The 54,414-nt window shown below is 68.8% G+C and carries 59 protein-coding genes, 1 pseudogene and 1 riboswitch (1 of these 61 only partly in view); of the genes and pseudogenes, 34 read left to right on the forward strand and 26 right to left on the reverse strand.

What is annotated here, in order from left to right; genetic code table 11:
• Together OXQ95_RS14465 and OXQ95_RS14470 are read right to left on the reverse strand one after the other, a co-directional pair.
• Positions 1–957 (reverse strand): annotated as a pseudogene (locus tag OXQ95_RS14465) (hypothetical protein); the annotation flags it as partial.
• Positions 957–2,348, reverse strand: a complete 1,392-nt coding sequence (locus tag OXQ95_RS14470) for a DUF4139 domain-containing protein (RefSeq protein WP_267382167.1) — start codon at positions 2,346–2,348, stop codon at positions 957–959. The pseudogene OXQ95_RS14465 and the gene OXQ95_RS14470, both read right to left, overlap by 1 nt.
• A gap of 234 nt (positions 2,349–2,582) precedes the next feature.
• On the opposite strand from OXQ95_RS14470, the gene OXQ95_RS14475 reads away from it, so the two are divergent.
• The 5 genes from OXQ95_RS14475 (at position 2,583) to OXQ95_RS14495 (ending at position 6,831) form a co-directional block, all read left to right on the forward strand.
• Positions 2,583–2,903, forward strand: coding sequence for a hypothetical protein (locus OXQ95_RS14475; RefSeq protein WP_267382097.1), 321 nt, complete (start codon positions 2,583–2,585; stop codon positions 2,901–2,903).
• 106 nt (positions 2,904–3,009) lie between these two features.
• On the forward strand, positions 3,010–3,840 hold the full coding sequence (gene rlmJ, locus OXQ95_RS14480) for a 23S rRNA (adenine(2030)-N(6))-methyltransferase RlmJ (RefSeq protein ID WP_267382098.1): 831 nt from the start codon (positions 3,010–3,012) through the stop codon (positions 3,838–3,840).
• 13 nt (positions 3,841–3,853) lie between these two features.
• Complete coding sequence (locus OXQ95_RS14485; protein ID WP_267382099.1) at positions 3,854–4,225, forward strand: hypothetical protein; 372 nt, start codon at positions 3,854–3,856, stop codon at positions 4,223–4,225.
• Positions 4,226–4,273: 48 nt separating this feature from the next.
• Positions 4,274–4,780 (forward strand): GAF domain-containing protein, encoded by a 507-nt coding sequence (locus OXQ95_RS14490; RefSeq protein WP_267382100.1) that lies wholly within the window; start codon positions 4,274–4,276, stop codon positions 4,778–4,780.
• Positions 4,777–6,831, forward strand: a complete 2,055-nt coding sequence (locus OXQ95_RS14495) for an EAL domain-containing protein (RefSeq protein ID WP_267382101.1) — start codon at positions 4,777–4,779, stop codon at positions 6,829–6,831. Before OXQ95_RS14490 ends, OXQ95_RS14495 begins: the two co-directional genes overlap by 4 nt.
• Positions 6,832–6,915: 84 nt before the next feature.
• On the opposite strand, the gene OXQ95_RS14500 is transcribed toward OXQ95_RS14495, so the two are convergent.
• Positions 6,916–7,263 carry a hypothetical protein gene (locus tag OXQ95_RS14500; protein ID WP_267382102.1) on the reverse strand — a complete coding sequence of 116 codons (348 nt, stop codon included), beginning with the start codon at positions 7,261–7,263 and terminating at the stop codon, positions 6,916–6,918.
• A 209-nt stretch (positions 7,264–7,472) separates the two neighbouring features.
• On the opposite strand from OXQ95_RS14500, the gene OXQ95_RS14505 reads away from it, so the two are divergent.
• A complete protein-coding gene (locus OXQ95_RS14505) occupies positions 7,473–8,114 on the forward strand; it encodes a hypothetical protein (RefSeq protein ID WP_267382103.1) in 642 nt (213 codons plus the stop codon).
• A gap of 70 nt (positions 8,115–8,184) precedes the next feature.
• Here the strand turns inward: OXQ95_RS14505 and OXQ95_RS14510 are convergent, their stop codons facing one another.
• Positions 8,185–8,700, reverse strand: a complete 516-nt coding sequence (locus OXQ95_RS14510) for a hemerythrin domain-containing protein (RefSeq protein ID WP_267382104.1) — start codon at positions 8,698–8,700, stop codon at positions 8,185–8,187.
• Between the two features lie 117 nt (positions 8,701–8,817).
• A riboswitch (cobalamin riboswitch) is annotated at positions 8,818–9,019 on the forward strand.
• A 99-nt stretch (positions 9,020–9,118) separates the two neighbouring features.
• Here OXQ95_RS14510 and OXQ95_RS14515 point away from each other — a divergent pair.
• The 10 genes from OXQ95_RS14515 to mmsB all read left to right on the forward strand — a co-directional run bounded on the left by OXQ95_RS14515 (position 9,119) and on the right by mmsB (position 19,557).
• Positions 9,119–11,050 (forward strand): TonB-dependent receptor, encoded by a 1,932-nt coding sequence (locus tag OXQ95_RS14515; RefSeq protein WP_267382105.1) that lies wholly within the window; start codon positions 9,119–9,121, stop codon positions 11,048–11,050.
• Complete coding sequence (locus tag OXQ95_RS14520; RefSeq protein WP_267382106.1) at positions 11,050–11,862, forward strand: ABC transporter substrate-binding protein; 813 nt, start codon at positions 11,050–11,052, stop codon at positions 11,860–11,862. The genes OXQ95_RS14515 and OXQ95_RS14520 overlap by 1 nt, the downstream gene beginning before the upstream one ends.
• Positions 11,859–12,827 (forward strand): iron ABC transporter permease, encoded by a 969-nt coding sequence (locus OXQ95_RS14525; RefSeq protein WP_267382107.1) that lies wholly within the window; start codon positions 11,859–11,861, stop codon positions 12,825–12,827. The genes OXQ95_RS14520 and OXQ95_RS14525 overlap by 4 nt, the downstream gene beginning before the upstream one ends.
• Positions 12,818–13,609, forward strand: coding sequence for an ABC transporter ATP-binding protein (locus tag OXQ95_RS14530; protein WP_267382109.1), 792 nt, complete (start codon positions 12,818–12,820; stop codon positions 13,607–13,609). The genes OXQ95_RS14525 and OXQ95_RS14530 overlap by 10 nt, the downstream gene beginning before the upstream one ends.
• Positions 13,610–13,677: 68 nt before the next feature.
• Positions 13,678–15,207, forward strand: a complete 1,530-nt coding sequence (locus tag OXQ95_RS14535; RefSeq protein ID WP_267382110.1) for a CoA-acylating methylmalonate-semialdehyde dehydrogenase — start codon at positions 13,678–13,680, stop codon at positions 15,205–15,207.
• Between the two features lie 5 nt (positions 15,208–15,212).
• On the forward strand, positions 15,213–15,698 hold the full coding sequence (locus OXQ95_RS14540) for a hypothetical protein (RefSeq protein WP_267382111.1): 486 nt from the start codon (positions 15,213–15,215) through the stop codon (positions 15,696–15,698).
• Complete coding sequence (locus tag OXQ95_RS14545; protein ID WP_242097619.1) at positions 15,695–16,840, forward strand: acyl-CoA dehydrogenase family protein; 1,146 nt, start codon at positions 15,695–15,697, stop codon at positions 16,838–16,840. Before OXQ95_RS14540 ends, OXQ95_RS14545 begins: the two co-directional genes overlap by 4 nt.
• Complete coding sequence (locus tag OXQ95_RS14550; protein ID WP_267382113.1) at positions 16,837–17,877, forward strand: enoyl-CoA hydratase/isomerase family protein; 1,041 nt, start codon at positions 16,837–16,839, stop codon at positions 17,875–17,877. The genes OXQ95_RS14545 and OXQ95_RS14550 overlap by 4 nt, the downstream gene beginning before the upstream one ends.
• A gap of 12 nt (positions 17,878–17,889) precedes the next feature.
• Positions 17,890–18,666 carry an enoyl-CoA hydratase gene (locus OXQ95_RS14555; RefSeq protein WP_267382114.1) on the forward strand — a complete coding sequence of 259 codons (777 nt, stop codon included), beginning with the start codon at positions 17,890–17,892 and terminating at the stop codon, positions 18,664–18,666.
• A 12-nt stretch (positions 18,667–18,678) separates the two neighbouring features.
• Positions 18,679–19,557: a 3-hydroxyisobutyrate dehydrogenase gene (mmsB, locus tag OXQ95_RS14560; RefSeq protein WP_267382115.1), complete on the forward strand. Its 879-nt coding sequence runs from the start codon at positions 18,679–18,681 to the stop codon at positions 19,555–19,557.
• A gap of 3 nt (positions 19,558–19,560) precedes the next feature.
• Here the strand turns inward: mmsB and kynU are convergent, their stop codons facing one another.
• Complete coding sequence (gene kynU, locus OXQ95_RS14565) at positions 19,561–20,778, reverse strand: kynureninase (RefSeq protein WP_267382116.1); 1,218 nt, start codon at positions 20,776–20,778, stop codon at positions 19,561–19,563.
• Positions 20,775–21,629: an alpha/beta hydrolase gene (locus OXQ95_RS14570; RefSeq protein ID WP_267382117.1), complete on the reverse strand. Its 855-nt coding sequence runs from the start codon at positions 21,627–21,629 to the stop codon at positions 20,775–20,777. The genes kynU and OXQ95_RS14570 overlap by 4 nt, the downstream gene beginning before the upstream one ends.
• A gap of 188 nt (positions 21,630–21,817) precedes the next feature.
• On the opposite strand from OXQ95_RS14570, the gene parC reads away from it, so the two are divergent.
• On the forward strand, positions 21,818–24,067 hold the full coding sequence (parC, locus tag OXQ95_RS14575; protein WP_267382168.1) for a DNA topoisomerase IV subunit A: 2,250 nt from the start codon (positions 21,818–21,820) through the stop codon (positions 24,065–24,067).
• A 156-nt stretch (positions 24,068–24,223) separates the two neighbouring features.
• Entirely contained in the window at positions 24,224–25,798 is a 1,575-nt protein-coding gene (locus OXQ95_RS14580) for an EAL domain-containing protein (RefSeq protein ID WP_267382169.1), read from the forward strand.
• On the opposite strand, the gene OXQ95_RS14585 is transcribed toward OXQ95_RS14580, so the two are convergent.
• Genes OXQ95_RS14585 through OXQ95_RS14600 form a run of 4 tightly spaced genes read right to left on the reverse strand, consistent with a single transcriptional unit; the run spans position 25,771 to position 28,693 of the window.
• Complete coding sequence (locus OXQ95_RS14585; protein ID WP_267382118.1) at positions 25,771–26,973, reverse strand: CCA tRNA nucleotidyltransferase; 1,203 nt, start codon at positions 26,971–26,973, stop codon at positions 25,771–25,773. The genes OXQ95_RS14580 and OXQ95_RS14585 overlap by 28 nt on opposite strands.
• Complete coding sequence (locus tag OXQ95_RS14590; protein ID WP_242097612.1) at positions 26,964–27,560, reverse strand: CoA pyrophosphatase; 597 nt, start codon at positions 27,558–27,560, stop codon at positions 26,964–26,966. The genes OXQ95_RS14585 and OXQ95_RS14590 overlap by 10 nt, the downstream gene beginning before the upstream one ends.
• Positions 27,557–28,144: a DUF1285 domain-containing protein gene (locus OXQ95_RS14595; RefSeq protein WP_267382119.1), complete on the reverse strand. Its 588-nt coding sequence runs from the start codon at positions 28,142–28,144 to the stop codon at positions 27,557–27,559. Before OXQ95_RS14595 ends, OXQ95_RS14590 begins: the two co-directional genes overlap by 4 nt.
• A 54-nt stretch (positions 28,145–28,198) precedes the next feature.
• Positions 28,199–28,693: an N-acetyltransferase gene (locus tag OXQ95_RS14600; RefSeq protein ID WP_267382121.1), complete on the reverse strand. Its 495-nt coding sequence runs from the start codon at positions 28,691–28,693 to the stop codon at positions 28,199–28,201.
• Positions 28,694–28,770: 77 nt separating this feature from the next.
• Between OXQ95_RS14600 and OXQ95_RS14605 the strand changes: the two genes are divergently transcribed.
• From OXQ95_RS14605 to OXQ95_RS14615, 3 genes are read left to right on the forward strand one after another with little or no spacing between them, the layout of a single operon-like run.
• Positions 28,771–29,403, forward strand: coding sequence for a glutathione S-transferase N-terminal domain-containing protein (locus OXQ95_RS14605; RefSeq protein WP_267382123.1), 633 nt, complete (start codon positions 28,771–28,773; stop codon positions 29,401–29,403).
• 38 nt (positions 29,404–29,441) lie between these two features.
• Entirely contained in the window at positions 29,442–29,813 is a 372-nt protein-coding gene (locus OXQ95_RS14610; protein ID WP_242097609.1) for a dihydroneopterin aldolase, read from the forward strand.
• Between the two features lie 2 nt (positions 29,814–29,815).
• Positions 29,816–30,085, forward strand: coding sequence for a Rossmann fold domain-containing protein (locus OXQ95_RS14615; RefSeq protein WP_267382124.1), 270 nt, complete (start codon positions 29,816–29,818; stop codon positions 30,083–30,085).
• Between the two features lie 2 nt (positions 30,086–30,087).
• Here OXQ95_RS14615 and OXQ95_RS14620 read toward each other — a convergent pair whose 3' ends face one another.
• Positions 30,088–30,954 (reverse strand): hypothetical protein, encoded by an 867-nt coding sequence (locus tag OXQ95_RS14620; protein ID WP_267382125.1) that lies wholly within the window; start codon positions 30,952–30,954, stop codon positions 30,088–30,090.
• A gap of 257 nt (positions 30,955–31,211) precedes the next feature.
• On the opposite strand from OXQ95_RS14620, the gene OXQ95_RS14625 reads away from it, so the two are divergent.
• From OXQ95_RS14625 to OXQ95_RS14640, 4 genes are all read left to right on the forward strand, one after another.
• Positions 31,212–31,850 (forward strand): energy transducer TonB, encoded by a 639-nt coding sequence (locus OXQ95_RS14625; protein WP_267382126.1) that lies wholly within the window; start codon positions 31,212–31,214, stop codon positions 31,848–31,850.
• A 59-nt stretch (positions 31,851–31,909) separates the two neighbouring features.
• Complete coding sequence (locus OXQ95_RS14630) at positions 31,910–32,710, forward strand: MotA/TolQ/ExbB proton channel family protein (RefSeq protein ID WP_242097674.1); 801 nt, start codon at positions 31,910–31,912, stop codon at positions 32,708–32,710.
• Positions 32,711–32,808: 98 nt separating this feature from the next.
• The gene (locus OXQ95_RS14635; protein ID WP_242097606.1) at positions 32,809–33,291 is read left to right on the forward strand and encodes a biopolymer transporter ExbD; all 483 of its coding nucleotides are present in this window, start codon (positions 32,809–32,811) and stop codon (positions 33,289–33,291) included.
• Positions 33,292–33,328: 37 nt separating this feature from the next.
• Positions 33,329–33,754, forward strand: coding sequence for a biopolymer transporter ExbD (locus OXQ95_RS14640; protein WP_242097605.1), 426 nt, complete (start codon positions 33,329–33,331; stop codon positions 33,752–33,754).
• 95 nt (positions 33,755–33,849) lie between these two features.
• Here the strand turns inward: OXQ95_RS14640 and OXQ95_RS14645 are convergent, their stop codons facing one another.
• Genes OXQ95_RS14645 through dcd form a run of 3 tightly spaced genes read right to left on the reverse strand, consistent with a single transcriptional unit; the run spans position 33,850 to position 36,156 of the window.
• Positions 33,850–34,581 (reverse strand): ABC transporter ATP-binding protein, encoded by a 732-nt coding sequence (locus OXQ95_RS14645; protein ID WP_267382127.1) that lies wholly within the window; start codon positions 34,579–34,581, stop codon positions 33,850–33,852.
• Positions 34,578–35,582 (reverse strand): hypothetical protein, encoded by a 1,005-nt coding sequence (locus OXQ95_RS14650; RefSeq protein ID WP_267382128.1) that lies wholly within the window; start codon positions 35,580–35,582, stop codon positions 34,578–34,580. The genes OXQ95_RS14645 and OXQ95_RS14650 overlap by 4 nt, the downstream gene beginning before the upstream one ends.
• A gap of 19 nt (positions 35,583–35,601) precedes the next feature.
• Positions 35,602–36,156, reverse strand: a complete 555-nt coding sequence (gene dcd, locus OXQ95_RS14655; RefSeq protein ID WP_242097602.1) for a dCTP deaminase — start codon at positions 36,154–36,156, stop codon at positions 35,602–35,604.
• A 133-nt stretch (positions 36,157–36,289) separates the two neighbouring features.
• On the opposite strand from dcd, the gene OXQ95_RS14660 reads away from it, so the two are divergent.
• The gene (locus OXQ95_RS14660) at positions 36,290–36,619 is read left to right on the forward strand and encodes a hypothetical protein (protein ID WP_242097601.1); all 330 of its coding nucleotides are present in this window, start codon (positions 36,290–36,292) and stop codon (positions 36,617–36,619) included.
• 85 nt (positions 36,620–36,704) lie between these two features.
• On the opposite strand, the gene OXQ95_RS14665 is transcribed toward OXQ95_RS14660, so the two are convergent.
• From OXQ95_RS14665 to OXQ95_RS14675, 3 genes are read right to left on the reverse strand one after another with little or no spacing between them, the layout of a single operon-like run.
• Positions 36,705–37,169, reverse strand: coding sequence for a cytidine deaminase (locus OXQ95_RS14665; protein ID WP_267382129.1), 465 nt, complete (start codon positions 37,167–37,169; stop codon positions 36,705–36,707).
• Positions 37,166–37,849: a GH25 family lysozyme gene (locus OXQ95_RS14670; protein WP_267382130.1), complete on the reverse strand. Its 684-nt coding sequence runs from the start codon at positions 37,847–37,849 to the stop codon at positions 37,166–37,168. The genes OXQ95_RS14665 and OXQ95_RS14670 overlap by 4 nt, the downstream gene beginning before the upstream one ends.
• Entirely contained in the window at positions 37,842–38,324 is a 483-nt protein-coding gene (locus OXQ95_RS14675) for a UPF0262 family protein (RefSeq protein ID WP_267382131.1), read from the reverse strand. The genes OXQ95_RS14670 and OXQ95_RS14675 overlap by 8 nt, the downstream gene beginning before the upstream one ends.
• A gap of 115 nt (positions 38,325–38,439) precedes the next feature.
• On the opposite strand from OXQ95_RS14675, the gene OXQ95_RS14680 reads away from it, so the two are divergent.
• Positions 38,440–39,930 carry a replicative DNA helicase gene (locus OXQ95_RS14680; protein ID WP_242097597.1) on the forward strand — a complete coding sequence of 497 codons (1,491 nt, stop codon included), beginning with the start codon at positions 38,440–38,442 and terminating at the stop codon, positions 39,928–39,930.
• 184 nt (positions 39,931–40,114) lie between these two features.
• Here the strand turns inward: OXQ95_RS14680 and OXQ95_RS14685 are convergent, their stop codons facing one another.
• The 7 genes from OXQ95_RS14685 to OXQ95_RS14715 all read right to left on the reverse strand — a co-directional run bounded on the left by OXQ95_RS14685 (position 40,115) and on the right by OXQ95_RS14715 (position 46,993).
• Positions 40,115–40,873, reverse strand: a complete 759-nt coding sequence (locus OXQ95_RS14685) for a phosphoadenylyl-sulfate reductase (RefSeq protein WP_267382132.1) — start codon at positions 40,871–40,873, stop codon at positions 40,115–40,117.
• Positions 40,866–41,315, reverse strand: coding sequence for a DUF934 domain-containing protein (locus tag OXQ95_RS14690; RefSeq protein ID WP_267382133.1), 450 nt, complete (start codon positions 41,313–41,315; stop codon positions 40,866–40,868). Before OXQ95_RS14690 ends, OXQ95_RS14685 begins: the two co-directional genes overlap by 8 nt.
• Positions 41,308–42,945: a nitrite/sulfite reductase gene (locus OXQ95_RS14695; RefSeq protein ID WP_267382134.1), complete on the reverse strand. Its 1,638-nt coding sequence runs from the start codon at positions 42,943–42,945 to the stop codon at positions 41,308–41,310. The genes OXQ95_RS14690 and OXQ95_RS14695 overlap by 8 nt, the downstream gene beginning before the upstream one ends.
• A gap of 63 nt (positions 42,946–43,008) precedes the next feature.
• The gene (locus tag OXQ95_RS14700) at positions 43,009–43,305 is read right to left on the reverse strand and encodes a DUF2849 domain-containing protein (RefSeq protein WP_242097594.1); all 297 of its coding nucleotides are present in this window, start codon (positions 43,303–43,305) and stop codon (positions 43,009–43,011) included.
• Positions 43,302–44,090 carry a uroporphyrinogen-III C-methyltransferase gene (gene cobA / locus OXQ95_RS14705; RefSeq protein WP_267382135.1) on the reverse strand — a complete coding sequence of 263 codons (789 nt, stop codon included), beginning with the start codon at positions 44,088–44,090 and terminating at the stop codon, positions 43,302–43,304. The genes OXQ95_RS14700 and cobA overlap by 4 nt, the downstream gene beginning before the upstream one ends.
• Positions 44,091–44,181: 91 nt before the next feature.
• Positions 44,182–45,597: a succinylglutamate-semialdehyde dehydrogenase gene (gene astD, locus OXQ95_RS14710; protein ID WP_242097592.1), complete on the reverse strand. Its 1,416-nt coding sequence runs from the start codon at positions 45,595–45,597 to the stop codon at positions 44,182–44,184.
• A gap of 37 nt (positions 45,598–45,634) precedes the next feature.
• On the reverse strand, positions 45,635–46,993 hold the full coding sequence (locus OXQ95_RS14715) for a protein adenylyltransferase SelO (RefSeq protein ID WP_267382136.1): 1,359 nt from the start codon (positions 46,991–46,993) through the stop codon (positions 45,635–45,637).
• Between the two features lie 37 nt (positions 46,994–47,030).
• On the opposite strand from OXQ95_RS14715, the gene OXQ95_RS14720 reads away from it, so the two are divergent.
• The 6 genes from OXQ95_RS14720 (at position 47,031) to OXQ95_RS14745 (ending at position 52,354) form a co-directional block, all read left to right on the forward strand.
• Positions 47,031–47,909 carry an alpha/beta hydrolase gene (locus OXQ95_RS14720; protein ID WP_267382137.1) on the forward strand — a complete coding sequence of 293 codons (879 nt, stop codon included), beginning with the start codon at positions 47,031–47,033 and terminating at the stop codon, positions 47,907–47,909.
• A gap of 34 nt (positions 47,910–47,943) precedes the next feature.
• Positions 47,944–49,050 carry a glycosidase gene (locus OXQ95_RS14725; protein ID WP_242097589.1) on the forward strand — a complete coding sequence of 369 codons (1,107 nt, stop codon included), beginning with the start codon at positions 47,944–47,946 and terminating at the stop codon, positions 49,048–49,050.
• Between the two features lie 66 nt (positions 49,051–49,116).
• The gene (locus OXQ95_RS14730) at positions 49,117–50,247 is read left to right on the forward strand and encodes a glycosyltransferase family 4 protein (protein ID WP_267382138.1); all 1,131 of its coding nucleotides are present in this window, start codon (positions 49,117–49,119) and stop codon (positions 50,245–50,247) included.
• 66 nt (positions 50,248–50,313) lie between these two features.
• Complete coding sequence (locus tag OXQ95_RS14735) at positions 50,314–51,717, forward strand: nitronate monooxygenase (RefSeq protein ID WP_267382139.1); 1,404 nt, start codon at positions 50,314–50,316, stop codon at positions 51,715–51,717.
• A gap of 75 nt (positions 51,718–51,792) precedes the next feature.
• Positions 51,793–52,026: an addiction module antitoxin gene (locus OXQ95_RS14740; protein ID WP_267382170.1), complete on the forward strand. Its 234-nt coding sequence runs from the start codon at positions 51,793–51,795 to the stop codon at positions 52,024–52,026.
• A gap of 16 nt (positions 52,027–52,042) precedes the next feature.
• A complete protein-coding gene (locus OXQ95_RS14745) occupies positions 52,043–52,354 on the forward strand; it encodes a type II toxin-antitoxin system RelE/ParE family toxin (RefSeq protein WP_267382140.1) in 312 nt (103 codons plus the stop codon).
• A gap of 4 nt (positions 52,355–52,358) precedes the next feature.
• On the opposite strand, the gene OXQ95_RS14750 is transcribed toward OXQ95_RS14745, so the two are convergent.
• Entirely contained in the window at positions 52,359–53,369 is a 1,011-nt protein-coding gene (locus tag OXQ95_RS14750; RefSeq protein WP_242097585.1) for a D-glycerate dehydrogenase, read from the reverse strand.
• Positions 53,370–53,466: 97 nt separating this feature from the next.
• Here OXQ95_RS14750 and OXQ95_RS14755 point away from each other — a divergent pair, with 97 nt between their 5' ends.
• A complete protein-coding gene (locus OXQ95_RS14755; protein ID WP_242097584.1) occupies positions 53,467–53,958 on the forward strand; it encodes an SH3 domain-containing protein in 492 nt (163 codons plus the stop codon).
• Between the two features lie 35 nt (positions 53,959–53,993).
• On the opposite strand, the gene OXQ95_RS14760 is transcribed toward OXQ95_RS14755, so the two are convergent.
• Positions 53,994–54,414 carry the 3' end of an acetyl-CoA C-acyltransferase gene (locus tag OXQ95_RS14760; RefSeq protein WP_267382142.1) on the reverse strand. 767 nt of this gene lie beyond the right edge of the window, so the window shows 421 of its 1,188 coding nt (coding positions 768–1,188); its start codon lies beyond the right edge, outside the window; its stop codon occupies positions 53,994–53,996.

Consider the following 54,414-nt stretch of genomic DNA (forward strand, 5'->3'; position numbering starts at 1 on the left):
TGCTTTAAATTGCGGCGGGGCAGAGACGGGCGGGGGCGCCATCATGAGATTGGCCGTCACCACGATCTGATCGGCGGGCTCGATTGGCGCGGCCGGCGCGAACTTGCTCTCGCGCAGGTCGGAGGTGGTCGTGCCGCGCGGGTAGCAGACCAGCCGAAGCGCGCTGGCCTCCTGCGGGATCGTCGACACGGCGACCCGGTTGAGCCGCCCGGCGACCGCCTGCACCTCGGCCTGGGAAAACGCCTCGCCATTGCCGTTGGCCAGCGTCATCCAGGCGAACAGGTCGAGCGCACGGCCATCGGGGGCGAGTGTGGCGACATAGCTCGCGCGCCAATCGAAGCCGGAGGCGAGATAGGTCAGCCGCACCGTGACGGTCGCCGCTGCCGGGCTGGCGGTGGTCACGCTCAACACCGGCTTGCTGGACAGCCCGGCCGGCACCCCCGCATAGCCGAGATGCTCGTGCAGGCCCGAGCAGCGCAGTGCCTCGATGCCCGCGGCCGTCTGTACGATCACGCCCGGCCGCGGGCCGGCGACGATCGTCGCCTCCTCGCTGACCGACCGGCCGGTCGCCTTGTCGGTGCGGGTCAGCGTGACCCGTCGGCCGAGCGTGCCGTCGACCAGCGAGGCCGGCGACAGCAGGCGGGCGTCGCGGTTCTTCTCGATCGTGCCTCCGGGCAGGCCGTCGATCACCGCGCTGACCGGCACGATCCCCTCGGCCACGCCTTCGAACCGCAGCACCGCGGTCCCACGCGGCAGCCGCACGCGCCGGGTTTCCGTCACCAGCGCGAACCCGCCCAGGAAGCGCAGGTCCATTGCGCCCCTGCCATATGGCGCACGGTAGACGGTCAGGGACACCCGATCGGGCGCGGCGGAGGTGACGGTGACCGGCTCGGCGCGCAGCGGCGTCGCGGCGACCGCTGCCAGCAGCACGGCCGCCGCAATCCACCGGTGCGGCATCAGTAGCGCGTGTCGAAGGTCGTGGTCACCACGGCGCTGCCGTTGGCCGGCACCGGCACTTGCCAGGCATAGGTTCCGGCATCGCGGCGCTCGCCCTTGGCGCTGTCCGCGACAACGCGCACGTCGCCCCCATCGAGGCCGCCCTGGATCAGCTCGACCGTCACCGGCCGCGACCGCGCATTGGTCAGCGTGTAGCGCACCGCCGTCCGCCAGCGGCTGTCGCCCTGCCGGGTCCGCGAGACCGTGGTCGGCTGGACCTTGACGTCGAACGCGTCACCCGTGGGCAGCGCGATCGTCGAGCCCTGCGGCGTGTGCTCGATGCGGTTCTCGCCGGTGAACTGCGGCTGGCCGCGCGCATCACGGACATAGACCCGCACGACGCCGGCCGGCAGCGCGTCGCCCATGCCGGCCGCGCCGGAGTTGCTGAAGCGCAGCACCGACTGCGCGCTTCGCGGCGTGTCCGAGCTGCCGAGCCAGGCGTTCTCGAACCGGTAGCCCGCGCTTGCCGCGACGCCTTTCGCGTCCAGGAAGCTGACCTGCTTGGTTTGCTTGTCGGCGATCGTGGTGCGCTCGGCCAGCGGGTAGAGGTAGAAGTCGCCGAGCTGTTCGCGCGCTGCGCTCTCGGTGCCTGTCACGGTCCGCGTCGCCCGCCGCCGCCGGGGCGTGTAGTCGCCGTTATTGTCGTCAGTGCTCCCGACCTCGCCGGCGACCAGCAGCGTCTTGGCGTGCGAGAAGGTGGTGCCGCTGGTGTTCTTCAGCGTCACCCAGCCCTGCACGTCCACCGTTCCGCTTTTGTCGTCGAACAGCGCGACATAGTCCGCGCTCCAGCCGAGGCCCCGGCTGAGATAGGAGAGCGTCGCCGGCCGCGTGCCCGCGCGGCTGCTGGCCAAAGTCACCGACAGCGTGGGGCGCGCCCTGAGCGCATCCGGCACCTTGTCGAAGATCGCGCGGACCGGCAGCCCGTCGTCGCGCAGCACCTCGACATGGCCGTTCACCTCGATGACCACGCCGCCGTTGACGGCCAGCACCTTCGCCCGCTCGCGCGTCTCGGCGCCGGTGGCGGGGTTGGTGCACACCAGCGTGATGGTTTCGCCCACCGCCTTTTCCATCAAGCTCGACGGGCTGAGCAGGTCATAGTCGAAATTCTGCTCGACGATGGCGGCGTCGGGCACGACCAGCGACACGGTTTCCGGCCGGATCGCCGCACTGACGTCCGGGAAGCTTTGCCGCACCCGCCCGTTTCCCAGCGTCAGCTGGCGCACGTCCTGCACCAGTGCGACGTCGTTGTTGTAGATGGTCACCGACACGTCGCCTTGCGCACTGCCCGCGGCGGGCGCGTCGGCGGGCGGGGGGAGCTGCTGGGCGAAAGCCGCCGTCGATCCGAGCAGCATCGCCAGACAAGCCGCTCGCCAGAAGTTCTTGCCCACGCCATCCTCCCCTGATCGGCCTATCCATGGCGCAGCCGGGCCGCAGAGGCAACGCGGCAGTGCCGGGGCGGCCGTCGGAACGGACGCGGCTCGTCGCAAGGGAAGGCTGCCCGGTCCTGAACGTCCGCCATCCGGGGCCGTGAGCCTCTCCGCCCCAAATCTATGCTGCGGCCGTGCCGGCGTGCTAGAACCGCCTTCATGGCGAAATCCCAAAGCAACAGCGGCACCGTCGATGTCGATGGCGCCCTCTATGATTGGCGCCTCCAGCGTGAGCCGCATCAGTCGGATGACGGAGGCTGGAAAGGAATGACGATCGCCCTTCTCCAGCGCGATGCCAAACGCGAAGCTTGGGTGGAGTTTCCGCCGCCCAAGCGGCTGTTGAAGGGCTTGCCGCGCGGGCGGATTCAGCTCGATGACGCGACGATCTCGCGGTGCGTGCGCGCCGCTCTGTCGGCCGGTTGGGAGCCGACGTCTCGGGGCAAGCCGATGGTGTTCACCGTCGATGCCGAAGGCAATTGACGCCGCCGATGCGGGCAAGAGCAGACGTCTCGGTGCCTGATCGCCTCGCGCTCCAAGCGTGCCCGACAGCCCATCTGAAGGCAGATCGCAAGATCTTCGAACCCCGATGAATTATCGACATTCCTTCCATGCCGGCAATAGCGCCGATGTCGTGAAGCACAGCCTGCTGATCGCGCTGGTGCACGCCTTGCAGCAAAAACAGGGCGCGCTGACCCTGATCGACACCCATGCGGGCTGCGGGCTGTACGACCTTGGCGGCGAGGACGCGCGACGCACCGGCGAGTCCGTGCAAGGCGTGCTGCGCGCCTTTGCCGACCCGAACCCCTTGCTGAACGATTACCGTGCCGCCGTCCAGGCGGTGAATGTCGGACCCGCGCCGCACCTCTACCCCGGCTCGCCGCGGATTTTGGCGCAGCTTCTGCGCCCACAGGACGTCCTGATCCTGAACGAGAAACACCCCGAGGATGCGTACGCCCTGCGCCGCACGATGCGCGACATGTCTGCTGCCGTGCATGAGCGCGACGCCTACGAGCTTTGGCTGGCGATGCTGCCGCCCCGCACCGCGCGCGGATTGGTGGTGGTCGATCCGCCCTACGAGCAGACGGACGAGCGCGCACGGATCACCGCCACGCTCGCCGCCGCTGACCGCAAATGGGCGCACGGCGTGACGGTGATCTGGTATCCGCTGAAGGACCGCGCCACGCATCGGCAATGGAAGGAGCGGTTACGCGCGCTGGGCATCCCGAAATTTCTTTGGGTGGAGCATTGGTTGTACGACAGCGATCAGCCCGGCATCTACAACGGCGCGGGCCTTTTTATCGTCAACCCGCCCTATGCCTTCACGCAGGCGCTGCCGCCTCTGCTGGAAGCCTTGCGCGTCGTGCTGGCGCCGGAGGGGCATAGAGGCGAGATCGCCTCCGACTGGTTGGGCGGTTGAAGCGGATCGGCGCGTGACGATCATGCGCGCGCTCGCCGATGCGCAGATAGGTCGCTTCGAATTCGCCTTCCTGTTGAAGGCGCCGCAGATCGGGGATCGTGAGGGCGTCCAGCGACTTGCCGGGCGCCCGGATGATGCTTTCGCGTTCGTAGGCGATGTCGAAATGACCGTCGCTCTCGCCCTTGTTCCGGCCGGAGCGAGACGACGCCGCACCTGCGCGTGGTGCGGAACGATGGCGATCACGAGGCGTGCGGCACCCTCATCGGGGGGCGATGGCGCGCGCGATCCACGGTTTTTCCGGACGCAATCGATCGCGGCGATCGCATTCTGGAAGAGCATTGCGCCTGAGGCTCAACCGAACGCTTGGCGCAAGACGGATTGTTAACCTGCATGCGCCATGGCCCGACGGTTGGCCGCGTGAGGTAAGTCGCAGATGTTCCAAGGCATGTTCCGCGAGCGGCGCCGAACGTCGGCGGTGCGGGGAACCGGGCTGTTGCACACGCCGGCCGAGCCGGGCTTCAATCGCTTCGTCGATGCCGCGGCGCGCGCGTTCAACGCGCCCATCGCGCTCCTGTCGCTGATCTCCGGCCAGCAGCAATGGTTCAAGGCCACGCACGGTCTGGAAATCGACTGTATCGACCGGGACGAGGGGTTCTGCAGCTTCACGCTCGACCGATCCGGCTTGCTCGAGATCTGCGATCCGCAAAGCGATCCGGATTTCGCATCACTGCCCGTGGTCGCCGGTGCTCCTCACGTCCGCTACTATATCGGGGCGCCGCTGCGCCTGTTGAGCGGAGTCGATGTCGGCGCGTTGTGCGTGCTCGACACGGTGCCGCGGCAACCCGCGTCGGGCGACCAGAAGGCCTATCTGCTCGGTCTCGCCCGGCAAGCCTCGCTGGCGCTGGAGGCCCGGCTCGATCTCGTCGGTGATGCGGCATGATGCGCATCACGCTCTGCATCGCCCAGGAGCATGATCTCAGACTCGTGGCGCTGGCGCTCGTCGTCTGCCTGATCGGCTCCGCTGCCTCGGTGCAATTGTTCGGCCGCATCCGCTCGGCTTCCGGGCACAGCCGGACGGGATGGATCGGGCTGACGGCGGTCGCCACCGGCACGATGGTGTGGGCCACGCATTTCGTGGCGATGATGGCGTTTCGCACCACCGCGCCGGTCGTGCTCGACCCGATGCTGACGCTCGCGTCGCTGCTCGTGGCCATCGTCGTGGCGGCACCCGGTCTCGCCGTCGCGGCAAGACGCCGCCCATCGGCGGGCGCACTGGGCGGCGGCATCATCGGGCTTGCCGTCGCGATCATGCATTATCTCGGCATGTCGGCCTACCGCGTCGACGGCATCGTGTCGTGGCGATGGGGCTATGTCGCCGCATCGGTCGTCCTGTCGGTCGTGCTGAGCGCCGCGGCATTTCGCGTCCTGAACAGCCAGCATCGTCGTCGTCGGAGCGCGGCGGTGTCGCTGCTGGCGCTGGCGGTGGCCGCGCTGCACTTCACCGGCATGGCGGCGATGGACATCACCGTGCTGCGCATGGGCGACGGTCTCTCCGACGGCACCATGGCCGCCCTGGCCTTCACCACGACGATCGGCGCGCTCATCGTCGTCGGCTGCGCGGCCATCAGCGCGCTGATCGATGGCCACACGCAAGGGGAATCCTATCGCCGCCTGCGGCGCATGGCGCTGCACGACGGCCTGACCGATCTGCCGAACCGGATGAGCTTCACCGAGGAACTGGAACGCCGTTTTCTCGTGAAAGAGGGCTATCCCTGCATGGCCGTCGCCATGCTCGATCTGTCGCGCTTCAAGGTCGTGAACGACACCTATGGCCATCAGGCGGGCGACCAGCTCCTGATCGCGTTGGCCGCACGCCTGTCTGCGATGCTGCGAAGCGGCGAGTGTATCGCCCGCCTGGGTGGCGACGAATTCGCCGCGGTCATCTCGTTCAACCAGCGCAGCGAACTCGACGGCTTTCTCGCGCGCCTGCGCGATGCCTTCGAGCAGCCCTTCGTCTTCGACCGGTTCACGGCCGCGATCGGCGCCAATATCGGCGTGGCGATGGCCGCTTACGATGGCTTCAACCCCGACGAGCTGCTCGCGAAGGCGGACCTGGCGATGTACCGGGCCAAATCGGCCAGATCGGCCGAACCCTGTTTCTACGACGCGCAGATGGACGATGCCGTCCGCGAACGCCGCGAGCTGGTGGCCGATCTGCGCGAAGCGCTCCTGACGGAAGCGTTCGAGCTTCACTATCAGGTACAGGCGTCGATCGAGACGGGCGCCATCACCGGCTATGAGGCGCTGGTCCGCTGGAACCATCCGGCGAAGGGGCTGATCCCGCCGGCCTCGTTCATCCCGCTCGCCGAGGAGAGCGGCGAGATCGTGCCGCTGAGCATCTGGATCTTGCGGCAGGCCTGTTTCGAGGCGGCGCTCTGGCCGAACCGCCATGCCGTCTCGGTCAATCTTTCGCCCAAGCACCTGGCCGACCCGCGGCTGATCGAGACGGTGCGGAGCGCGCTCGCGGACAGCGGCCTCGCACCCGAGCGCCTTACGCTGGAGCTGACGGAAAGCGCCATCATCCACGATCGGCTTTTCGCCCTGGAGCAACTGCGGGCGTTGAAGACGATGGGCCTCGCCATCGCGCTGGACGATTTCGGCGTAGGCTATTCGTCGCTGGACGTTCTGCGATCCTTTCCCTTCGATCGCATCAAGCTGGACGCGTCGTTCGTTGCCGAGATCGAGCGGGACGAACAGGCGGTCTCGATCCTGCGCTCGGTGGCGGCGCTCGGCGTCACGCTGAACATGCCCGTGCTCGCCGAGGGGATCGAACAGCCGGCGCAATTGGCGATCGTCTCGCGCGAAGGCTGCTCGGCGATCCAGGGCTATCTGATCGGACGACCGTCCCGCACGCTGGTGAGCGCCGATCAGGTTCGTCGGATCATGCTCCTCAAGCCGCAAGCGGTCGAATCGGGATCTGCGGTCGGATAGGCCTGTTCCAGGCCGACGTCCTGCCCGCAGCGTTCGCTCCGAACGTGTCGAACGGCCTGTCGCACGCGGTAGCTCGACCCCTGGTCAGCGCTGTTTCCGCGTTACGGTCGCGGTGAAATCCGGATCCTTGTTGGCGACCCAGTCGACGAACTTGCGGACGTTCGGGTTGGCGAGCAGCGCCTCCGCATCCATCCCGGCGCGCTGCAGTTCGGAATTGGTGAAGTTGGCGGTCAGCGTCTGCTGGCAGATCGCATGCATCGGCACCACGTCGCGCCCACCGCGGCTCTTGGGAACGGGATGGTGCCAGACGATGGTCTTGCCGGTTGGGCGGCCGCACAGCCAGCACGGAACGGGCGCCGCCGCCACCGCATTCGACTCCGCCGCGTCGCGCAGGTCTTCACGGGGATCATGTTTCGAATGTTTGCGGGCCATGTCTCTCGCCGATGCCGGATGATCGTCGCCAGCCTATAGCGTCGCGGCGCCCTTGTCCCATCCTCGACGCCGTCGACGGCGCGTCGTCCCGCAAAAGCGCCTGCGCGGATGGGGCCGCCGATCCTTAAACACGGGTTCAGCGTAATTCGTAAAACCCGGTCAATCCGGAGATCCTATCGTGGTGCCGTCATGAACGGGGTGGGCCTTCGATGAAACCGATATCGTATGCGGGGTTAGCGCTCCTGTCGTTGATGCCCTCGGCCGCCGGCGCGCAATATAGCGTCTACTGGTCCGCGCCCGTTCAAACGAACGCGGCGCGCTCCTATTTCCCGATGGGCACGCCGTTGCGCCTGACGTCGCGAGTCGAGCTCAACACCAAGGACAATCACGCCGGCGACCGCTTCTATCTCGAAGTCGCCGAACCGCTCCTCTATCGCGGGCAGGTCGTGGTGCCGGTGGGGTCGATGGCGGTCGGCGAGGTCATGCGTTCGGAACGCAACGGCCATTTCGGCAAAAGCGGACAGTTGGAGATCCGGCTGGACTATGTGGAGACGCCGAGCGGCCCGGTTCGCATTTCGGGGCGCCTCGCCCGCAAGGGGACGGGGCAGGAAGTGCTGGCGATCGGCGGCGGCGTCGTGGTCGCATGGCCGATGTTCCTCATCCACGGCACCAGCGGCCGGCTCGCCGCCGACACCATGGTGACCGCTTATCTCGCGGACGACTTGCACTTCGCGGCCCAGCCCGATGCGCAGCAAGCCGCGCTGGTCAGGCCCGATGCCACCACCCCGCCGCCGCGCGTGTCGCCCGCGCGCTTCGATCCGGTGGCGTTCTCGAGCCCCGACCAGCGTTGAGCATTCGGCGGAGACGCCCGGACAGGGCGTCTCCCGCTGACGATGGCGACCCGGATGCGGGCCGGTCCGCTCAGCCTTTCTGCTCGTCGATATAAGCGTCTGGGTCCTTGTCGACCGCCTTCACGCCGGTCAGATATTTCGCGTCGAACGCGGCGAACTTGATCGCGGCGGCATGGCGTTCCTCGGCGCTGGTATGGCGGCGATAATCGGTCATGCCCTGGCGTTCCTCCTCCGCCATGTGCTTGGAATTGACGAGGTTGGCCTTGTCCACCGCGTCGAACCACGCCTTCGTGCCCACCTGCTCCTTGGCGACCGCGGCGGCGGCGTCGCGGATCTCGTTATGATCGTCGATCGCGTCTTCCACCTCCTCGTGCATGTCGTCGGCATCGCCCGCGCCCTCGCCGCGGCGCACCACGGTCGGGTAGAAATAGCGTTCCTCGGCCTCGGCATGCGTGTCGAGCAGGCCGTGAAGGCGGTTCCACACCGAGCCCAGCGCTTCGGTGTCGTCGGTGCCGATCTCCTCGATGATGGCGAACAGCTTGCGCTGCTCGGCATGGTCTTCGAGGATGAGATTGCAGATATCCATGAACGCCTCCCTTGGACGTGATGAGCCCTTGATCGCGATCAGGAACCGGCGCGCGCACGGGATGTTCCCGGCGCCCCGCGATAAGGCCGCGCGTTGACGCTGCCCGCCCGCGCGGCTAGGGGCGCCGCTGTGAAGGGTTCCCGGCGACGGGATCAAAAGGGAAGCCGGGACAGCGGGAATATCCGCGAGGCCGGCGCTGTACCCGCAACTGTGACCGGATAGCGGCCACCCCGATATGCCACTGGGCCACGGCCTGGGAAGGCGGGGTGGGCGCGGCGACCCGGAAGCCAGGAGACCTGCCTCTCACGGTCGATCCACTGCACGGGCGGGAGCTCCGGTGCGGACGAGGCATTCCCTCGAGCGAGCGACATCCGGCCGCTCGCACTTCCGCGCGCGGTCCTTATGAGGATGTGCCCACGTGAAGTCCCTTTTCCTGATCTCCGCCGCGCTGATCCCGGCCGCGCTGATCGCCTCGCCCGCCGCCGCGCAGGTCGCGCCCGCCGATACCGGGCTCGACAGCGTCGCCCCCGGCACCGACGTCATCGTCACCGCCTCGCGCGTGCCGCAGGATGCGCGCGAGGTGGGGCAGGCGGTCACCGTGATCGACCGCGCCGAGATCGAGCGCCGCCAGACGACCGTGCTGTCCGACCTGCTGGCGACGACGCCGGGCGTCACGGTCACGCGCAACGGCGGCATCGGCACGCTGACGAGCGTGCGCATCCGCGGCGCCGAGGCGGAGCAGACGTTGGTGGTGATCGACGGCGTGCGCGTCAACGATCCGTCGTCGGCGAGCGGCGGCTATGATTTCGCCAACCTGCTGTCGGCCTCGGTCGCGCGGATCGAGGTGCTCCGCGGGCCCAACGCCGTGCCCTGGGGCAGCCAGGCGATCGGCGGCGTCGTCAACATCATCACCGAGACGCCGACCGAGGGCCTCCACGCGCGCGCGCGCGCCGAAGGTGGCTATGCGGGCACGGCGTTTGCGAGCGCCGGGCTGTCGGGGGCGACCGGCAACCTGTCGGGCGCGCTGACCGCGGGCTATCTGCGCACCGACGGCATCTCGGCCGCGGCGATCGGCACCGAGCGCGACGGTTACGAGCAGATCGGCGGCACCGGGCGGCTGGATTACGAGATCGCACCGGGCATCGGCATCGATCTGCGCGGCTATTATGCGCACAGCAAGGCGAATTTCGACGGCTTCCCGCCCCCCAACTATACGCTGGCGGACGATTCCGAATATGGCACCGCGCAGGAGATCTACGGCTATGCCGGGCTTCACGCGAACCTGCTGGGCGATCGCCTGCGCAACCGGATCGCGTTCACCATCGCCGACATCAACCGCGACAATTACGATCCGACGCAGGACCCGACCGAGACGTTCCTGGCGCGCGGTCGCAGCGAGCGGTATGAATATCAGGGCGATTTCACGCTGACCCAGCAGATCCGCCTCGTCGGCGGGGCAGAGCGCGAGAATAGTCGCTTCTACGACGGCTTCACCACCGAGCGGACCGGCATCACCAGCGTCTATGGCGAGGCGATCGTGAAGCCGATCCGCGAGCTGACGATCACCGGCGGCGTGCGCAACGACGATCACGACACGTTCGGCAACCACACGAGCTTCGGCGCGGATGCGGCGCTGGCGCTTCGCACCGGGACGACGCTGCGCGCGAGCTATGGCGAGGGCTTCAAGGCGCCGACGCTCTACCAGCTCTACAGCGCCTATGGGAACACGCGGCTCTCGCCCGAGGTCGCGCGCAATTACGATCTGGGCGTGGAACAGTCGCTGCTCGGCGGCCGGGCGGTGGCGAGCGCCACCTATTTCAACCGGATCACGCGCAACCAGATCACCTTCCGCTCGTGCACGCGGCTCGAGCAATTGACGAGCGGCAGCATCTGCGTCGATCGCGCGTTCGGCGTGTACGACAATATCGCGCGCGCGACCGCCGATGGCGTCGAACTGACGTTGGCGCTCAAGCCCGTCGATGCGCTGACATTCTCGGCCAATTATTCGTATATCGATGCGAAGAACCGCACGCCGGGCACGGCCTATGGGCTCGATCTCGCGCGGCGGCCGCACCAGACGATCAGCACGAACGTCGATTACCGCTTCCCCTTCGGGCTGCAGATCGGCGGCACCGTCACCGCCGTCGGCGACAGTTTCGACAATGCTGCCAACACCGTCCGGCTCGACGGCTATGCGCTGCTGGGGGTGCGCGCCGAGATGCCGATCAACCGGCGGATCGCGGTCTATGGACGCGTCGACAACGTCACCGACCAATCCTACCGCGTGATCGCCGGCTATGGCACCTATGGCCGCGCGGCCTATGGCGGCGTGCGCGTGTCGCTCGACTGATGCGCGCGCTCGGCGCCCTTCTGCTGCTCGGTGCGTGCGGGCCCGTGCCCGCCGCGCCACCGCCGCGGGCGGGCGCGGTGCCGATGCGGATCGTCTCGACCAATCCGTGCGCGGACGCGGTGCTGATGCGCCTCGTGCCCCCCGCACGGATCGCGGCGATCAGCCATTATTCGCAGGAGCCGAGCGCGACCTCGATCCCCGTGGCACTGGCGCGGCGGTTCCGCGGCACCGAGGGCACGGCGGAGGAGGTGATCGCGCTCCACCCCGATCTGGTCATCACCAGCAGCTTCACGCCGATGGCCACCAAGGCGGCCTATGCGCGCGCCGGCCTGCACACTTTGGTGCTGAACTTCGCGCCGTCGATCGCCGACAGCGAGGCGCAGGTGATGCAGATCGCCGAAGCCACGGGCACGCGCGCCGCCGGGCGCGCGCTGAACGCCGAGATCGATCGCACGGTCGCCTCCGTCGCGCGGCACGACCGCCGGCCCACCGCGCTGCTCTATATCTCGGGCGAGCTGGCGACCGGGCCGGGCACGCTGCTGGACGACATGATGACGCATGCCGGTTTCGCCAACGCCGCCACCCGGCACGGCCTCACCCACACCGGCCGGCTGTCGGGTGAGGCGCTGGTGATGGATCCCCCTGCGATCATCATCGCACCCGACGGCCCGAGCCGCGGCGCGGCGATGCGCCGCGCGCTGCTGAAGGATACCCGCCATGCGTGGTTCGCGCGCGACCTCATCAATTGCGGCGGCCCGGTGATCGTGCCCGCGCTGCGCCGCCTCGCCGCGATCCGGGCGACGCTATCATGAGCCGCGCGGTCAAACTCGCGCTGCTCGCCGGGCTCGTCACGCTGCTGTTCCTCGCCTCGCTGCTGTGCGGCAAGGTCTGGGTGCCGCCCGCGGCCCTCTTCAGCGACGATCCGCGCTGGTGGATCATCCTCCAGTTGCGCCTGCCGCGCGCGGTGCTCGGCCTCGTGCTGGGCGCGGGGCTCGGCCTGTCGGGCGCGGTGTTGCAAGGCTATCTGCGCAACCCGCTGGCGGACCCCGCCGTGCTGGGGGTATCCTCGGTCGCGGCGCTGGGCGCGGTCGCCGCGATCGTGGCGGGGATCGCCACCGGGCCGATCGTCTTTGCCTGCGCCATGCTCGGTGCAGGGCTCGCGATGGCGCTGCTGGTGGCGCTCACCTGGCGCTCGCCGGGCACCGTCACCTTCGTTCTCGCCGGCACCGTGCTGACGAGCTTCGCCGGCGCGCTCACCGCCTTTCTCATCTCGATCGCGCCCAATCCCTATGCGGTGGCGGAGGTGATCGACTGGATCATGGGCGCGCTCACCGATCGCGGCTGGGGCGACGTCGCGATGGCGGTGCCGCCGATGCTGGCGGGCGGCGTGCTGCTGCTGCTGACCGGCACCGCGCTCGACGCGCTGTCGCTGGGCGAGGCGGCGGCGCATTCGCTGGGCGTCCGGCTGGGGCGGGTGCGTGCGCTCGTCATGCTCGGCACCGGGCTGGTCGTGGGCGCGGGGGTCGCGGTGACGGGCGTGGTCGGGTTCGTCGGACTGGTGGTGCCGCATCTGCTGCGGCCGGTGTTCGGGCATCGGCCGGGCGGGTTGCTGCTCCCGTCCGCACTCGGCGGCGCGGCGCTGGTGCTGGCCGCCGACAGCCTCGTCCGGCTCACGCCCGGCGCGGGCGAGGTGCGGCTGGGCGCCGCGATGGCGCTCATCGGGGCGCCGTTCTTCCTGACGCTGCTGGTGCGATCGCGGGGGGCGTCATGGAACTGACCGGCGGCGAACTGCGGATCGAGGCGCTCGGCGTGACGCTCGGCCGGCGGCCGGTGCTGCACGACGTGTCCGCCATCCTGCGGCCGGGCCGGCTCACCGCGATCCTGGGACCGAACGGCGCGGGCAAGAGCACGCTCGTCAAGGCCGCCGCGGCGCTGATCCCCGCAGCCGCCGGCCGGGTGCGGATCGGCGACGAGGACGTGGCCCGGCTCGACCCGCGCGACCGCGCCCGCCGGATCGGCTATCTGCCGCAAGAGGCGACGGTGCACTGGAACGTCGCGGCGCGCGACGTGGTGGCGCTCGGCCGGCTGCCGTATCGCAGCCCGCACGCCGCGCCCTCGACCGACGACCGCGCCGCGGTGGAACGCGCGATGGCGGATACGGTCACGCTCTCCCTGGCCGATCGGCCGGTGAACGAACTGTCGGGTGGCGAGCGCGCGCGCGTGCTGCTGGCGCGCGTGCTGGCGGGGCGCCCGCGCTGGCTGCTGGTGGACGAGCCGCTCGCCAGCCTCGATCCCGCGCACCGGTTCGATCTGGTCGACCGGCTGAAGGCCGCGGCGGCCGAGGGCGCGGGCGTGGCGATGGTGCTGCACGACCTGATGCTGGCGGCGTCGGCCGCGGACGACGTGCTGCTGTTGCAGGACGGCCGCATCGCCGCCTTCGGCCCCGCGGCCGAGGTGCTGACGCCGGCGCGCCTCGCCGCGGTGTTCGGCGTCCGCGTGGTGCCCGTCATGATCGAGGGGCGGCCGATCGGCATACCCGTCGCGCGTCTGGATCGCTGACAGCGCTCGACGGTTGTGCCAAAGGCGGCCCGACAGAGTCGGCGCGGCCGATCGGCAGGAGAGCCCGTTTGCGTATCATCGATCATTTCATCGCGGGCGCCAGTGGCGGCGTGGGCGGGCGTAGCAGCGACGTGTTCGACCCGAATACGGGGCAGGTGCAGGCGCAGGTGACGCTCGGCACCGCCGCCGATCTCGATCGCGCGGTGGCCGCGGCGCAGGCCGCGCAGCCCGGCTGGGCCGCGACCAACCCGCAGCGCCGCGCGCGCGTGATGTTCCGCTTCAAGGAACTGGTCGAGCAGAACATGGACGAGCTCGCCCGGCTCCTCAGCGCCGAACATGGCAAGGTGGTGGCGGACAGCCGCGGCGACATCCAGCGCGGGCTCGAGGTGATCGAATTCTGCTGCGGCATCCCGCACATCCTGAAGGGCGAATACACGCAGGGCGCCGGGCCCGGGATCGACGTCTATTCGATGCGCCAGCCGCTCGGTATTGGCGCCGGGATCACGCCGTTCAACTTCCCCGCGATGATCCCGCTCTGGATGTCCGGCGTCGCGATCGCGACCGGCAACGCCTTCATCCTGAAGCCCAGCGAGCGCGATCCGTCGGTGCCGGTGCGGCTGGCCGAGCTGTTCCGCGAGGCGGGGCTGCCCGAGGGCATTCTGCAGGTCGTGCACGGCGACAAGGAGATGGTCAACGCGATCCTCGATCACCCCGCGATCGCCGCGGTGAGCTTCGTCGGATCGTCCGACATCGCGCATTATGTTTATCGGCGCGGCGTCGATGCGGGCAAGCGCGTGCAGGCGATGGGCGGGGCGAAGAACCACGGCATCGTGATGCCCGATGCCGATCTCGATCAGGTGGTGGCCGATCTGTCGGGTGCGGCCTTCGGCTCGGCGGGCGAACGCTGCATGGCGCTTCCCGTGGTGGTGCCGGTCGGCGAGAAGACCGCCGAGGCGCTGCGCGAAAAGCTGATCCCCGCAATCGCCGCGCTGCGCGTGGGCGTTTCGACCGACGACGACGCGCATTACGGCCCGGTGGTGAACGCGGCGCACCGCACGCGCATCGAGAACTGGATCCAGACCGGAGTGGACGAGGGCGCCGAACTCGTCGTCGACGGGCGCGGCTTCGAACTCCAGGGGCATGAGAAGGGCTTCTTCATCGGCCCCAGCCTGTTCGATCACGTGACGCCGGCCATGAGCGCATATCGGGAGGAGATTTTCGGCCCCGTCCTCCAGATCGTCCGGGCCAGGGATTTCGAGGAGGCGGTGCGGCTGCCGAGCGAGCATCAGTACGGCAACGGCGTCGCGATCTTCACGCGCAACGGCCATGCCGCGCGCGAATTCGCCGCGCGGGTGAATGTCGGCATGGTCGGGATCAACGTGCCGATCCCGGTGCCGGTCGCCTATCACAGCTTCGGCGGGTGGAAGCGCAGCGCGTTCGGCGACACCAACCAGCACGGCATGGAGGGCGTGAAGTTCTGGACCAAGGTGAAGACCGTCACACAGCGCTGGCCCGACGGCTCGGCGCTGCCGCGCGGGTCGGAGGATGGTGGCCCGTCGCGCGTCAACGACGCCTTCGTCATCCCGACGATGGGCTGAGCGGCATGCGGATCCTTCTTCTCGCCACCGCCGCGCTGGCGCTGTCGGCCTGTTCCAAGAGCGGGTCGGGCAACAATTCCTCCGACGCGGCGCCCACCGCCATGCAGGAGCAGGTGCCGGCCAACCTCACCATGGATCCGGGCAACCAGATGGTGCCGATCGCGCAGCCTTCGCCCTCGCCGGTCGCCGGCATCCCTGCGCCGTTCCAGGGCCGCTGGGGCATGGTCGGCAAGGATTGCGTGCCCGGCCGGGGTGATGCGAAGGGGCTGATGATCGTCTCCGGCGACGCGCTCACCTTCTACGAATCGCACGCCACGATCGGCAGGGCGGACCGGCTCGCGCCGGGCAGCCTGTCGCTGAAGCTCGACTATCTGGGCGAGGGCAAGCGCTGGAGCGACACCGAGACGCTCACCCTGGTCGATCCGCAGACCTTGGTGCGCGAGGCGAAGAGTCCCGCGGGATCGTTCCGTTATTCCAGGTGCCCGAAATGACCGACCAGTTCGACCTGACCGCCGACCAGCGCGAGATCCAGGAGCTCGCGCGGCGCTTCACCGCCGACCGGATCACGCCGCACGCCGCCGAATGGGACGAAAAGCACGTTTTCCCGCGCGAGACGATCAAGGCCGCCGCCGATCTGGGCTTCGCCGCGATCTATGTCAGCGAGGAATCGGGCGGCATCGCGCTCGGGCGGATGGAGGCGGCGCTCATCATGGAGGCGATGGCCTATGGCTGCCCCTCCACCAGCGCGTTCATCTCGATCCACAACATGGCGAGCTGGATGATCGACCGGTTCGGATCGCCGACCGTGAAGGCCAAATATCTGCCCGATCTGGTGACGATGGAGCGGCTCGCCAGCTATTGCCTGACCGAGCCGTCGTCGGGTTCGGACGCGTCCGCGCTCAAGACCAAGGCGGTGCGCGACGGCGACGACTGGATCGTGACGGGCTCCAAGCAGTTCATCTCGGGCGCCGGCGAGAACGAGGTGTACGTCACCATGGTGCGCACCGGCGAGGAGGGGCCTAAGGGCATCTCCGCGCTGGTGATCGAAAAGGACATGCCCGGCGTGTCGTTCGGCGCCAACGAGCGCAAGCTCGGCTGGCACTCGCAGCCGACGCGCCAGGTGATGTTCGACGGCGTCCGCGTGCCCGGCGAGAACCTCGTAGGCGGCCTTGGCGAAGGCTTCCGGATCGCGATGATGGGGCTCGACGGGGGGCGGCTGAACATCGGCGCCTGCTCGTTGGGCGGTGCCCAGCGTTGTCTTGACGAATCCATCACTTACACGAAGTCGCGCCAGCAGTTCGGCACCAACATCGCCAACTTCCAGAACACCCAGTTCATGCTGGCGGACATGGCGACCGAGCTGGAGGCGGCGCGCGCGCTCCTCTATGTCGCCGCCGCCAAGGTGACTGCGAACGCCCCCGACAAGACGCGCTTCGCCGCCATGGCCAAGCGGCTGGCGACCGACACGGGATCCTCGGTGGTCGACCGCGCGCTGCAGCTGCACGGCGGCTATGGCTATCTGATGGACTATCCGATCGAGCGTTTCTGGCGCGACCTGCGCGTCCATTCGATCCTGGAGGGCACCAATCAGGTGATGCGGATGATCGTCGGCCGCGATCTGGTGCGCCAGTGACGCCGGACCTGATCGTCGCGCTCGATGGCCCGGTCGGCCGGATCCGGCTGAATCGTCCCAAGGCGCTGAATGCTCTCAACACGCCGATGTGCACCGGGCTGATCGAGGCGCTGGAGGCGTGGCGCGCCGATCCCGCCGTCGCGACGGTGATGATCGACCATGCCGAGGGCCGCGGCTTCTGCGCGGGCGGCGATATCCGCATGCTCGCCGCGTCGGGCGCGGGCGACGGCGCCGAGGCACGCGACTTCTTCCGCGCCGAATACCGGATGAACCACCGGCTGTTCACCTATGCGAAGCCGACCATGGCCTTCATGGACGGGATCACGATGGGTGGCGGCGTCGGCGTCGCGCTGCCCTGCCGCTATCGGATCGCGACCGAGAACACGAAATTCGCCATGCCTGAGACGGGGATCGGCCTGTTCCCCGATGTCGGCGGCGGCTGGTATCTGTCGCGGCTGCCGGGGCGGATCGGCCAGTATCTCGCGCTGACCGGCGCGCGGCTCGACGGCGCCGAATGCCACGCGCTGGGCCTGGCGACGCATTACCTCCCGGCCGCGACGCTCGACGACGCGAAGGCGCGGATCGTGGCGGGCGAGGAGGTGGCGGCCGTGCTCGCTGCGCTGGCCGTGCCGCCGCCCGAGGCCGCGATCCTCGCGCACCGCGACGACATCGACCGGCTGTTCGCGGGCGCGGTGCTCGAAGACATTCTGGCCGCGCTGGAAGCGGATGCCGGCGACTTTGCGCGCGCGACGCTCGCGACGCTGCGCACCAAATCGCCCCAGGCGATGAAGGTCAGCCTGAAGTTGCTGCTCGACGGGCACGCTATGGCGACGTTCGAGGACGAGATGCGCCAGGAATATGCGGTCGCCACGCGCGTCGTGCAGCGGCCCGATTTCATCGAGGGCGTGCGCGCGGTGATCCTCGACAAGGACCATGCGCCGCGCTGGAGCCCGGCGACGCCGGAGGGCGTGAGCGATCATGCGATCGACCGCATCTTCGCGCCCTTGCCCGAGGATCAGGCGTGGACGCCGGTATGAAGGACCCGAATCATGGCTGATTACGAAACGCTGCTGGTGGAGCGACGCGGACGGGTGACGCTCGTCACGCTCAACCGGCCGCAGGCGCTCAACGCGCTCAATTCGCAGTTGCTGGCCGATCTGCTCGCGGTGATGGCGGATTACGATGCGGACCCCGAACAGGGCTGCGCGGTCGTCACCGGATCGGCGAAGGCGTTCGCGGCCGGCGCCGACATCAAGGAGATGCAGGCGCAAGGCTTCGCCGACATGTACGGCCATGACTTCTTCGCCGGATGGGACCGGTTCGCGCGGACGCGCAAGCCGGTGATCGCGGCGGTGGCGGGCTATGCGCTGGGCGGCGGTTGCGAGCTGGCGATGATGTGCGACTTCATCCTCGCCGCCGACAGCGCGAAATTCGGCCAGCCCGAGATCAAGCTGGCGGTCTCGCCCGGCATGGGCGGATCGCAGCGGCTGACGCGCGCGGTCGGCAAGGCCAAGGCGATGGAGATGTGCCTCACCGGGCGGATGATGGACGCGGCCGAAGCCGAGCGTGCGGGCCTCGTCAGCCGGATCGTTGCGGCGGACGGTCTGGTGGAGGAGGCGGTGAAGACCGCCGCCGCGATCGCCGGGATGGCGCCGCTCGCCGTGCTCGCCAACAAGGAGATGGTCAACGCCGCCTTCGAGGGCGGGTTGGCGATGGGTGTGCAGTTCGAGCGTCGGCTGTTTCACGGCCTGTTCGGCAGCGCCGACCAGAGCGAGGGCATGGCGGCGTTCGTCGAAAAGCGGCCGGGCAACTGGTCGGGACAGTGATGGAGTAGGGTGATGGCACGCGTCGGGTTCATCGGTCTGGGCAATATGGGCGGCGGCATGGCCGCCAATCTGGCGAAGAGGGGGCATGACGTCCGCGCCTTCGATCTGTCGGCGGCGGCGCTCGACAAGGCCAGGGCGGCGGGCTGCCTGCCGGTGACGTCCGCTGCCGAGGCGGTGGACGGCGCCGAGGCGGTGGTGACGATGCTGCCGGCGGGCACGCATGTCGAGCAGGTGTACCGCGAGCAGGTGTTCGCATCCGCGCCTGTATCGGCCATCCTGATCGACTGTTCGACGATCGACGTGGCGACCGCCCGTCAGGTGGGCGAGGCCGCGCAGGCGGCCGGGTTCGCGATGGTCGACGCGCCCGTCTCGGGCGGCATCGGTGCGGCGGCGGCGGGCACGCTCACCTTCATGGTGGGCGGCAGCGCACAGGGGTTCGAACGCGCGCAGCCATTCCTCGCCGACATGGGCAAGGCGGTGATCCATGCCGGTGCGGGTGGTGCTGGACAGGCGGCGAAGATCTGCAACAACATGCTGCTCGGCGCGACGATGGTGGCGACGTGCGAGGCGTTCCTGCTCGCGCAGCGGCTCGGGCTCGATCCGCGCACCTTCTACGATATCTCCTCGGTCAGTTCGGGCCAGAGCTGGTCGATGACGAGCTATGCGCCGCTGCCGGGCGTCGGACCCGATACGCCGGCGGACCATGATTACCAGGGCGGCTTCGCGGCGGCCTTGATGCTGAAGGATCTGCGCCTCGCGATGGAGGCGGCGCGCGACGCGAGCCTCGACGCGCCGATGGGCAAGCGGGCGACCGAACTCTACGAGGCATTCGCCGGCATGGGCGAGGGGGGCACCGATTTCTCGGGCATCATCCGCATGCTCGGCGCGTGAGGGTCAGGTGACCGCCAGCCGCTCGGCATAGGCGGGGTCGCGCCAGCTTTCATCGGCAATCACCGTCTTCAGCAGTTCGCCCGCGCGCCACACGTCGGCATGCGACAGATAGAGCGGCGTGAAACCGAGCCGCAGGATGTCGGGTGCGCGAAAATCGCCGATGACGCCGCGGGCGATCAGCGCTTGCGTCAATTCATAGGCATGGGCGTGGCGGAAGCTGATATGGCTGCCGCGCCTGGCCGGGTCGCTGGCGGTCACGCATTCGAGGCCTGCCGCCGCACCCGCCTCGGCCATGATCGTCCACAGCGCCGCGCTTTTCGCCCAAAGCGCATTCCGGTCGAGATCGGCCCATAGGTCCAGCCCAGCCTCCAGCGCCGTCATGGCGAGGATGGGGGGCGTGCCGGCGAGCCAGCGGGTCATGCCGGGTGCGGGGCGATAGCCGTCTTCGAACGCGAAGGGCGCGGCATGGCCCATCCAGCCCGAGAGCGGGCTGGCCAGTCGCTCCTGCCACCGTTTGGCGACATAGAGGAAGGCTGGCGCCCCGGGGCCGCCGTTCAGATATTTGTAGGTGCACCCGACCGCCAGGTCCGCACCGGCACCGCCCAGATCCACCGGCACCGCGCCGACGCTGTGGCTCAGATCCCAGAGCATCAGCGCGCCGGCATCGTGCGCGGCGCGCGTCCAGTGCGCCATGTCGAAGCGATCGGCGGTCTTGTAGTGGACATGGGTGAGCATCAGCACCGCGGTCTCATCATCGAGCGCCGCCGCGAGATCGGCACGCGCGACGATCCTGAGCCTGGCGCCGGGCACGCACGCCACCGCGCCCTCGGCGATGTGCAGGTCGGTCGGGAAATTGCCCGCCTCGCTCACCACGGTCCGGCGCGTGGACGAGACGCGGAGTGCCGCGACCAGCGTCTTGAAGAGGTTGGCCGAGGTGGAATCGCCGACGATCACCTCGTCCGGCGCGGCACCGATCAATGGGGCGATCTTGCCGCCGAGCCGCTGGGGCGCGTCGATCCATCCCTCGTTCCAACTGCGGATCAGCCGATCGCCCCAGGCGCGCGCTGCCGTGTCGGCAAGCGCCGCCGGGGTGGCGCGGGGCAAGGGGCCGAGCGAATTGCCGTCGAGATAGATGACGCCCTTGGGCAGCGCGAAGCGATCGCGATAGGCGGCGAGCGGATCGGCGGCGTCGCGGGTGCGGGCCTGTTCGAGCGTGGTCACTGGCCGTCCTTCCGCGGATCGAGCGCGGCCACGATCAGCCGCTTTGCTTCGGCCCACGCCGCCGTTTCGGGTGCGATCAGTTCGACATGGCCGGTCTGCGCAACGGTGTGGAGCGCGACGCGGTCGCCGGCTGTCGCCGCCTGTGCGACATAGCCGGTGGCCAGGCGATAGGGGATGATCCGGTCCTCGCGCCCGTTGACCAGATCCTGCGGCACGCCGAGCGGCAGCAGGCGGGGGACGGAGGTGTCCGCATAAGGATCGGCGCGGCCGATTCCGACCAGCTTGCCGACCACGTCGGTGCCGCAGCCATTGTCGGGGCTGGCGGCGGTCGCCTCCAGATCGGGCAGTCCGCCCAGGCTGACGACATGCGCGATCGGCAAGGGATTCGCGGCGTGAAGCGGGCTGGCGGCGGGGATGTGCCGACGCCCTGCCAGCCAGAGCGCCAAATGACCGCCTGCCGAATGGCCGACCGCGACGACGCGGCGCGTGTCGAGGTGGAAGCGCGCCGCGTCCGCCCGCAGCCGGTCCGCGGCGGCCGCGACGTCGGCAAAGGTGCCGGGATAGCCGCCGCCGGTGCGATCGACGCCGCGATAATCGATGTTCCACACCGCGATGCCGCTGCGCCGCAGATCGGCGGCGATCCAGTTCATCAGGCTTCGGTCGGCGATGCTGGTCGTCCAGCAGCCGCCATGCACCATCAGCACCACGGGATGCGGACCTGCGCCCGCGGGAAGCCACATATCGACCTTCTGCATCTGGTCGACGCCATAGGCGATCGTGGCGTCGGGCACGGGCTTTGCCCGCCCGACCAGATCGGGCCAGGTGAGCGGCGTGAACGGGGCGGCGGCCATGGCGGGACTCGGGAGCAGGAGGGCGGACGCGAACAGCGCGATAAGTTGGCAAAGGTGCCGCGCAGAGCGCGTGTTCGGGCGGGCAGGGGGATGGTTGTCGTGCATCGCCAACACCCTGGCAGATGCCGAGGCGAGAGGACAGGCGGGATGACAAAACGGGAACGACCATGCTATCGCCGATCCCGACGATGGCCAGCGACTTCAAAGACCCTTTCGACGCGATCGTGGATGCGCCCTTCGACAGCGCGCTGAGCGAACGCTATCTCGTCTATGCGCTGTCCACCATCACCGCGCGGTCGCTGCCCGATGTGCGCGATGGTCTCAAGCCCGTCCACCGGCGGCTGCTATGGGCGATGCGGCTGCTGAAGCTCGATCCGGCGCAAGGCTACAAGAAATGCGCGCGCGTCGTGGGCGACGTGATCGGCAAATACCATCCGCATGGCGACCAGTCGGTCTATGATGCGATGGTGCGGCTCGCGCAGGATTTTGCGCTGCGCTACCCGCTCGTCGACGGACAGGGCAATTTCGGCAATATCGACGGCGATAATGCCGCGGCCTATCGCTATACCGAGGCGCGGCTGACTCAGGTCGCGATGGACCTGATGGACGGCCTCGACGAAGAGGCGGTCGATTATCGCCCCACCTACAATGGCGAGGAGCAGGAGCCCGAGCTGTTCCCGGGCCTGTTCCCCAATCTGCTCGCAAACGGCGCCGCCGGGATCGCGGTGGGCATGGCGACCAACATTCCGCCGCACAACGCCGCCGAGCTGCTGGAGGCCGCGATCCTGCTGGTCGACACGCCCGAGGCGGACGACGACGCGATCCTGGCGCATGTGAAGGGCCCCGACTTCCCGACCGGCGGGCTGGTGGTGGATCCGCCCGCGGTGATCCGCGAAAGCTATGTCACCGGGCGTGGTGGCTTTCGCGTCCGTGCGCGATGGACGATCGAGCGCGAAAAGGGCGGCGGCTGGCAGGTCGTGGTGAGCGAGATCCCGTATGGCGTGCAGAAGGGCAAGCTGATCGAGCAGATCGCCGGGCTCATCAACGACAAGAAATTCCCGATTCTGGCCGATGTGCGCGACGAATCGGATGCGGTGGTGCGGATCGTGCTGGAGCCGCGCAGCCGCACCGTGGACGCGGGCGTGCTGATGGACGGGCTGTTCCGCCTGTCCGATCTCGAGACGCGGATCAGCCTGAACCTCAACGTGCTCGACAAGGACCGCACCCCGCGCGTGATGTCGCTGCGCGAGGCGCTGGCGGCGTGGACCGAGCACCAGTTCGTCGTCCTGCGGCGACGCACCGAGCATCGGCTGGCCAAGATCGCCGACCGGATCGAGCTGCTCGACGGCTATCTGATCGCTTATCTCAACCTCGATCGGATCATCGAGATCATCCGCACCGAGGACGAGCCTAAGCAGGTGATGATGGCCGAGTTCGGCCTGACCGATCGCCAGGCCGAGGCCATCCTTAATATGCGGCTGCGTTCGCTTCGCCGGCTGGAGGAGTTCGAGATCCGCGGCGAGCGCGACAAGCTCGACAAGGAACAGGCCGCACTGACCGCGCTGCTGGCGGACCCCAAGAAGCAGCGCGCGCGCATGAAGCGCGATCTGGCCAAGATCCGCGATCGTTACGGGCCGGAGACGCCGCTCGGCCGGCGGCGCACGGGGATCGAGGAAGCGGCGCCCACGCGCGACATCCCGCTGGAGGCGATGATCGAACGCGAGCCGATCACCGTGATCCTGTCGCAGCGCGGATGGATCCGGGCGCTGCGCGGCCATGCCGATCTCGCCGCCTCGGATGCCGCGAAGTTCAAGGAAGGCGATGGCCCCGCCTTCGCGTTTCACGCGCAGACGACCGACAAGATCCTGCTCGCTGCCGAGAATGGCCGCTTCTTCACGCTGGGCGCGGACCGGCTGCCGGGCGGGCGCGGCTTCGGCGAGCCGGTGCGCGCGATGATCGATCTGGATGGCGGGATCGGGATCGTCGCGCTGATGCCGGCCACCAAGGTGCAGCGGTTGCTGGTGGTGGCGAGCGACGGCCGCGGTTTCCTCGTGCCCGTCGCCGACGTGCTGGCCGAGACGCGCAAGGGCAAGACGGTCGTCACGCCGCGCGCGGGCGCGGTGCTGAAGGTGGTGCGGCCGGTATCGCCCGCGCATGATTACGTGGCGGCGATCGGGGACAACCGGCGAATGCTGGTGTTCCCCCTGAACGAATTGATCGAGCTTTCGCGTGGGCAGGGCGTGCAGTTGCAACGCTATCGCGACGCCAGCCTGTCGGATGCGATCACCTTCGTCTTCGCCGAGGGGTTGAGCTGGCCGATGGGCGGCGACAGCGGGCGGACGCGCACCGAAAGCGACCTCGGCCTGTGGCGCGCGGCGCGCGGCGCGGCGGGGCGGATGCCGCCCAACGGCTTCCCGCGGGACAATCGTTTTCAGTAATTCGTCGGGGCTTCCGGGGGTCTGCTTTAGAGAGGATTAACGAAGCGACGTTATTGCTTTGGGACAATGACCGTCGCTCTTTCCTCGATACACGCCGCGATGCTGGCGGACGATTCGACCGTGAAGAGCACGATCGAACTCGTTCCGATCCCGGCGATGGTGGTCGCGCGCGCGGTGCCGACGCTGGTGATCGTGGCGGCCAACCGCGCATCGCGGATCGCGGGGTTCGATGCCGCCGAAGGCGCGATGCTGTTCCACGCGCTGGGCGAACGGATCGAGCGGTTCCTGGATGGCACGGCGCCGGCGATCGAATTTCCCTGGAGCGTCGGCGAGGCGATCGAATCGCGCTATTATCAGGTTACGATCTCGCGATCGCCCTTCTGCCCGGCGGGACGCTGCGCGGTGATGATGGTCGATCAGACGTCGCAACGCCACACCGAACGCAGCCTGCGGCGCGAGATGACCACCGACAGCCTGACCGGGCTGCCGAATCGCGAAGGCTTCGGCAACCTGATCGAGGAAGTGTATGCCGACCGCGCGCATCACGCGGTGCTGGTGATCGATCTCGATCGGTTCGGCCAGCTCAACGCCTGTCTCGGCGGGCTGGTCGGCGACGAGCTGCTCATCACGGTCGCCCGGCGGATCAAAGGCACGCTTCGCGCCTGCGACATGCTCGCGCGGATCGGCGGCGACGAATTCGGCATCCTGATGGCGCTCGACGACCATCCGGACGATGCGCATCAACTGGCGACGCGAATCCAGCGCTCGCTCTCCGCACCGTTCCGTCTGACCGATTTCGAGATCAGCGTCGAATGCTCGATCGGCATCGCTTTCGGTTCCGACGAGGGTGACGATGCCGAGGAGATGATCCGCCACGCGCAATTCGCGGTGAAGCGCGCCAAGGTCAGCGGTAAATCCGAATCCTACCAGCCCCAGGCCTTCGTGATCGCGCGCGAACAGTTCGGCATGGAGACCCAGTTGCGCCGTGCGATCGAGGAACGCCGGCTGCGGCTGACCTATCAGCCGATCCGCGATCTCTCGAGCGGGCGGATCGTCTCGTTCGAGGCGCTCGCGCGCTGGACCGGGCTCGACGGCCAGGATCACGATCCCTCGCGCTTCATCGCGGTGGCCGAGGAATCGGGGCTGATCGTTCCGCTCGGCCGCTGGGCTTTCGACGAGGCGGCGCGGACGCTTGCGGGATGGGACAAGGCGGCCGGCGGCGATTGCGGGGTCAAGGTGGCGGTGAACCTCTCCGCGATTCAGTTGCAGCGCGATACGATCGCTTCCGTCATCGAAAGCGCGCTGACCGCAACCGGTCTGTCGGGCGAGCGCTTCACGCTCGAACTGACCGAGAGCGCGATCGTCACCGATCCCGACCGGATCGCCGGCACGATGCGCGCGCTGAAGACACTCGGCACCACGCTCGCGATGGACGATTTCGGCACCGGCTATTCCAACCTGGCGATGCTGCAGAAGTTGCCGATCGACATTCTGAAGATCGACCGCAGCTTCGTGACGGGCATGCTGGCGGACCGCGACAAGGTGGCGATCGTGCGCGCGGTGCTGAGCCTTGCCCAGGCGCTCGGCATGAAGACCACCGCCGAGGGGATCGAGACGATCGAACTCGAGCACACGCTGGCCGCGATGGGCTGCACCTATGGGCAGGGCTATCTCTATGCCCGGCCGCTGGAGCCGGACGCGGCCTATGCGCTGATCGCGCGCAGCGCCTGAGCGACCGCGTCGTCGGCGATTGCCGCGGTGCGCGCCGCATCGGGAAAGCCCTCGGCGATCCACCGGGTCTCGATCGCGCGCAGCGTGGCGGCAACCTGCGGCCCCTTGCGCAGCCCGCGTTCGACCAGCGCACCGCCCGCGATCGGCAGCGTGGGCGGCGTCCAGCCGATGATGGCGCGCGGATCCTCGCCCGCCAGCAACAGGCGGTCGACCGCGCTCGTCTCGCCGGCGCGATAGGCGAGCCCAGGGGGCCCTTCGCTGCCGATGCCGGTGCCGGCCGCCACCAGCCGCTTGCGGTTGGCGTTGGAGAGCTTCAGCCGCGCCGCCACGCCATCGGCCTGGGCGGGCGGCAGGATCGCGGCAAGGCGCCGGATCGGATCGGGCGCGACTCCCGCCGCGTGCTCGCGCGCGGCCAGCGCGGCGAGGCGTTCGACGCCCGCCGCGTCGATCTCGGGCAGCACCGCGCGCAGGATGCCCTGTTCCACCATCAGCCCGATCACCGGCACCGCGGCGGGCGCGACCAGCAGCTTCAGCATCTCGCTCGCGATCCGTTCGCGCGACAGCGCCATCAGGTCGTTCGCGCGCAGCCGGCAGGCCTCCAGGCCCGCAGCATCCACCGCATCGCCGAAGCGCGCATGGAAGCGGAAGAAGCGCAGGATGCGCAGATGATCCTCTGCGATGCGCTGCAGCGGATCACCGATGAAGCGGACGCGGCGCGCGGCGAGATCGTCCAGTCCGCCGAAATAATCGGTCACCGCGCCAGTCGCCGGATCGGCATAGAGCGCGTTGATCGCGAAATCGCGGCGTGCGGCATCCTCGCGCCAATCGTCGCTGAACGCGACCACGGCGTGCCGGCCGTCGGTGGCGACATCCCGGCGCAGCGTCGTCACCTCCACCGGCCCCGATTCGAGGATCGCGGTGACGGTGCCGTGCGCGATCCCGGTCGGTGCCGCGCGGATGCGGGCCGCGCGCAGCCGGTCGAGCACGTCGTCGGGCAGCAGCCGCGTCGCCAGGTCGATGTCCTGCACGTCGAGGCCGCCCCCGAGGCCCAGCAGCGTATCGCGCACCGCGCCGCCGACGATCCGGGTCATGCCCTGATCCGCGCCCAGCGTGCGCGCAAGCTCGGCCAGTCCGGCGCGATCGCGCCATGGGGCGGGGGGTAGCGTCACGCCCATCGCAGCCGCCGCGCCAGGTTGACGATCATCGCCGCGGTCGCGCCCCAGATCCGGCGGTCGCCCCAGGTGATCTCGTAATAATGCCGCTCCCGGCCCTGCCATTCGACCGCGGCCTCGACATGGTTCGCCTCGTCCAGCAGGAAATCGAGCGGCACCTCAAACACGCCGGCCACCTCGGCGGCGCTCGGCACATAGGGGAAATCGGGGGGCACGATGCCGATCACCGGCGTCACCGCGAAGCCCGTGCCGGTGCGATACCGGTCGGCGATGCCGATCACCTGCACGCGCTCGGATGGCAGGCCGATTTCCTCGTGCGCCTCGCGCAGCGCGGCCTCGATCGGGCCGGCGTCGGTCGCGTCGATCCGGCCGCCGGGAAAGGCGATCTGCCCGGCATGGCGGCGCAGCGTATCGGTGCGCTGCGTCAGGATCAGGCCGGGCGACGCGCGATCGGTGACGGGCACGAGCACGGCGGCGGGCAGCAGCGTCTCGCCGCCACGCAGGTCGAGATCGTGCGAATCGGCGGTCAGCAGCACCGCGCCCGTCTCGCCATGCTCCAGCGCATGCGCCAGCCGCTGCGCCAGCATCACGGACGGACCGGGAAGAAGGCGCCGTCGCTCCAGATGCCGGGTTCCGCTTCGCCCCCGGCGCCATGGTCCGTGCCGCCGCCGGCGGCGATCGCACGTTCGGCGAGTTCGTAATAGACCGGCCGCGCGACCAGCGCCTCCATCCCGCCGCGGACGTGGAGATAGGGGCGGGGGCCGTCCTCGCCATCGGCGAAGCGCAGCGCATGCGCGGGGCCCGCGGTGACGAGATCGCCGGTGTTGAGCCGGAACGCGAGCCGCGCGTCCCGGCCCTCGCCGTCCGCCTTCATCTCGACCGCGACGAAGGGCGCGTCGTCCACCGCGATGTCGAGCTTTTCGACCGGGGTGACGAGCACGTAACGCCCGTCCGCCTCGCGCCGCAGGATCGTGGAGAACAGCCGCACCATCGCCTCGCGCCCGATCGGCGTTCCCTGGTGATACCAGGTGCCGTCGCGCGCGATCCGCATCTCGCTGTCGCCGCAGTGGGTGGGGTTCCATTTGTCGACCGGTGGCAGCTTCGCCTCGGCGGCGAGCCGCGCGATCTCGGCGAGGCTGAGGGTGGCGAGATCGGGGATGGCATCCATCGGCATGCGTCGCAGGTAGGCGCGGGGGCGGGGCACGTAAAGCGCCCAGCGGCGGGGTGCTCAGGCGGGCCCCAGCATCCCGGCGGCATCGGGCACGCCGGCCCCCCGCGCCAGCAGTCGGCGCATCTCGACCGGACCTGGCAGCCGCCAAGCGCCGGTGCGATCGGCGGTGAAGCCGAAGAAGCGACCATAATATTCCGGGTCGCCGATCAGCATCAGCGCGTCGAGGCCCTGCGCATCCGCGGCCTCCAGCGCGTGCGTCATCAGGGCACGGCCGATACCGCCCTGCTGCCAGCGCGGCTCGACCGCGACCGGGCCGACCATCACCAGCGGCACCGCGACGCCCGCATCGGTGGCCAAGCGGATCGGCCAGCACTGGATCGTGCCGACGAGCGCGCCCTGGTCGATCGCGGCGAAGCTGAGCGCGGGGATCGCCGCGCCGCTGCCGCGCACCCGGTACGCCGTGCGCTGGTGGCGATCGAGTCCGAAGGCGTGATCGAGCAGCGCTTCGACGGCGATCGGCGCGACGTGCGACAAGGGCTGAAAATCGGTCACCGGCTTCCCCTGCCGGCGTGGACACAGCCGGCCGCGCGCCTTACCCCGCGCGGGCGACAGCGCAAGGGGAGCGATGGATGAAACTCTATGATGCCGCCTGGGCCCCGTCGCCTCGGCGGGTGCGCATCGTGCTGGCCGAAAAGGACATCGCCGTTCCCCGCATCGCGATCGACCTGCGCGCGGGCGAACAGCTCGGCCAGGCCTATCTGGCGATCAACCCGCGCGGCACGGTGCCCGCGCTGCTGCTCGACGATGGCGAGCTGATCGCCGATTCGGTCGCGATCTGCCGCTATTTCGAGGCCTTGCAGCCCGCCCCGCCGATGTTCGGGACAACGCCGCGCGACGTGGCGGCGATCGAGGGCTGGACGCGGCGGATCGAGCAGGATGGCTATGCCGCCGCGGTCTATGCGTTCCGTAACGGCAACCCCGCCTTCGAGGGGCGGGCGATCCCCGGCAAATGGCCGCCGATCGCGCGCCTGCCCGAACTCGCGGCGCGCGCGGGCGTGATGTGGGCGGTGTTCGTCGACGCGCTCGACGCGCATCTGGCCGATCGCGAATGGATCGCGACCGATCGCTACACCTTCGCCGACGTGAGCGCGCTGGTCGCGATCGATTTTGCGCGCGCGGCGCGGCTGATGGTGCCCGACGCCGCCGCGAACCTGGGGCGCTGGCATGCGGCGGCGAGCGCGCGGCCGAGTGCGGCGGCCTGACGCTTCCTTCGCCCGCCGTCTCTGCTAAGGCGCGCGGCATGGACGATACCCTGCAACTGGACGTGCACGACATCGAGGTGCCGGTGCTGACCGGCATCTATTCGGAGGAGACGCACCTGCCGCAGCCGCTGCGCATCTCGCTGACGGTGGATCTCGCCTGCCCGCCGGCCTTCGCGCCCGACACGCCGCTATCGGCCTCGAAGAACTATCTCGATCTGAAGCATGCCGCGACGACCGCGCTGCCGGTCGGCGTGCACTTCACGCTGATCGAGGGCGTGGCGGATCATATCTGCGAGACGCTGTTTCTCCAGGATGCGCGCGTGCTGCGGGTGAAGGTGAAGATCGTGAAGCTCGCGATTTCCGAAAACGGCGAATCGATCGGCATCACGCTGGTGCGCCACCGGCGATGAGTGTGGCGGTACTGGCGCCCGCCGACGATATCGTGCCGCTGGTGCGCGGCGCCTCGGGCGAGGCGCTCACCATCGTGATCGCGCCCGGCCGCGATCGGCTGGCGCTGGCGCTGGCGCTCGCCGCCCTGCCGCCGCTCGCGATCGAGCGGGCGCCGATGCGCGTCAACGCGGTGCTGCCGCGCCCCGGCGCCGGGCCTGTCGATGTGGAGGCGGCGACGCGCTTTCTCGAACGCGCGGTATCGACGACGGGGCAGGTGCTCGAGATCGGCTGAGATCAGCCCCGGGGCGGCTGGCTGCGCGCGCAGGGACCCAGCGTTTCGATCACGAACCGGTAATCCGCGCGCGCCGAATCGGCGTCCGCGGGGGAGAGCGTGGCGGTGCTGTGATCGGGCAGCGTTGCCGGCAGGGTGCAGGCGAGCCGATACCAGAGCAGCGTTTCGGGCGCGGGCGCCGCGGCGGCTTCGTCGACGATCTCGCTTAGCGCCACCGCGAAGCGCGGCCGCTCGCCCGGCCGGCGCAGCACCGACAGCGAAACGGGGCGGCCGTCCGCCGTCGTCAGGAACACCTGCGTCTCGCCCTCGCCGGGCAGCGCCCCCGCCACATAAAAGGCGTTGCCCACCCCGGTGATGACCGGCGGCGCATCGGCGGCGAGCGTCGCGCGGGCGATCGTGCGCACGCGCGAGTCGAGCTCGGGAGCCCAGTCGCGCTGCGCCTCGGGGCCGACGAGCTGGAGCTGGCCCGGCGTCGCAGCGACGGACCGCGCGAACAGCAGCACGCGCGCCTTCTTGAACTTCGGCAGGCGGCCACCGGGATCGGGCGCGACGTCGAGCAGGTAGCCGATCCGGGCGGGCATGTCGGTGGGGCCGCGCAGCAGCGCCAGCACATCGGCCTCCACATATAGTCGGACCATATTCGGGGCGAGCCCGGTGGCCTCCGCGCCCTTGATCCGCGTGGTCGACCGGATCGTGGCGTCCGCGATCACCGGTGCGGCCAGCACCAGATCGGCCAGATCGGCATACCCGATCCGCGAATGTTCAGTATCGGCGGGCACTTGCGCGCCGGCGGCGCTTGGCGCGGCGATCGCGACCAGCGACAGGGCGAGGATGAGGCGGGCATGGCGGCGGGGTCGGGCGGCGGTCATGCCCTCCCGGCTACGCCTTTTGATCTGAATGTTACAGAAACAAGTTGGCGCCGGGGCGATTGAACGTTTGTTGCGCCGACAAAGCGTTTGCGTGTCGGATAACGTAACGGTAGGACTCGGGCACTGCGCGGGGCCCCGAGGCCTCGGTGACAGACGGTTGGAAGCCTCCCGACGCTCCGGCGGAGGGGCCAGTCGTTGCAATTAGGGAGTGTCATTGCCGAATGGCTTATACTGACCAGAAGATGTCCGGGGGCAAGGTGACCGCGATCGTGATCGTGGTCCTGATCCATGTCGCCTTGGGCTACGCTTTCATTACTGGTCTTGCATACCAGTATATCAAGAAGACGACGGAGAAGCTGAATACGTTCGACGTGGCGCCGCCGCCGCCGCCGCCGCCCGACGTTCCACCGCCGCCGCCTCCGCCCAACCAGCCGAACCTGCCGCCGCCGCCCACCACGGTGGTGTCGCCGCCGCCGATCGTGCCGCCCACCGCGACGTTCACGATGCAGACGACGCCGGTGATCCCGCCGAGCCAGCCGGTTGCGCCCCCCGCACCGCCGGCTCCGCCGAACCCCCCGGCACCCCCGGTGCGTGTGGTGTCGCAGGCGGCCGTGGCCAAGGGCAATCCGGGCCAGTATTTCGGGCCGGATGCCTATCCGCCTGCAGCCCAGCGTGCCGAGGCACAGGGCCGCGTTGTGGCGAAGCTCACGATTGGCACCGATGGTCGCGTGACCGACTGCACGGTTACGTCGTCGAGCGGCAATAGCGATCTCGACAACACCACCTGCCGGATCGCGAAGCAGAAGGTGCGGTATACACCGGCGAAGGACGAGAGCGGCGCCGCGATCGCTTCGACCACGACGTTGCCGGTGCGTTGGGTCCTCCCGAAGGACTGATTGTCGAACATTCAGATCGTCTCATCTTTTAGCGATTGGTTCAGAAGGAAAACTCGATGATGCTCATTTCCATTCTCGCCGCGGGCGGCGAAGCGGCCGCCAAGGGTGCCAGCCCCTACGGCCTCCAGCAGTCGCTCCGCGAAGGCGGCCTGATTTCGCAGACCGTGTTCAGCATCCTGGTGCTGATGTCGATCGTGTCGTTTTACATCCTCTTCTCGAAGCTGTTCGAGCAGCAGAAGATCATGAACCAGGCCAAGCGCGTGCGTCAGGGCTTCTGGAACGCGAACTCGCTGCACGAGGGTGCGGCCAAGCTCGACAAGAACTCGGCCTACAAGCAGATCGTCGACGACGGTCTCGCCGCGCAGGCGCAGCATGCCAAGCTGACCGATCCGGTCGAGGCGCATGACTGGCTGCATGGTTCGCTCGCCCGTTCGGAAGCGGCGATCAACTCGAAGCTGGGCGGCGGTCTCGCCTTCCTCGCGACGGTCGGTTCGGTCGCACCGTTCATCGGCCTGTTCGGCACCGTGATCGGCATCTACCGCGCACTGGTGAAGATCGGCGCGTCGGGCTCGGGCTCGATCGACCAGGTCGCAGGCCCGGTCGGTGAGGCGCTCATCATGACCGCGCTCGGCCTGGTCGTCGCGGTTCCGGCCGTGCTCGCCTACAACTGGCTGCAGCGTCGCAACAAGTCGATCGCGGAAGACCTGTCGGCCTTCTCGAACGACGTGCTGGGCTTCCTGGCCTCGAACGGCGCGGTCCGCCCGGCGGCGCCCAACGCCCGTCCGACCAACGCCGCGACGACCAAGCCTTCGGCGACGACGACGGCCGGCCAGACCGGCGGCGTTCCGCCCCGCGCCTGAACGACCCGGCGCTCCGGGAGGACGGGCCTTGCCCGCCTCCCGGCGTACCCGCTCCGGCACCGATGCCGGTGGCTGAACGAAGATAGGATCATTCGCACATGGCGATGAGTGTTGGTGGCGACTCCACCGAAAAACCGATGTCGGACATCAACACGACGCCGCTGGTCGACGTCATGCTGGTGCTCCTCATAATCTTTCTGGTGACGGCGACCGTCGCGGTGCAGGCGGTGAAGCTGAAGCTCCCCGACGTCCGCTTCGATCCGACCACCACCAAGCCCGAAAACGTGTCGCTGTCGATCACCACCGACGATGCCGGCCAGTGTGCGGTCTACTGGAACATGACCCGCGTCTCGCATGACGAACTGCTCAACCGTGCGGTCGCCAAGCTGAAGACCGAGATCGCGCGCCAGGGCGGCGCCGGTGCCGCCGGCCTCGAACTGCCGGAAGCGCATATCCGCGGCGACGTGAACACGCCGTACAAGTGCATCGGCGGCGCGATCTACACGATGCAGAACGCCGGCTTCGCCAAGGTCGGATTCATCTCGTCTCCGCCCCCGGGCGAGGGCGTGACGCGGCTTTGAGCCCGCGTCCGTCCAGCGACATCAGGAGTAAACTAGCATGGCAATGAGTGGCGGCTCCGATGACGGCGAGCCGATGATGGAAATGAACATGACGCCGTTGATCGACGTCCTGCTCGTTTTGCTCATCATGTTCATCATCACGATCCCGATCCAGACGCATGCGGTGAAGGTCGATCTGCCGGTCAATTCCAAGAACAACCCGCCGCCGATCGATCCGCAGAAGAACAAGGTGTCGATCAGTGCGGACGGCCAGGTCGCCTGGAACGGCACCCCGGTCGACGAGGTGACCCTGCGTCAGTATCTCGACCAGACCGCGAGCATGAACCCCGAGCCCGAACTGCACTTCCAACCCGATCCGCAGGCGCGGTACGAGGTGGTCGATCGCACGCTGGCCGTGGTCAAGCGTTCGGCGATCAGCAAACTCGGCTTCATCGGCAACGAGCAATATCGCAACGACTTCTGATCCCCGGATCGAAGACGGTGCGACAGGGGGGCGGTCCAAGACGGGCCGCCCCTTTTCCGTTGGTGAAGACAGGACGCGATGAAGGCCCGCTACACTCAGCGCGTGGCGCCTGTGCGAAGAATTTCGATCATTTCGCGCTCGAACGCCTGAGGCGCCTGCGTCGCGCGGCTGAGCGTCTCGGCATCGAACGTCAGCGCGATCCGGCCGTCCGCCAGGACCACGCCCGTATCGCAGCTTGCCGCCAGCAGGCCGAGATCGTGAAGCGCGGTGACGAGCGTCAGCCCGCGCCCGACCATCGTTCGGAGCGCCGCGCGCAGATCGAACGCCGCCACGGGATCGAGCCAGTTGAACGGCTCGTCGAGGATCACCGCGTCATGGCCGCCGGCGAATGCCGCCGCGATCGCGATGCGCTGCCGCATGCCCGCGGAACAATCGCCGATCCAGCGATCGCGAAGCGCATCGAGCCCCAGCGCCGCGCGTAGCGGCTCGAGTGCCGGCCATGGGTCGCGCGCACGGCCGCCAACGAGCGCGATCAGGTCGCGCGTGCGCAGCGAATCGGGCAGGCTTTCGGCGGGCGGCAGGAACCCGAAGCGCTCCGCGCGCGCGGTGCGATCGGCGGTTCGCTCCACGCCATCCACCCGACAGGAGCCGCCTGCGGCAAAGGGCAGTCGTCCGGCGATGGCGCGCAAGAGGCTCGTCTTGCCCGATCCGTTCGCGCCGATCAGCCCGAACCACGATCCGGCCGCGATCGTCAGCGTGACGTTATGGACGACGCGCGTCCCGTCGCGATCCACCGACGCATCGTGCAGATGAAGCGCCGGGGTCATGTGAGCAGCCATGTCCGCGCCGATGCGCGACGCCCGAAACGCCAGAGCAGCGCGACGACGACCAGCGGAAGCGCGACCGGCATCGCCACGCCGACCAGCACGAGCAGCGCGCTCACGACCGAGACGAGACCATCGGCAAAGCGCCGGCGGTGGAGCCGATAGGTAAGTATGCGCAGCAGCATCAGCAGCAGGCCAGCGGCCGCCACCGCGACGATCAAGGCCGCGACCATCCCCCCGGCGATCGGCAGGCCGCCGCCCGCGCCGATCCCCGCCAGGGCCAGCGTGCCCCGGCCGCGGGTCGTGGCGATCCGGCTCCATCCCCAGCCGGCGGCGGTCTGGAACCGGATCGCCGCATCGTCCACGATCGTGAGCGCGAGCGTTGCGATCCCGGTCGCGACGGCCGCTACCGCCACGAGCATAGCGTGGCCCGATCCACCGAACCGCATCCCCAGCAGCACGAGCAGCAGCGCCGCACCGGCGGCGACCCCCGCATGCGGGCGGCCGAGCCATTCGCGCAGCCTCCGCCCGATCTTCGCGCCGCCCGGCGAGCGATGTGGAACGAAGCGATCGATCGCGCCGAACGCCATGCCGACCAGATAGCCGACCGTCGCCGGCACCAGCAGCGCCGGCCGCGCACCGAGCACCAGGATCGCGAGCGCCGCCCAGCCATACGCGTGCCAGATCGCGGAATAGCGCCAGCGGGTCGCGCGGTGCAGCGCATCTGCTGCTAGCGGGCCGTCCGTTGTGTGATGCGCGAGCCGTGCCCCGATCGACCGGGCGACGGTCGCGCCGAACAAAACACCGATACCGAAACCCACACCCGCCGCCGTCCGCCACGGCCGGTCGGCCAGCGCGCCATGCGCCGCTGCGACCGGCAGGAGCAGCAGAAGCGCCAGCAGGGCCCGATCGTGCCAGCGCGCGAACGTCGCGCGCGCGGCGTTCGCGACGATCCGCCGGTCGTAACGGAACAGGCGATCCCGATCGGGTGCCGTTCGGTCCACCGCGCCCGTCAAGCCCGGCTTACAACTTGGGCAGCGTCACGCCGCGCTGGCCCATATATTTGCCCGCGCGATCGGCATAGCTCACCTCGCAGGGTTCGTTGCCCTGCAGGAAGAGAAACTGGCACGCGCCCTCATTGGCATAGACCTTGGCGGGCAGGGGCGTGGTGTTCGAGAATTCCAGCGTCACATGCCCCTCCCAGCCGGGCTCGAGCGGGGTGACGTTCACGATGATCCCGCAGCGCGCATAGGTGGATTTGCCGAGACAGATCACGAGCACGTCGCGCGGCACGCGGAAATATTCCACGGTGCGGGCGAGCGCGAAGGAATTGGGCGGGATGATGCAGCAATCGGTCTTGCGGTCGACGAAGCTGTTGGCGGCGAAATCCTTCGGATCGACGATCGCGCTGTCGACATTGGTGAAGATCTTGAAGTCGTCCGCCACGCGCGCGTCATAGCCATAGGATGACAGGCCATAGGAAATGCAGCCGTCGCGGCGCTGCGATTCGACGAACGGCTCGATCATGCGCTGGCCGATCGCGGCCTCGCGTATCCAGCGGTCGGACAGGACGGACATGCGGTGTTCCCTTCGCCCCGTCTTTGCGGGCGCGGCGCGGCGAGGGCAAGGGGTAGGCGGCACGCGTCTGGTACGACCCGCGCAACCAATTTCGGCGCTGCGACGTTGAACGGCCGAAACAAAGGAGAACGACATGAAGAGAGCGATTGGAGTCACTGCGCTGGCGATGATGGTATCGGCCCCGATGCTCGCGCCGACATCGGCCTTCGCGCAGCGCGACGATCGCCGGTATGAGCGCGACGACCGCAATTATCGTGGCCGCGATGGCCGCCAGATCAAGTGCGGCTCGGGCAACGGCGCGGTCGGCACGATCGCAGGCGGCGTCGGTGGCGGGTTGCTCGGCAGCGCGCTGGGCGGCGGAACGCTCGGCACGATCGCGGGCGCCGGTGGCGGCGCGCTGCTCGGCCGGCATTTCGACAAGAAGAACACCGCGTCGAAGAACCGCAAGAATAACGGCTGCTGACCCAGCCGAACCGGCCCTGACGGCCGGGTGAAGGTCACTACGGAAGACGGGACGGGTCGGCAGCCATGCCGGCCCGTTTCGCCGTTCAGCCAATCCCCAGATCGCGCGGCCCGAACGCATCGGGCAGCAATGCGGACAGGCGATAGCTGGTCACCCGATTGCCCTCGGCCGCGCCGCAATGCACCGGCAGGTCGATCCCCGCCATCTGCGCCGCCTCGTTCAGCACCTGGCGGCACCGGCCGCACGGGCTGACGGGGACGAGACCGGTCGGGCGGTTCCGCGCGTCCATCGCGCCGCCGATCACGCCCACCGCGACGATCTCGCGCAGCCGCCCCGCGGCGCTGGCGGTCGCCACCGCCACCGTTTCGGCGCAGAGCGACAGGCCATAGCTCGCATTCTCGACGTTCGCGCCGGTGACGATCCCGCCGTCCGCCATCAGCAGCGCCGCCCCCACCGCGAAGCGCGAATAGGGCGCATGGGCGTTGAGAGCGGCGGTCCGTGCCGCGGCGATCAGCCGAGTCGCATCGTCGTGCAGGTCTTCACCGCTCATGGCGCCACCACATCCCAATTCACCGGTCCTTCGACGCCCTCGATCCGGCGCACGTCGTTCGCGCGCCACATCGCCCAGGGCCGCGCCGCATAGCCTGGCGAGAGGAAATCGCCCACCACCCAGACGGGACGGTGCAGCGTCTCCGACAGCGCATAGGCCGACTCGACGGGCTTCGCGATGCGCAGCAGGATCGGCTTGCGGGTATGCGCCTCGACCATCGTGGCAAAGCGCGCGAGATCGGCGACGAGCGCCTCGCGCGCCGGCCGCGCGGCGCAATCGTCGTGGAACGCGATATCAACCGCGGCGGGAAGCGCTTCGTCGTCGCGCGCCACCAGGGTGTTGAACGCGTTCGCTTGCGGCGCGGCCGGCTGGCAGAGCGAATAGACGTGCACCGCGCCGCGCCGCATCCCGGCCTCGCCGATCGCTGCCCAGTTGGCCTCGAAGGCGGAGTCGCGCCGGTCCGCGCCCGACGTCGCGACGATATAGGCGAACGCTGCGCCGTTCGCTTTCACGCTGCCCCATTCGACGGGCGGCGCATCCTCGGGCAGGTCGATCCCCTGGAAGGGGTAGCGGGCGGGCGCGGGCGCCCAATGCGTCGCCCAGCTCCACGCCGCGATTCCGGCGATGCCGATCACCGCCAGCAGCACGGCGACGCGCGCCAGGCTATAGCGATCAGCCACGGATATGGAGCACGCAAATCAGCGTGAACAGCCGCCGGGCGGTGTCGAAATCGACCGTGATCTTGCCGGCCAGCCGCTCCATCAGCAGCTCGGCCGCTTCGTTGTGGACGCCCCGCCGGGCCATATCGATCGTCTCGATCTGCTGCGGCGTGCTCGCGCGGATCGCCTGGTAATAGCTGTCGCAGATCGCGAAATAATCCTTGATCGGCCGCCGGAAGCGCCCGAGCGCCAGGACCAGAGTCTCCAGATGCGTGCCATCCTCGCGGTGCATGTGGATGCCGAGCCGCCCTTCCTCCGATTCGAGCTTGATCCGGTAGGGCCCGGCATAGCCGTCCGCCTGCGAACGCTGCGGCGCGAAATGATTGCCCTCGATCAGGTCGAAGATCGCGATTCGGCGTTCCTGGTCGATATCGGCCGAACGCCAGCCGAGGCTGCGCTCGTCGAGCTCTACGGCGATGATCCGCGGGTCGGCCATGCGCCAGCGTTAACGAAGGTCGTATCGCCTGTCACTTGTCCCGATCACGACTTATCCCCATCATTCCGTCGCGCGCGGCTTGGGGCCGGGCGCAGCCGGGGGTACAAGGCCGGGCATGGCCACTCTCGCATTCCCCACGCCTGCCGCGCCCGAGCCGCAGCAACTGCCCCGCAACGTCGAGGCGGAGGCCGCCATGCTGGGGGCGATGATGATCGACAACCGGCTGGCGGACGATGTGGTCGACCGGCTCGACCCGGCCCATTTCTTCGAGCCCGTGCACGGCCGGATCTTCGCTGCGATCAAGACGCTGCGCGGCAACGACATGCTGGCGACGCCGGTGACGCTGCGCCCGATGTTCGAGGCGGACGAGGGCATGCGCGAGCTGGGCGGCCCCGCCTATCTCGCCGGGCTGACGGGCAGCGGCGCGGGGTTGATCGGCGCGCGCCAGTTCGCGCAGCAGATCTACGATCTCGCCATGCTGCGCAGCCTGGTGAGCGTGGGCCGCACCTTGGTCGAGCGTGCGATGGACACCTCCGAAGAGGTGAACCCGCGCGCGCAGATCGAACAGGCCGAGGAGGAGCTGTTCAAGGTTTCCGCCGACGGCGGCAGCGAGAACACCGTCAAGACCTTCGCGCAGGCGACCACCGCCGCGGTGAAGATGGCGGAGCGTGCGCTCAATTCGGGCGGCAACCTGTCGGGCGTGACGACCGGCATCGACTCGATCAACGCCAAGATCGGCGGCATGCACCATAGCGATCTCATGATCCTCGCCGGCCGCCCCGGCATGGGCAAGACATCGCTCGCCACCAACATCGCGTTCAACGCAGCGCGACGCTGGATGCGCGACATGGCCGACGGGATCGCGCCCGCCGACTCGGTGGGTGCCAAGGTGGCGTTCTTCAGCCTCGAAATGTCCGCCGATCAGCTCGCGACGCGTATCCTCGCCGAACAGTCGCGGATCAGCTCGGAAAATCTGCGCATGGGCAAGATCAGCCGCCAGGAATTCGGCCAGCTCGCCGCCGCCGCCGCCGAACTCGAAAGCCTGCCGCTGTTCATCGACGATACCGGCGGGCTCAGCATCGGCGCGCTCCACACCCGCGTGCGGCGGCTGCAGCGGCGGCACAACAACGAGATCGGGCTGGTGGTGGTCGATTACCTCCAGCTTCTGACCGGTTCGGGCAAGAGCAAGGACGGCAACCGCGTGCAGGAAATCTCCGAGATCAGCCGTGGGCTCAAGACCATGGCCAAGGATCTGAACGTGCCCGTGCTGGCGCTCTCGCAGCTCAGTCGCGCGGTGGAAAGCCGCGAGGACAAGACGCCGATGCTGTCGGATCTGCGCGAATCGGGCTCGATCGAGCAGGACGCGGACATGGTGTGGTTCGTCTATCGCGAGGATTATTACGTCGCGTCGAAGGAGCCGAAGCGCCCCGTCGAGGGCGACAGCGCCAAGACCTTCGAGGATCATGCCGCCTGGGCGACCGAGATGGAGCGGGTCTATGGTCTCGCCGAGCTGATCGTGGCGAAGCAGCGCCATGGGGCGACGGGCAAGGTGCGGATGAAGTTCGATCCGACGATCACCAAATTCTCGGATCTGGCGGAATATTGACCCAAGTCCCTCTGTCGGTGGAAGAGGGAGAGCCCTAGGATGGGGTGACTGTTGGCTCGATCCAGCCTCTCAGTCCGTTCGTGCTGAGCTTGTCGAAGCACCTGTTCCGCCGTCGAGCGTGTGCGTGTGGCACAGGCCCTTCGACGAGCTCAGGGCGAACGGATCAAAGTAACGTCATCAAACTCTAGAACACCGGTTCCTCGCCCGGCGCTTCGGGGACGTGGATGCCGCATTCCACCTTGTCCCATCCTCGCCAGCGGCCCGCGCGCGGATCTTCGCCGGGCTTGACCTTGCTGGTGCAGGGCGCGCAGCCGATCGACAAATAGCCTTGCGCCTCCAGCGGATGGCGGGGCAGCGCGTGCTTGTCGAAATAGGCCTCGAGCCGCGCCTTGTCCCAATCGGCCAGCGGGTTGAGCTTAAGCCGACCCTCGTCCGCCTCGAAGCGCGGGATGGCGGCGCGGGTCTTGGCCTGGAAACCCTTGCGGCCCGAGATCCATGCGTCGAACGGCGCGAGCGCACGGCGCAGCGGCTCCACCTTGCGCAGGTCGCAGCAGCCGTCGGGATCGTAGGACCAGCGCAGCCCCGTCGCATCGCGCGCGGCGAGCAGCCGGGGATCGGGGCGGAACACGCGCAGATCGGTGAAGCCCAGCCGCTCGGCGAACTCGTCGCGGTACGCCAGCGTCTCGCCGAACATCTTCTGCGTGTTGGTGAAGATCACCGGCACGTCGCGATCGACCGCGGCAATCATGTGGAGCAGCACCGCCGATTCGGCGCCGAACGACGACACCGCAGCGATCCGCCCCTTCAGCTCGCCTGCGAGCAGCTCGGCGAGCAGATCCTGCGTCGCGACGCCGGTGAAGCGCGACTGCATCGCCGCCGCGTCGTCGGGCGTGAAGGCGGGGGACACGTCGATCGTGTCGAGCCGGCGCGCGGCATTAGCCATGACGCAATTTCCAGATCGGCACCGCGCCGTCCGCCGCCTTTTGATAATGCTGGTCGTAGCGCGTCAGCGCCCGATCCAGCGCGGCGGGATCGATCGGGGCTTCGGGCGCGAAGCTGTCGAAGCCGCAGCGCCGCATGAGCGGCATCTGGTCGACCAGTACGTCGCCCGCCGCGCGCAGCTCGCCGGCATAGCCCGCCTCGCGCAGGATCCGGCCCGCGCTGTAACCGCGCCCGTCGCGAAAGCTCGGGAAGCTCACCTCAACGAGCGCGAGCCGCTCGAGATAGGGCAGTAGCGCGCGCGCATCGTCGCCCGCCTCCAGCCGCACCGCCGTCGCGTTGGTCTGGCCGGCGAGGAACGCGTCGAGCGTGACCGCGGGTTCGTCGTGCGCGGCGTCGTCGCGGAAGCGGAGCAGATTGTCGGTATCGCCGGCGAGATCAGCCATAGATCGCCTCCTTGAAGCCTTCCATGCCGAGCCGGCGATAGGTGTCGAGAAACCGCTCGCCCTCGTGGCGCACGTCGAGATAGCGGTCGGTCACGCGCTCGATCGCATCGACAACGCCGTCTTCGGAAAAGCCCGGCCCGGCGATCTTGCCGAGGCTCACATCCTCCGCGCCCGAACCGCCGAGCAGGAGCTGGAAATTCTCCGTGCCCTTCTTGTCGACGCCCAGAATGCCGATGTGGCCGGCATGGTGATGGCCACATGCGTTGATGCAGCCGCTGATCTTCAGCTTCAGTTCGCCGAGATCGCGCTGTCGCGCCGGATCGGCGAAGCGCGCGCCGATCTTCTGCGCCAGCGGGATCGAGCGGGCGTTCGCGAGGCTGCAATAATCGAGGCCGGGGCAGGCGATGATATCGGTGATGAGGTCGAGATTGGCCTCCGCCAGCCCGGCATCGACCAGCGCCTGCCACAAGGCCGGCAGATCGGCGCGGCGGACATGCGGCAGGACGATGTTCTGCGCATGCGTGACCCGCAGTTCGTCGAAGCTGTAGCGTTCCGCCAGATTCGCCATCACGTCGATCTGTTCGGCGGAGGCGTCGCCCGGAATGCCGCCCGCGGGCTTCAGGCTGATCGTGACCACCGCATAGCCCGGCTGCTTGTGATCGCGGACATTCTGTCCGACCCAGTGATCGAACGCCGGTGACGCGTTCGTGTCGTCATGCGCGGGAAGACCGTCGGTTTCGAACGCTGGCGCGGCGAACATCGCGGTGATCCGCGCCAGTTCGGCGGCGGGCGGATCGAGCGCCAGCGCCTTCACCGCGGCGAACTCCTCCTCCACCTGGCGTGCATAGTCGGTCGCGCCGATCTCGTGGATCAGGATCTTGATCCGCGCCTTGTAGATATTGTCGCGCCGACCATAGCGATTGTAGACGCGCAGGCACGCCTCGAGATAGCTCATCAGGTCGTCGGCGGTGACGAAGTCCTTGATTTCGGTGGAGATCATCGGGGTGCGGCCCATGCCGCCGCCGACGAAGATCGTCGCGCCCAGCACGCCGTCGCGCTTGGTCAGGCGAATGCCGATGTCGTGCAGCCGCATCGCCGCGCGATCCTCGTCCGCGGCGATCACCGCGATCTTGAACTTGCGCGGCAGATAGGTGAATTCGGGGTGGAAGGTGCTCCACTGGCGGATCAGCTCGGCCCAGGGGCGCGGGTCGGTCACCTCGTCCGCGGCGGCGCCGGCGAACTGGTCCGACGAAATGTTGCGGATGCAATTGCCGCTCGTCTGGATCGCATGCATCTCGGTCGTCGCCAGCTCGGCGAGGATGTCGGGCGTGTCGGCCAGCTTGATCCAGTTGAACTGGATGTTCTGCCGCGTGGTGAAATGCGCATAGCCGCGATCATAGGTGCGCGCGATATGCGCGAGCATCCGCATCTGTCGCGCGTCGAGCGTGCCGTACGGAATCGCTACGCGCAGCATGTAGGCGTGGAGCTGCAGATAGAGCCCGTTCATCAGCCGCAGCGGCTTGAACTGGTCTTCGGTCAACTGCCCTGCGAGTCGGCGCTCGACCTGATCGCGGAACTCCGCGACGCGGGTGTCGACCATGGCCTGGTCGTAATGATCGTATTTATACATGAGCGTGCCCGGTGTTGTTCGCGCGAGGACGCGAAGGCGCGAGGAAGGAAGCGTGAACGATCGTCATATCACCCAGCTTCCCGCATCGGGATCGGCGGGTTTCAGCGTGAGATCGGGGCGCACCGTGGGGCCGAGCGCGCGGATACGGTCCTTGATGTGCGCGGGGCGGGGGCCGTCCGGGGTCATCGTGGCGTCGATCACATAGGCGACGGTCACGCGGCGTGCGCCTTCCTCGGCGCGTGCGATCGGTTCGCCTTCGGTGCCGACGTCGCCCGCCTCCTCGATATGGCGCGACCAGCCGCTGCCCGTCCACCAGATCACGTCACCCGTGGGCAGATCGTTGCCCGTCAGCAATTTCATGCCGCCGCCTCCGCCATCCGCGCCCAGCGCGCGAGCTTGTCCTCGGCGTCCGACAATTCGACCACCTCGCCGACGACGATGATCGCCGGGCTCTGCACGCCCTCGCGCGCCACCATCGGGCCAAGATCGGCGAGCAAGGTGCGCATCGCCCGCGCGCCCGCCAACGTGCCGCGTTCGAGCACCGCGACCGGCATGTCGGGCGCAACGCCGTCCGCCATCAGCTTGTCGGCAATGTCGGTCGCGGTCGCGACGCCCATATAGATCACCAGCGTGCGCCCCTGGCCGGCGAGCCCCGCCCAATCCTGTTCGGACAGGCCCTTGCATTGGCCCGCGACGAACGACACCGCCGAACTGTGGTCGCGGTGGGTGAGCGGCAGCATCGCTTCCGCCGCACAGCCGAGCGCGGCCGACACGCCGGGGATCACCGCCACGGGCAGGCCGGCGGCGCGTACCGCCTCCACCTCTTCGCCGCCGCGGCCGAACACGAAGGGATCGCCGCCCTTCAGCCGCACGACGACGCTGCCCGCCTTCACATGCGCGACGATCAGCGCGTTGATCGCCTCCTGCGGCAGCGTATGGCGCGCGCGCTGCTTGGCGACCGAGATGCGCTGCGCGGTGGCGGGCGCGAGATCCAGCACGCGCGGGTCGATCAGTCCGTCATGCACGACGACGTCGGCGATGCGCAGCGCCTCGACGGCGCGGACGGTGAGCAGGCCGGGATCGCCCGGCCCTGCGCCCACGAGGATGACGCGCCCGCGGGCGGTGGGATCGAGCAGCGTGGCCATGAGGCGCGATGTGGTGCCTGGCGGCGTTGCGGGCAAAGCAGCGATGCTTGGGTTGCTGTTAGACGGGCTATCCGCGTGCGCGCTCACGGTTTCATGCGTCGCGCAGGCCGATGCCGATCGCTGCGCGCGCCGCATCGGCTTCGTTCGACACCACCGGATAGGCGCAATAATCCGCCGCATAATAGGCGCTGGGCCGATGGTTTCCGGACAGGCCGATGCCGCCGAACGGCGCGCCGCTGGAGGCGCCGTTGGTCGGCCGGTTCCAGTTGACGATGCCGGCGCGCGCATTGGCCCAGAACCGGTCGTACAGCGCGGGCGTCTGGCTGATGAGGCTGGCCGACATGCCGTAGCGCGTCGCGTTGGCCTCGCGGATGGCGCCATCGAAATCGTCGGCGCGGATCACCTGGAGGATGGGGCCGAACAGTTCGATGTCGGGGCGTTCGGCCATGCCGGTCACGTCGATCAGCGCCGGGATGAGGAACGGGCGATCGGGCACCGGCCGTTCGAGATGGCGGATCGGGCGACCGCCGCGCATCATGAGCGTGAGGAAGCTTTCGGTCAGCTGGTCGGCGGCTTCGTTGTCGATCACCGGGCCCATGAACGGCGCGGGATCGGCATGGGGTTCGTCCACGACGATACGGCCGATCAGCGTGTTGATGATGGCGAGCAGCGGATCGTAGAGCTTGGTATCGACGATCAGGCGCCGCGCCGCGGTGCAGCGCTGGCCGGCGGTGGCGAAGGCCGATTGCACGACGAGGATCGCCGCGGTGTGCAGATCGGGGGTGTCCCACACCACGATCGGGTTGTTGCCGCCCATTTCGAGCGCGAGCAGCTTGTCGGGCCGATCGGCGAAGGCGCGGTTGAGCGCGATTCCCGTGCGCGCGGAGCCGGTGAACAACAGCCCGTCGATACCCGGATGCGCGGCGAGCGCGCGGCCCTCCGCAGGGCCGCCGATCAGCAGGCGGATGCAGCCTTCGGGCACGCCCGCCGCGCGGTAGCAATCGACCAGGAACGCGCCGCAGGCGGGCGTCTTCTCGGACGGCTTGAACACCACCGCGTTCCCGGCGAGCAGCGCGGGCACGATATGGCCGTTGGGCAGGTGTGCGGGAAAGTTGAACGGCCCCAGCACCGCGAGGACGCCGTGCGGCTTGTGACGCAGCGCCATCCGGCTGCCCATCGGCGAATCGAGCCGGCGCTGCGCGGTGCGATCGGCATAGGCGGTGACGGAGATGTCGACCTTGGCGATCACCGAGTCGACCTCGCCGCGCGCCTCCCACAAGGGCTTGCCGGTCTCGCGGGCGATCAGGTCGGCAAAGGCGTCGGCGCGCTGGCGCACGACGTTGGCGAAGCGGCGCAGCGTTTCGATCCGCACCGCCAGCGGCTGTGCGGCCCAGGCCGCCCAGGCGCCGCGCGCCACCGCCACCTCGGCCGCGGCGTCGCCGATCGCGCCCCGCCATAGCATCGTGCCGGTCGCAGGTTCGTGGGAAACGAGTTCTGTATCCGCCATCCTCATGCCTCTGCCCGATCCGGCCGGGCTTTACCACTCATGCGAGCGCGGCGCCCATGGCGCAGATTGCCGCCACCTTCGCGTGGAACGGCGCCCAATCGTCGCCGGTGGCGATCGCGTCCCAGATCGCCTCGACCTCGTCGATCGGCATCGCGCAGGGCGCGCCCCGCCAATAGGGATCGGCGCGGTCCTTGCGCGGGCGATAGGCCGCGAGCTGGCCGCGCACCGGCGCCCATGGCCCGCCATAGCCGTCCGGCAGCGTGCCGCCGAACGCATCGAAGAAGAACTGGTCGATTCCTGCCCCGGTTTCGCGGAGCGCGCGCTCGACCGCCTGCACCAGCGCACGATCCGATTCGGCGTCATGCGGCGCGAGGCCCAGCCGCCAGAGGATCGCCGCCGTCACCTCCGCCTGATACTGCGCGGCGAAGCCGTCGAGCGCGGCGATGAGTGGATCGCTGTCCGCCAGGGGGCGCAGTGCGACGGCCAACTGCATCGCGTCCCAATGAATCGCTTCGGGCTGGCGGCCGAAGGCATAAAGGCCCTGGTGATCGAAATAGGCGGCGGTGAAGCCGGGATCCCAGGTCTGCGCGAACCGCCACGGGCCGTAATCGAAGCTCTCGCCCGTCACGTTGATATTGTCGGTGTTCAGCACGCCGTGCACGAACCCAGCGGCCATGTAGCGCGCGGCGAGGCGGGCAGTGCGTGCCACGACCAGCGTCAGCAGCCGGACCGGATCGTCGCCGTCCTCGTCATAGAGTTCGCGCAGCACATAGGCGGTGAGCGCGCGCAGGCCCGCCGTGTCGCGCGCGTAGGCGAGGCGCTGGAAGGTGCCGATGCGGATATGGCCGTGGCTCAGCCGCACCAGCACCGCCGAGCGGGTGGGCGAGGGCTCGTCGCCGCGGTCCAGCGCCTCGCCGGTCTCGATCAGCGACAGGCTTCGCGAGGTGGGCACGCCCAGCGCCTCGAGCATCTCGCTCGCCAGCACCTCGCGCACGCCGCCCTTCAGCGTGAGCCGCCCGTCACCGGAGCGGCTCCACGGCGTCTGCCCCGAACCCTTGGTGCCGAGATCCATCAGTCGGCCGCGATCGTCATGCATTTGCGCGAAGGTGAAGCCGCGGCCGTCGCCCAGATCGGGGTTGTAGTGGCGGAACTGGTGGCCGTGATAGCGTAGCGCCAGCGGCTGCGCGAGCGTGCCGGGCAGGGGTTGGAACCGGCCGAAATGCGCGCACCATTCGTCTTCGCTCAGCGTCTGCAGCCCGATCTCGGCGGCGGCCCGATCGTTGCGGAAGCGCAGCCGCGTTTCGGGGAAATCCGCTGCGGTCACGGGATCGTAGAAATCCGCCCCTAGGGTCTCGAGTCGGGCGGCGGGGCGATAGGCTTGCGGGTTCGTAGGCATGAAGCGATATGGAGGCGCCCTCTGCAAGGACGCAACCATGGCCGCCTATGAGAATCGCTATTGGTGGTCCGTCGACGGTTTGCGGCTCCACGCGCGCGACTATCCGGGCGGCCGCGAAGGCCAGCCGCCGATCCTGTGCATGCCGGGCCTGACGCGCAACGCGCGCGACTTCGATGCGCTGGCGGCGCGGCTCGCGGGGGCGTGGCGGGTGATCGCGGTCGATTTCCGCGGGCGCGCCGAAAGCGCCTATGCCAAGGACCCGATGACCTATGTTCCGCTCAGCTACGTGCAGGACATGGAGGCGCTGCTCGCGACGCTGTCGATCGACCGCTATGTCGCGTTCGGCACGTCGCTCGGCGGGATCGTCGCGATGCTGCTGGCGGGGGCGGGGCGCGCCAGCGTCGCGGGCGCGCTGCTGAACGATATTGGGCCGGACATCGAGCCCCGCGGACTCGCCCGGATCCGCGGCTATGTCGGCAAGGGCAGCGTCTTTCCGACCTGGATGCACGCCGCGCGCAGCATCGCCGACACCAATGCCGACATCTATCCGGATTGGGAGATCGAGGATTGGCTGGCGATGGCCAAGCGGCTCTATCGGCTGAACAGCGCGGGACGGATCGTGCTCGATTACGACCTGAAGATCGCCGAGCCGTTCCGCGTGCCGGGTGCCGAGACGGGGCCGGACATGTGGGCCGCGCTCTCCAGCCTGCGCGACGTGCCGACCCTGGTGGTGCGCGGCGGGCGGTCCGACCTGTTGTCGGCGGCCACCGCCGAGCGGATGGGGGCGGCGCTCGACCGCGCGGAATTGGCGACCGTGCCGGGCGTGGGCCATGCGCCGACGCTCGTCGAAGTGGCGCTGCACGATCCGATCGATCGCCTGCTCGCGCGGGTGATGCAGGAACCCGTGCCGGCCTGACGCGTCTGCTGGCATTCAATACGGGAGACCGATCGTGCTCGACCATCTGGTGTTCACCCCCGACGACGTCGATCTGTCGCGCTCGCCGCTGGCGGGGCGGATCGATGCCGAGACCTATACGCTGGGCGCGTTCAATCCGGGGCTGACCCGGCTGCCGAGCGGCAATCTGCTGATGATGGTGCGCGTGGCCGAGGCGCTGAAGACGCCGATCCGCGACGGCCATGTCCATGCGATCCGCTGGGTCGATGGCGGCTATGTGCTCGATCCCTGGCCGCTCGGGATGGTCGACACCAACGATCCGCGCAAGTTCGAGATGACGAGCAGCGGCTGGCGCGTGCTGGGGCTGACGAGCATGTCGTGGCTGCTTCCCGTCGAACTCGATCCCGAGGGGCGCCGCGTCGAGGCGGTGCATTATGACCGCGCGATCGCGCCGCGCGCCTCCTACCAATGCTATGGCGTGGAGGATGCGCGGATCAGCCGGGTGGACGGCCGCTATCTGATGACCACCTGTTCGGTCAGCCCCGAGCGCCATTGCACCACGCTCGATACGTCGGCGGACGGGCTCGACTGGCATCTGGACGGCATCGTGCTCGATCACCAGAACAAGGACATGCTGATCTTCGAAGGGAAGATCGACGGCCGCTACTGGGCGCAGACGCGGCCGCTGGGCGAGGTGTGGTTCGCCTATCCGCCGGGCAGCGAATGGCGCGCGGGGCCCTCGATCAACCTGGCGACCTCGCCCGATGCGCTCCACTGGAAGCCGAACGAGGCGCCCGGCATCCGCCCGCACGCCGCCACCGTGGCCACCGCGCGGATGGGGGGCGGGGCGCCGCCGATCCTGACGGATGCGGGATGGCTGACATTGTGGCACGGCGTCGAACCCTCCGGCCTCGTCGGCATCTATCGCACCTATTGGACGCTGCTCGACCGCGACGATCCGAGCAAGGTGATCCGCACCGACCACGCCCCGCTGATCGAACCCGCCCCCGCGCTGACCGAGGCGCTGAAGCACCAGATGTATGTGGAGAACGTCGTCTTCACGACGGGCATCGCGGACGGTGGCGACCATTATGTGGTCGCGAGCGGCGAGGCGGATCTCGCCTGCCGGATCACGCATGTGCCCAAGAGCGCCTTCGCCTGACCGTTCCCGGTTTTCGCGCGGGAGCGCCGGCTTGAAACGAGGCCTGCGAAACGGCATGCCGCTGCCATGCCGGTGAACATCCTCCATCTCCATTCCTCCTTCGATCTGGGCGGCAAGGAGGCGCGGGCGGTGCGGCTGATGAACGCGTTCGGCAGCGCCGCACGGCACACCGTCGTCTCGGGCATGCCCGAACAGACCGGCGCACGCGACGCGATCGCTACGGGCATCGATTACGAGATCGCGCAAGACGCGCCGTCGCTCACCGGGCGGCCGTCGGTCGCGCGCTACGAGGCACTCGCGCGCTATATGCGGCGGTTCGATCTGGTGCTCACCTACAATTGGGGCGCGATCGACGGGGTGATGGCGCGCCGCGTGTTCGGCAAGGGCGCGCCGCCGCTGGTGCATCACGAGGACGGGTTCAACGCCGACGAAGCGGGTGGGCCGAAGCGCGAACGCAACGTCTATCGCCGGATCGCACTGGGCGCCGCGGCGGCGCTGGTCGTGCCCTCGGAGACGCTGGAGCGGATCGCGCTGGAGTCGTGGAAACAGCCGGCGGCGAAAATCCACCGCATCGCCAACGGCATCGACGTCGCGGCCTATGCGCGCAAGCCCCGGCGCGGCGCGATCCCCGGCTTCGTCCCCGATCCCAAGACGGTGACGATCGGCGCGCTGGCCGGCTTGCGCGCGGTGAAGGATCTGGCGGCGCTCGTCCGCGCGGTGGGCGGCCTGTCGGGCAAGGTGCGACTGGTGATCGTAGGCGAGGGGCCCGAACGCGCGCGGATCGCGCAGGCCGCCGCCGCGATGGGGATCGCCGACCGGCTGACGATGCCGGGCTTCCTGCCCGATCCGCACGCCTATGTCGGGCTGTTCGACATCCTCGCGCTATCGTCGCGCAGCGAACAGATGCCGATCTCGGTGATCGAGGGCATGGCCGCCGGCCTGCCGGTCGCGAGCTATGCGGTGGGGGACGTGGCGGCCATGGTGTCGGTCGAGAACGCGCCGTTCATCGCGCGCGAACAAGACGAGGTGGGCCTGCGCGACGTGCTCCAGCCGCTCGTCGGCGATGCGGCGTTGCGCGCCCGGATCGGCGCGGCGAACCGCGCGAAGGCCGCCGCCGCGTTCGACGAGGCGCGGATGATCGCCACCTATCGCGCGCTGTACGAAGAGGCGCTGGGACGGGCGGGGGCGCTCGGCTGAATCGCAATTCGCTCGCGTTGGTGCGTCCGCGCGCTATATCGGCCGTATATGTCTTCGGAGGTACGCGTGTTCAAAGGCCTGAAGCCCATCGTCTATAACGGCCGCGAAGTCTGGCCGCTGGTGGAAGGTGGCAAGGGGGTCGCCGCGACCAATCATGCGTCCGCGGGCGCGTGGGCGGCGGCGGGCGGGATCGGCACGGTCTCCGCGGTCAATGCCGACAGCTACGATCCCGAGGGCAAGATCATCCCCCAGATCTACCGCGCGCTGACGCGGCGCGACCGGCACGAGGAGCTGATCCAGTACGCGATCGACGGCGCGGTGGAGCAGGTGCGCCGGGCGTTCGATATCGCCGGTGGCAAGGGCGCGATCAACATCAACGTGCTGTGGGAAATGGGCGGCGCGCAGCGCGTGCTGCAGGGCGTGCTGGAGCGGACCAAGGGTCTGGTGGCGGGCGTCACCTGCGGCGCGGGCATGCCCTACAAGCTGTCCGAGATCGCTGCGTCGCACCATGTGAGTTATCTGCCGATCGTCAGTTCGGGCCGCGCTTTTCGCGCGCTGTGGAAGCGCGCCTATTCGAAGGCGGCGGAGTGGCTGGCGGCGGTGGTTTATGAGGATCCTTGGCTGGCAGGCGGGCATAACGGCCTGTCCAATGCCGAAGACCCGCTAAAGCCGCAGGATCCCTATCCGCGCGTGAAGGACCTGCGCGATACGATGCGCGAGGGCGGAATTTCCGACGACGTGCCGATCGTGATGGCGGGCGGCGTCTGGTATCTGCGCGACTGGAACGACTGGATCGACAACCCCGAGCTGGGCGCGATCGCCTTCCAATATGGCACGCGCCCGCTGCTCACGAAGGAAAGCCCGATCCCGGAGGGTTGGAAGAGCAAGTTGATGGAGATCGAGGAGGGCGATGTGCTGCTCCACCGCTTCTCGCCGACCGGCTTCTATTCCTCCGCGGTGCGCAACCCGTTCCTGCGCGCGCTCGAGGCCCGGTCCGAGCGGCAGATCGCCTTCTCCACGCAGGAGGCGGGCGACCATGTGTTCCAGCTCGACGTGGGCGTGAAAGGCAAGAATTTTTGGGTGACCCGCAATGATCTGCTGCGTGCGCGCGGCTGGTTCGGCGAGGGCCATACCGATGCGCTGAAGACGCCGGACAACACGCTCGTCTTCGTGAGCCCTACCGAAAAGGGCGAGATTCGCAAGGATCAGGCCGATTGCATGGGCTGCCTCAGCCAGTGCAGCTTTTCGAGCTGGGCGGATACCGAGACCAACTCGACCGGGCGCCTGGCCGATCCGCGCAGCTTCTGCATCCAGAAGACGCTGCAGGACATCGCGCATGGCGGCGATACCGATCGTAACCTGATGTTCGCCGGCCATGCCGCCTATAATTTCAAGCGCGATCCCTTCTATTCCAACGGCTTCGTGCCGAGCGTGAAGCAATTGGTCGATCGCATCCTGACGGGGGATTGAGCGGCAGCTGCACGTTCGATTCGTCCCCATTATCTTCAAGGATGTGGACGGAAGGGAGTGAGCCATGCCTCGACGATGACGTTGAACGTGCGCATCTCGGGTGCGCTGGGCGATCAGGTCGCGGCTAATGTGGGTGAGGATGGGCCGTACGAGAATGTCAGCGAATATGTCCGCGACCTGATTCGCCGCGATCGCCAACGCGTCGATGAAGAGCGGTTCCAGATCCTCAAGGCCGAACCGAAACGCGCCTTTACGGCACCCATAGTGAGTTTCGCAAATCCACGCCGGAGCATGTCTTTGCCCCGATAGCGGCCCGCGACGCCCGATGAGACGATACCGGCTGCTTGGTTCGGCCGAGGAACAGATCGACGACATCTTGCTCTATTCGCGCGCGCGATGGGGCGAACACCGGGCACGGGCCTATATCGAAGCGCTCTATGTCGAGTTCGACGCCATCGCCGCACGCCGAAGGCCTCGGCGCCAATTGCCCGCCGCTTTCGAGATCGACGGATATTTCAGACCCGATGAGCGGCGCTTCATCTATTGGCATGTGTTGGACGACACCATGATCGGTGTCGGGGCGTTTCTTCACGAACGCATGCAGCAGGGCGATCGGCTTCGCGAAGTCCTCGGCTGACCCGTCAGGCCCAACCCTCCAGCACCTGATCCGGCGGGCGGTGGCCATCGGCCCAGATGCGGATGTTCTGGATGACCTTGTCGCCGCTCGCCAGCCGACCCTCATAGGTGGCCGATCCCATATGCGGAGTCATCACCACGTTCGACAGCGCGAGCAGGCGCGGATCGATGCGGGGTTCGTGCGCCCATACGTCCAGTCCCGCGCCCGCGAGCGCGCCGCGTTCCAGTGCGTCGACCAGCGCGCCCTCGTCGACGATGCCGCCGCGCGAGGTGTTGATGACGAAGACATGGGGGCGCATCAGCGCGATCCGGCGACGGTCGATCAGGCCTTCGCTATCCGGATTGCGTGGGGTGTGGATCGTCAGGATGTCGATCGCGCCCAGCATGTCGTCGAGCGACGCATGCCAGATCGCGCCCAGTTGCGCCTCCAGCACGGCGGGCAGTCGACGGCGGTTGTGGTAATGGATCGACAGGCCGAACGCGCGCGCGCGCTGCGCCACCGCCTGGCCGATCCGCCCCATGCCGACGATGCCGAGCGCCTTGCCGCCGATCCGGTGGCCGAGCATCCCGCCGGGCGACCAGCCCGTCCACGCGCCCGATCGCACCAGCTTCTCGCCCTCGGCCAGGCGGCGCGGCACCGAGACGATCAGCGCCATCGTCAGGTCGGCGGTGTCCTCGGTCAGCACGCCGGGCGTATTGGTGACGATGATCCCGCGCGCGCGCGCGGCCTTCAGCGCGATGTGGTTCACGCCCGCGCCGTAATTGGCGATCAGCCGCAGCCGATCGCCCGCGCCCGCGATCAACGCCGCGTCGATCTCGTCGGTGACGGTGGGCACGAGCACGTCGCAATCGGCCATCGCGGCGGCGAGCGCGGCGCGGTCCATCGGCACGTCGGTGCGGTTGTTGGTCGTGTCGAACAGCGCCTCCATCCGGTCCATCGCCGCATCGGCCAGCTCGCGCGTGACGATCACGCGGGGATGGGGCACCTTGGGGCGGGACGGACGCGCATCGGGCATGGATCACGGCTTGGCGGAGGCGCAAGGTCGCGTCAACAACGCTTGAAGCGGGATGGGCACGGACGCTAGAGACCGACGCATCAAAGGAAATCCGGTCATGACGATCCGCCTCACCGCCGCGCTGACGCTCGCCTCGCTGTCGCTGCTCGCCGGGGTGGCGGACGCGGCCGACACCAAGCGCACCATGCCCTATTACGGCTCGATCGGCGCGGCGCGCGCGCGGATGCGCACCGGCCCGGCGCGCTCCTATCCGGCCAGCTGGCTGTACCAGCGGCCCGATCTGCCGGTGCGCGTGGTGGCGGCGTTCAAGGAATGGCGCAAGGTGGAGGATCCGGACGGCACGCAGGGCTGGATGCAGGCCAATCTGCTGCGCGACACGCGCACCGCCATCGTGCGCGGCACGCAGCCGATCCCGCTGCGCGAACGGCCCGCGGCGGGGGCGCGGCTCACCTGGCGCGCGGCGCCGGGCGTGGTCGGGCGGCTGAGCCAGTGCGGCAATGGCTGGTGTCGCTTCGACGTGCGCGGGCAGGCCGGCTATGCCGAGATTTCCGGGATCTGGGGCGTGGAGCCGACCGAAACGCTGCCCTGAACCGCCGGGGGAGTGCATCCCCCGGCATGGTTCGCTCAATGCATCAGTTCGACCGCCATGGCGGTCGCTTCGCCACCGCCGATGCACAGCGAGGCGAGGCCGCGGGTCTGCCCCGTCGTCTCCAGCGCGGAGAGCAGGGTGGCGAGGATCCGCGCGCCGCTGGCGCCGATCGGGTGGCCGAGCGCGCAGGCGCCGCCATGGATGTTCACCTTATCGTGCGGCAGGCTGAGGTCGCGCATCGCGATCATCGCCACCGCGGCGAACGCCTCGTTCACCTCGAACAGGTCGATATCCGCCGCGGACCAGCCGGCGCGTTCCATCGCCTTGCGCATCGCGAAGACGGGCGCGGTGGTGAACAGCGCCGGGCTGTGCGCGTGGGCGGCATGCGCCACGACTCGCGCGATCGGCGTGATGCCGAGCTTTTCCGCGACGCTCGCACGCGTCATCACCAGCGCG

Origin of the sequence: Sphingomonas sp. GC_Shp_6 (assembly GCF_026540835.1) — a bacterium.
In the GTDB taxonomy this organism is placed as follows: domain Bacteria; phylum Pseudomonadota; class Alphaproteobacteria; order Sphingomonadales; family Sphingomonadaceae; genus Sphingomonas.

Coding starts and splice junctions, on each gene's coding strand:
- OXQ95_RS14470 (WP_267382167.1), bottom strand. CDS start 2,348: ATGCTGCTCGGATCGACGGCGGCTTTCGCCCAGCAGCTCCCCCCGCCC.
- OXQ95_RS14475 (WP_267382097.1), top strand. CDS start 2,583: ATGGCGAAATCCCAAAGCAACAGCGGCACCGTCGATGTCGATGGCGCC.
- rlmJ (WP_267382098.1), top strand. CDS start 3,010: ATGAATTATCGACATTCCTTCCATGCCGGCAATAGCGCCGATGTCGTG.
- OXQ95_RS14490 (WP_267382100.1), top strand. CDS start 4,274: ATGTTCCAAGGCATGTTCCGCGAGCGGCGCCGAACGTCGGCGGTGCGG.
- OXQ95_RS14495 (WP_267382101.1), top strand. CDS start 4,777: ATGATGCGCATCACGCTCTGCATCGCCCAGGAGCATGATCTCAGACTC.
- OXQ95_RS14500 (WP_267382102.1), bottom strand. CDS start 7,263: ATGGCCCGCAAACATTCGAAACATGATCCCCGTGAAGACCTGCGCGAC.
- OXQ95_RS14505 (WP_267382103.1), top strand. CDS start 7,473: ATGAAACCGATATCGTATGCGGGGTTAGCGCTCCTGTCGTTGATGCCC.
- OXQ95_RS14510 (WP_267382104.1), bottom strand. CDS start 8,700: ATGGATATCTGCAATCTCATCCTCGAAGACCATGCCGAGCAGCGCAAG.
- OXQ95_RS14520 (WP_267382106.1), top strand. CDS start 11,050: ATGCGCGCGCTCGGCGCCCTTCTGCTGCTCGGTGCGTGCGGGCCCGTG.
- OXQ95_RS14525 (WP_267382107.1), top strand. CDS start 11,859: ATGAGCCGCGCGGTCAAACTCGCGCTGCTCGCCGGGCTCGTCACGCTG.
- OXQ95_RS14530 (WP_267382109.1), top strand. CDS start 12,818: ATGGAACTGACCGGCGGCGAACTGCGGATCGAGGCGCTCGGCGTGACG.
- OXQ95_RS14540 (WP_267382111.1), top strand. CDS start 15,213: ATGCGGATCCTTCTTCTCGCCACCGCCGCGCTGGCGCTGTCGGCCTGT.
- OXQ95_RS14545 (WP_242097619.1), top strand. CDS start 15,695: ATGACCGACCAGTTCGACCTGACCGCCGACCAGCGCGAGATCCAGGAG.
- OXQ95_RS14555 (WP_267382114.1), top strand. CDS start 17,890: ATGGCTGATTACGAAACGCTGCTGGTGGAGCGACGCGGACGGGTGACG.
- mmsB (WP_267382115.1), top strand. CDS start 18,679: ATGGCACGCGTCGGGTTCATCGGTCTGGGCAATATGGGCGGCGGCATG.
- OXQ95_RS14570 (WP_267382117.1), bottom strand. CDS start 21,629: ATGGCCGCCGCCCCGTTCACGCCGCTCACCTGGCCCGATCTGGTCGGG.
- parC (WP_267382168.1), top strand. CDS start 21,818: ATGGCCAGCGACTTCAAAGACCCTTTCGACGCGATCGTGGATGCGCCC.
- OXQ95_RS14580 (WP_267382169.1), top strand. CDS start 24,224: ATGGTGGTCGCGCGCGCGGTGCCGACGCTGGTGATCGTGGCGGCCAAC.
- OXQ95_RS14585 (WP_267382118.1), bottom strand. CDS start 26,973: ATGGGCGTGACGCTACCCCCCGCCCCATGGCGCGATCGCGCCGGACTG.
- OXQ95_RS14595 (WP_267382119.1), bottom strand. CDS start 28,144: ATGCCGATGGATGCCATCCCCGATCTCGCCACCCTCAGCCTCGCCGAG.
- OXQ95_RS14605 (WP_267382123.1), top strand. CDS start 28,771: ATGAAACTCTATGATGCCGCCTGGGCCCCGTCGCCTCGGCGGGTGCGC.
- OXQ95_RS14610 (WP_242097609.1), top strand. CDS start 29,442: ATGGACGATACCCTGCAACTGGACGTGCACGACATCGAGGTGCCGGTG.
- OXQ95_RS14620 (WP_267382125.1), bottom strand. CDS start 30,954: ATGACCGCCGCCCGACCCCGCCGCCATGCCCGCCTCATCCTCGCCCTG.
- OXQ95_RS14630 (WP_242097674.1), top strand. CDS start 31,910: ATGCTCATTTCCATTCTCGCCGCGGGCGGCGAAGCGGCCGCCAAGGGT.
- OXQ95_RS14635 (WP_242097606.1), top strand. CDS start 32,809: ATGGCGATGAGTGTTGGTGGCGACTCCACCGAAAAACCGATGTCGGAC.
- OXQ95_RS14640 (WP_242097605.1), top strand. CDS start 33,329: ATGGCAATGAGTGGCGGCTCCGATGACGGCGAGCCGATGATGGAAATG.
- OXQ95_RS14645 (WP_267382127.1), bottom strand. CDS start 34,581: ATGACCCCGGCGCTTCATCTGCACGATGCGTCGGTGGATCGCGACGGG.
- dcd (WP_242097602.1), bottom strand. CDS start 36,156: ATGTCCGTCCTGTCCGACCGCTGGATACGCGAGGCCGCGATCGGCCAG.
- OXQ95_RS14660 (WP_242097601.1), top strand. CDS start 36,290: ATGAAGAGAGCGATTGGAGTCACTGCGCTGGCGATGATGGTATCGGCC.
- OXQ95_RS14665 (WP_267382129.1), bottom strand. CDS start 37,169: ATGAGCGGTGAAGACCTGCACGACGATGCGACTCGGCTGATCGCCGCG.
- OXQ95_RS14675 (WP_267382131.1), bottom strand. CDS start 38,324: ATGGCCGACCCGCGGATCATCGCCGTAGAGCTCGACGAGCGCAGCCTC.
- OXQ95_RS14680 (WP_242097597.1), top strand. CDS start 38,440: ATGGCCACTCTCGCATTCCCCACGCCTGCCGCGCCCGAGCCGCAGCAA.
- OXQ95_RS14685 (WP_267382132.1), bottom strand. CDS start 40,873: ATGGCTAATGCCGCGCGCCGGCTCGACACGATCGACGTGTCCCCCGCC.
- OXQ95_RS14690 (WP_267382133.1), bottom strand. CDS start 41,315: ATGGCTGATCTCGCCGGCGATACCGACAATCTGCTCCGCTTCCGCGAC.
- OXQ95_RS14695 (WP_267382134.1), bottom strand. CDS start 42,945: ATGTATAAATACGATCATTACGACCAGGCCATGGTCGACACCCGCGTC.
- OXQ95_RS14700 (WP_242097594.1), bottom strand. CDS start 43,305: ATGAAATTGCTGACGGGCAACGATCTGCCCACGGGTGACGTGATCTGG.
- cobA (WP_267382135.1), bottom strand. CDS start 44,090: ATGGCCACGCTGCTCGATCCCACCGCCCGCGGGCGCGTCATCCTCGTG.
- astD (WP_242097592.1), bottom strand. CDS start 45,597: ATGGCGGATACAGAACTCGTTTCCCACGAACCTGCGACCGGCACGATG.
- OXQ95_RS14715 (WP_267382136.1), bottom strand. CDS start 46,993: ATGCCTACGAACCCGCAAGCCTATCGCCCCGCCGCCCGACTCGAGACC.
- OXQ95_RS14720 (WP_267382137.1), top strand. CDS start 47,031: ATGGCCGCCTATGAGAATCGCTATTGGTGGTCCGTCGACGGTTTGCGG.
- OXQ95_RS14730 (WP_267382138.1), top strand. CDS start 49,117: ATGCCGGTGAACATCCTCCATCTCCATTCCTCCTTCGATCTGGGCGGC.
- OXQ95_RS14740 (WP_267382170.1), top strand. CDS start 51,793: ATGACGTTGAACGTGCGCATCTCGGGTGCGCTGGGCGATCAGGTCGCG.
- OXQ95_RS14745 (WP_267382140.1), top strand. CDS start 52,043: ATGAGACGATACCGGCTGCTTGGTTCGGCCGAGGAACAGATCGACGAC.
- OXQ95_RS14750 (WP_242097585.1), bottom strand. CDS start 53,369: ATGCCCGATGCGCGTCCGTCCCGCCCCAAGGTGCCCCATCCCCGCGTG.
- OXQ95_RS14755 (WP_242097584.1), top strand. CDS start 53,467: ATGACGATCCGCCTCACCGCCGCGCTGACGCTCGCCTCGCTGTCGCTG.